The 55280-nt window shown below is 40.8% G+C and carries 66 protein-coding genes, 10 tRNA genes and 1 pseudogene (2 of these 77 cut by a window edge); 54 read left to right on the forward strand and 23 right to left on the reverse strand.

Annotation, left to right across the window (positions count from 1 at the left end; genetic code table 11):
* Positions 1-703: the end of a metallophosphoesterase family protein gene (locus ACYQ03_RS15550; protein WP_459910887.1), read on the forward strand. It extends 770 nt beyond the left edge of the window; only the last 703 of its 1473 coding nucleotides appear in the window; the start codon falls outside the window, past its left edge; the stop codon is at positions 701-703.
* An 80-nt stretch (positions 704-783) separates the two neighbouring features.
* Here ACYQ03_RS15550 and ACYQ03_RS15555 read toward each other — a convergent pair whose 3' ends face one another.
* Positions 784-1263 (reverse strand): hypothetical protein, encoded by a 480-nt coding sequence (locus tag ACYQ03_RS15555; RefSeq protein ID WP_459910888.1) that lies wholly within the window; start codon positions 1261-1263, stop codon positions 784-786.
* Positions 1264-1469: 206 nt separating this feature from the next.
* On the opposite strand from ACYQ03_RS15555, the gene ACYQ03_RS15560 reads away from it, so the two are divergent.
* The 7 genes from ACYQ03_RS15560 to ACYQ03_RS15590 all read left to right on the forward strand — a co-directional run bounded on the left by ACYQ03_RS15560 (position 1470) and on the right by ACYQ03_RS15590 (position 4100).
* On the forward strand, positions 1470-1931 hold the full coding sequence (locus tag ACYQ03_RS15560; protein ID WP_459910889.1) for a pyruvoyl-dependent arginine decarboxylase: 462 nt from the start codon (positions 1470-1472) through the stop codon (positions 1929-1931).
* Between the two features lie 20 nt (positions 1932-1951).
* Complete coding sequence (gene speE / locus ACYQ03_RS15565; RefSeq protein WP_459910890.1) at positions 1952-2785, forward strand: polyamine aminopropyltransferase; 834 nt, start codon at positions 1952-1954, stop codon at positions 2783-2785.
* A 13-nt stretch (positions 2786-2798) separates the two neighbouring features.
* Positions 2799-3668, forward strand: coding sequence for an agmatinase (gene speB / locus ACYQ03_RS15570; RefSeq protein WP_459910891.1), 870 nt, complete (start codon positions 2799-2801; stop codon positions 3666-3668).
* Positions 3669-3763: 95 nt separating this feature from the next.
* Positions 3764-3840: transfer RNA gene (locus tag ACYQ03_RS15575), tRNA-Asp, on the forward strand.
* A gap of 7 nt (positions 3841-3847) precedes the next feature.
* Positions 3848-3923 (forward strand) — tRNA-Phe (locus ACYQ03_RS15580).
* A gap of 11 nt (positions 3924-3934) precedes the next feature.
* A tRNA-Gly gene (locus ACYQ03_RS15585) sits at positions 3935-4009 on the forward strand.
* A 16-nt stretch (positions 4010-4025) separates the two neighbouring features.
* Positions 4026-4100 (forward strand) — tRNA-Cys (locus ACYQ03_RS15590).
* A 96-nt stretch (positions 4101-4196) separates the two neighbouring features.
* On the opposite strand, the gene ACYQ03_RS15595 is transcribed toward ACYQ03_RS15590, so the two are convergent.
* Positions 4197-4874: a 4Fe-4S binding protein gene (locus tag ACYQ03_RS15595; RefSeq protein ID WP_459910892.1), complete on the reverse strand. Its 678-nt coding sequence runs from the start codon at positions 4872-4874 to the stop codon at positions 4197-4199.
* A gap of 203 nt (positions 4875-5077) precedes the next feature.
* Here ACYQ03_RS15595 and dut (ACYQ03_RS15600) point away from each other — a divergent pair, with 203 nt between their 5' ends.
* The 4 genes from dut (ACYQ03_RS15600) to ACYQ03_RS15615 all read left to right on the forward strand — a co-directional run bounded on the left by dut (ACYQ03_RS15600) (position 5078) and on the right by ACYQ03_RS15615 (position 5977).
* Positions 5078-5647 carry a dUTP diphosphatase gene (dut, locus tag ACYQ03_RS15600; RefSeq protein WP_459910893.1) on the forward strand — a complete coding sequence of 190 codons (570 nt, stop codon included), beginning with the start codon at positions 5078-5080 and terminating at the stop codon, positions 5645-5647.
* 88 nt (positions 5648-5735) lie between these two features.
* Positions 5736-5811: transfer RNA gene (locus tag ACYQ03_RS15605), tRNA-Phe, on the forward strand.
* Between the two features lie 4 nt (positions 5812-5815).
* Positions 5816-5890, forward strand: a tRNA-Gly gene (locus tag ACYQ03_RS15610).
* 12 nt (positions 5891-5902) lie between these two features.
* Positions 5903-5977 (forward strand) — tRNA-Cys (locus ACYQ03_RS15615).
* A gap of 92 nt (positions 5978-6069) precedes the next feature.
* On the opposite strand, the gene ACYQ03_RS15620 is transcribed toward ACYQ03_RS15615, so the two are convergent.
* Positions 6070-6708 (reverse strand): hypothetical protein, encoded by a 639-nt coding sequence (locus ACYQ03_RS15620; protein WP_459910894.1) that lies wholly within the window; start codon positions 6706-6708, stop codon positions 6070-6072.
* Positions 6709-6890: 182 nt separating this feature from the next.
* On the opposite strand from ACYQ03_RS15620, the gene ACYQ03_RS15625 reads away from it, so the two are divergent.
* The 3 genes from ACYQ03_RS15625 to ACYQ03_RS15635 all read left to right on the forward strand — a co-directional run bounded on the left by ACYQ03_RS15625 (position 6891) and on the right by ACYQ03_RS15635 (position 7211).
* Positions 6891-6965, forward strand: a tRNA-Gly gene (locus ACYQ03_RS15625).
* Between the two features lie 9 nt (positions 6966-6974).
* Positions 6975-7051: transfer RNA gene (locus ACYQ03_RS15630), tRNA-Asp, on the forward strand.
* A 73-nt stretch (positions 7052-7124) separates the two neighbouring features.
* Positions 7125-7211, forward strand: a tRNA-Leu gene (locus tag ACYQ03_RS15635).
* 133 nt (positions 7212-7344) lie between these two features.
* Here the strand turns inward: ACYQ03_RS15635 and ACYQ03_RS15640 are convergent.
* From ACYQ03_RS15640 to ACYQ03_RS15655, 4 genes are all read right to left on the reverse strand, one after another.
* Positions 7345-8508 carry a site-specific integrase gene (locus ACYQ03_RS15640; protein WP_459910895.1) on the reverse strand — a complete coding sequence of 388 codons (1164 nt, stop codon included), beginning with the start codon at positions 8506-8508 and terminating at the stop codon, positions 7345-7347.
* A gap of 184 nt (positions 8509-8692) precedes the next feature.
* A complete protein-coding gene (dinD, locus tag ACYQ03_RS15645) occupies positions 8693-10027 on the reverse strand; it encodes a DNA damage-inducible protein D (RefSeq protein ID WP_459910896.1) in 1335 nt (444 codons plus the stop codon).
* Between the two features lie 18 nt (positions 10028-10045).
* Positions 10046-11401, reverse strand: coding sequence for a dGTP triphosphohydrolase (gene dgt / locus ACYQ03_RS15650; RefSeq protein ID WP_459910897.1), 1356 nt, complete (start codon positions 11399-11401; stop codon positions 10046-10048).
* Between the two features lie 115 nt (positions 11402-11516).
* Entirely contained in the window at positions 11517-12437 is a 921-nt protein-coding gene (locus ACYQ03_RS15655) for a helix-turn-helix domain-containing protein (RefSeq protein ID WP_459910898.1), read from the reverse strand.
* Between the two features lie 143 nt (positions 12438-12580).
* Here ACYQ03_RS15655 and ACYQ03_RS15660 point away from each other — a divergent pair, with 143 nt between their 5' ends.
* The 13 genes from ACYQ03_RS15660 to ACYQ03_RS15720 all read left to right on the forward strand — a co-directional run bounded on the left by ACYQ03_RS15660 (position 12581) and on the right by ACYQ03_RS15720 (position 20439).
* Complete coding sequence (locus ACYQ03_RS15660; protein WP_459910899.1) at positions 12581-12862, forward strand: hypothetical protein; 282 nt, start codon at positions 12581-12583, stop codon at positions 12860-12862.
* Positions 12863-12902: 40 nt separating this feature from the next.
* Positions 12903-13046, forward strand: coding sequence for a Com family DNA-binding transcriptional regulator (locus ACYQ03_RS15665; RefSeq protein ID WP_459910900.1), 144 nt, complete (start codon positions 12903-12905; stop codon positions 13044-13046).
* Positions 13047-13048: 2 nt separating this feature from the next.
* Positions 13049-13354, forward strand: coding sequence for a helix-turn-helix domain-containing protein (locus ACYQ03_RS15670; RefSeq protein WP_459910901.1), 306 nt, complete (start codon positions 13049-13051; stop codon positions 13352-13354).
* A gap of 20 nt (positions 13355-13374) precedes the next feature.
* Positions 13375-13710: a hypothetical protein gene (locus ACYQ03_RS15675; protein ID WP_459910902.1), complete on the forward strand. Its 336-nt coding sequence runs from the start codon at positions 13375-13377 to the stop codon at positions 13708-13710.
* A gap of 186 nt (positions 13711-13896) precedes the next feature.
* Positions 13897-14520 carry a helix-turn-helix domain-containing protein gene (locus ACYQ03_RS15680; RefSeq protein WP_459910903.1) on the forward strand — a complete coding sequence of 208 codons (624 nt, stop codon included), beginning with the start codon at positions 13897-13899 and terminating at the stop codon, positions 14518-14520.
* Complete coding sequence (locus ACYQ03_RS15685; protein WP_459910904.1) at positions 14421-15404, forward strand: ATP-binding protein; 984 nt, start codon at positions 14421-14423, stop codon at positions 15402-15404. The genes ACYQ03_RS15680 and ACYQ03_RS15685 overlap by 100 nt, the downstream gene beginning before the upstream one ends.
* Positions 15405-15623, forward strand: coding sequence for a hypothetical protein (locus ACYQ03_RS15690; RefSeq protein ID WP_459910905.1), 219 nt, complete (start codon positions 15405-15407; stop codon positions 15621-15623).
* Positions 15624-15698: 75 nt separating this feature from the next.
* Positions 15699-17657: an AAA family ATPase gene (locus ACYQ03_RS15695; protein WP_459910906.1), complete on the forward strand. Its 1959-nt coding sequence runs from the start codon at positions 15699-15701 to the stop codon at positions 17655-17657.
* Between the two features lie 105 nt (positions 17658-17762).
* The gene (locus ACYQ03_RS15700) at positions 17763-18710 is read left to right on the forward strand and encodes a replication protein (protein WP_459910907.1); all 948 of its coding nucleotides are present in this window, start codon (positions 17763-17765) and stop codon (positions 18708-18710) included.
* Positions 18640-19398, forward strand: coding sequence for an ATP-binding protein (locus tag ACYQ03_RS15705; RefSeq protein WP_459910908.1), 759 nt, complete (start codon positions 18640-18642; stop codon positions 19396-19398). The genes ACYQ03_RS15700 and ACYQ03_RS15705 overlap by 71 nt, the downstream gene beginning before the upstream one ends.
* A 12-nt stretch (positions 19399-19410) precedes the next feature.
* On the forward strand, positions 19411-19773 hold the full coding sequence (locus ACYQ03_RS15710; RefSeq protein ID WP_459910909.1) for a RusA family crossover junction endodeoxyribonuclease: 363 nt from the start codon (positions 19411-19413) through the stop codon (positions 19771-19773).
* 31 nt (positions 19774-19804) lie between these two features.
* Positions 19805-20170 carry a hypothetical protein gene (locus ACYQ03_RS15715; RefSeq protein WP_459910910.1) on the forward strand — a complete coding sequence of 122 codons (366 nt, stop codon included), beginning with the start codon at positions 19805-19807 and terminating at the stop codon, positions 20168-20170.
* A complete protein-coding gene (locus tag ACYQ03_RS15720; protein ID WP_459910911.1) occupies positions 20170-20439 on the forward strand; it encodes a hypothetical protein in 270 nt (89 codons plus the stop codon). The genes ACYQ03_RS15715 and ACYQ03_RS15720 overlap by 1 nt, the downstream gene beginning before the upstream one ends.
* 200 nt (positions 20440-20639) lie before the next feature.
* Here the strand turns inward: ACYQ03_RS15720 and ACYQ03_RS15725 are convergent, their stop codons facing one another.
* The 5 genes from ACYQ03_RS15725 to ACYQ03_RS15745 form a co-directional block, all read right to left on the reverse strand.
* Positions 20640-20798 (reverse strand): DUF5316 family protein, encoded by a 159-nt coding sequence (locus ACYQ03_RS15725; protein ID WP_459910912.1) that lies wholly within the window; start codon positions 20796-20798, stop codon positions 20640-20642.
* 366 nt (positions 20799-21164) lie between these two features.
* Complete coding sequence (locus ACYQ03_RS15730; protein ID WP_459910913.1) at positions 21165-21728, reverse strand: hypothetical protein; 564 nt, start codon at positions 21726-21728, stop codon at positions 21165-21167.
* A gap of 239 nt (positions 21729-21967) precedes the next feature.
* Entirely contained in the window at positions 21968-22522 is a 555-nt protein-coding gene (locus ACYQ03_RS15735; RefSeq protein ID WP_459910914.1) for a hypothetical protein, read from the reverse strand.
* Between the two features lie 46 nt (positions 22523-22568).
* Positions 22569-23540 carry a hypothetical protein gene (locus tag ACYQ03_RS15740; protein WP_459910915.1) on the reverse strand — a complete coding sequence of 324 codons (972 nt, stop codon included), beginning with the start codon at positions 23538-23540 and terminating at the stop codon, positions 22569-22571.
* Positions 23541-24701: 1161 nt separating this feature from the next.
* Positions 24702-25019, reverse strand: coding sequence for an SWIM zinc finger family protein (locus ACYQ03_RS15745; protein WP_459910916.1), 318 nt, complete (start codon positions 25017-25019; stop codon positions 24702-24704).
* 118 nt (positions 25020-25137) lie between these two features.
* Between ACYQ03_RS15745 and ACYQ03_RS15750 the strand changes: the two genes are divergently transcribed.
* The 6 genes from ACYQ03_RS15750 (at position 25138) to ACYQ03_RS15775 (ending at position 26905) form a co-directional block, all read left to right on the forward strand.
* On the forward strand, positions 25138-25350 hold the full coding sequence (locus ACYQ03_RS15750; protein WP_459910917.1) for a hypothetical protein: 213 nt from the start codon (positions 25138-25140) through the stop codon (positions 25348-25350).
* Positions 25351-25760: 410 nt separating this feature from the next.
* Complete coding sequence (locus ACYQ03_RS15755; RefSeq protein ID WP_459910918.1) at positions 25761-25964, forward strand: LexA family protein; 204 nt, start codon at positions 25761-25763, stop codon at positions 25962-25964.
* Positions 25957-26214, forward strand: coding sequence for a hypothetical protein (locus ACYQ03_RS15760; protein ID WP_459910919.1), 258 nt, complete (start codon positions 25957-25959; stop codon positions 26212-26214). The genes ACYQ03_RS15755 and ACYQ03_RS15760 overlap by 8 nt, the downstream gene beginning before the upstream one ends.
* On the forward strand, positions 26215-26529 hold the full coding sequence (locus tag ACYQ03_RS15765; protein ID WP_459910920.1) for a hypothetical protein: 315 nt from the start codon (positions 26215-26217) through the stop codon (positions 26527-26529). It abuts the gene before it with no gap.
* Positions 26530-26555: 26 nt separating this feature from the next.
* The gene (locus tag ACYQ03_RS15770) at positions 26556-26711 is read left to right on the forward strand and encodes a hypothetical protein (RefSeq protein ID WP_459910921.1); all 156 of its coding nucleotides are present in this window, start codon (positions 26556-26558) and stop codon (positions 26709-26711) included.
* On the forward strand, positions 26708-26905 hold the full coding sequence (locus ACYQ03_RS15775) for a hypothetical protein (protein ID WP_459910922.1): 198 nt from the start codon (positions 26708-26710) through the stop codon (positions 26903-26905). Before ACYQ03_RS15770 ends, ACYQ03_RS15775 begins: the two co-directional genes overlap by 4 nt.
* Before the next feature lie 105 nt (positions 26906-27010).
* Here ACYQ03_RS15775 and ACYQ03_RS15780 read toward each other — a convergent pair whose 3' ends face one another.
* From ACYQ03_RS15780 to ACYQ03_RS15795, 4 genes are all read right to left on the reverse strand, one after another.
* Positions 27011-27388, reverse strand: a complete 378-nt coding sequence (locus tag ACYQ03_RS15780) for a YcbK family protein (RefSeq protein WP_459910923.1) — start codon at positions 27386-27388, stop codon at positions 27011-27013.
* A gap of 2 nt (positions 27389-27390) precedes the next feature.
* A complete protein-coding gene (locus tag ACYQ03_RS15785) occupies positions 27391-27573 on the reverse strand; it encodes a YvrJ family protein (protein WP_459910924.1) in 183 nt (60 codons plus the stop codon).
* Positions 27574-27732: 159 nt separating this feature from the next.
* On the reverse strand, positions 27733-27954 hold the full coding sequence (locus ACYQ03_RS15790; protein WP_459910925.1) for a DUF2922 domain-containing protein: 222 nt from the start codon (positions 27952-27954) through the stop codon (positions 27733-27735).
* Between the two features lie 42 nt (positions 27955-27996).
* Positions 27997-28224, reverse strand: coding sequence for a DUF1659 domain-containing protein (locus ACYQ03_RS15795; RefSeq protein ID WP_459910926.1), 228 nt, complete (start codon positions 28222-28224; stop codon positions 27997-27999).
* Between the two features lie 507 nt (positions 28225-28731).
* On the opposite strand from ACYQ03_RS15795, the gene ACYQ03_RS15800 reads away from it, so the two are divergent.
* Genes ACYQ03_RS15800 through ACYQ03_RS15815 form a run of 4 tightly spaced genes read left to right on the forward strand, consistent with a single transcriptional unit; the run spans position 28732 to position 34933 of the window.
* The gene (locus ACYQ03_RS15800; RefSeq protein ID WP_459910927.1) at positions 28732-30273 is read left to right on the forward strand and encodes a class I SAM-dependent DNA methyltransferase; all 1542 of its coding nucleotides are present in this window, start codon (positions 28732-28734) and stop codon (positions 30271-30273) included.
* Positions 30263-31438, forward strand: a complete 1176-nt coding sequence (locus tag ACYQ03_RS15805; RefSeq protein WP_459910928.1) for a restriction endonuclease subunit S — start codon at positions 30263-30265, stop codon at positions 31436-31438. The genes ACYQ03_RS15800 and ACYQ03_RS15805 overlap by 11 nt, the downstream gene beginning before the upstream one ends.
* Positions 31439-31450: 12 nt before the next feature.
* A complete protein-coding gene (locus tag ACYQ03_RS15810; protein WP_459910929.1) occupies positions 31451-34687 on the forward strand; it encodes a type I restriction endonuclease subunit R in 3237 nt (1078 codons plus the stop codon).
* A gap of 27 nt (positions 34688-34714) precedes the next feature.
* A complete protein-coding gene (locus tag ACYQ03_RS15815; protein WP_459910930.1) occupies positions 34715-34933 on the forward strand; it encodes a YdbC family protein in 219 nt (72 codons plus the stop codon).
* Positions 34934-35023: 90 nt separating this feature from the next.
* Here the strand turns inward: ACYQ03_RS15815 and ACYQ03_RS15820 are convergent, their stop codons facing one another.
* Positions 35024-35806 (reverse strand): site-2 protease family protein, encoded by a 783-nt coding sequence (locus tag ACYQ03_RS15820; RefSeq protein WP_459911418.1) that lies wholly within the window; start codon positions 35804-35806, stop codon positions 35024-35026.
* 198 nt (positions 35807-36004) lie between these two features.
* Between ACYQ03_RS15820 and ACYQ03_RS15825 the strand changes: the two genes are divergently transcribed.
* The 15 genes from ACYQ03_RS15825 (at position 36005) to ACYQ03_RS15895 (ending at position 49510) form a co-directional block, all read left to right on the forward strand.
* Positions 36005-36814 carry a hypothetical protein gene (locus ACYQ03_RS15825; protein ID WP_459910931.1) on the forward strand — a complete coding sequence of 270 codons (810 nt, stop codon included), beginning with the start codon at positions 36005-36007 and terminating at the stop codon, positions 36812-36814.
* A 30-nt stretch (positions 36815-36844) separates the two neighbouring features.
* Positions 36845-37210 carry a hypothetical protein gene (locus tag ACYQ03_RS15830; RefSeq protein WP_459910932.1) on the forward strand — a complete coding sequence of 122 codons (366 nt, stop codon included), beginning with the start codon at positions 36845-36847 and terminating at the stop codon, positions 37208-37210.
* A gap of 467 nt (positions 37211-37677) precedes the next feature.
* The gene (locus ACYQ03_RS15835; RefSeq protein WP_459910933.1) at positions 37678-38001 is read left to right on the forward strand and encodes a hypothetical protein; all 324 of its coding nucleotides are present in this window, start codon (positions 37678-37680) and stop codon (positions 37999-38001) included.
* A 407-nt stretch (positions 38002-38408) separates the two neighbouring features.
* On the forward strand, positions 38409-38726 hold the full coding sequence (locus ACYQ03_RS15840; protein ID WP_459910934.1) for an SWIM zinc finger family protein: 318 nt from the start codon (positions 38409-38411) through the stop codon (positions 38724-38726).
* A gap of 1711 nt (positions 38727-40437) precedes the next feature.
* A complete protein-coding gene (locus ACYQ03_RS15845; RefSeq protein WP_459910935.1) occupies positions 40438-41250 on the forward strand; it encodes a DUF6414 family protein in 813 nt (270 codons plus the stop codon).
* Positions 41240-42358: an AAA family ATPase gene (locus ACYQ03_RS15850; RefSeq protein ID WP_459910936.1), complete on the forward strand. Its 1119-nt coding sequence runs from the start codon at positions 41240-41242 to the stop codon at positions 42356-42358. Before ACYQ03_RS15845 ends, ACYQ03_RS15850 begins: the two co-directional genes overlap by 11 nt.
* Positions 42359-42527: 169 nt before the next feature.
* A complete protein-coding gene (locus ACYQ03_RS15855) occupies positions 42528-42650 on the forward strand; it encodes a hypothetical protein (protein ID WP_459910937.1) in 123 nt (40 codons plus the stop codon).
* 304 nt (positions 42651-42954) lie between these two features.
* Positions 42955-43782, forward strand: coding sequence for a dCTP deaminase domain-containing protein (locus tag ACYQ03_RS15860; protein ID WP_459910938.1), 828 nt, complete (start codon positions 42955-42957; stop codon positions 43780-43782).
* Between the two features lie 3 nt (positions 43783-43785).
* Positions 43786-44217 carry a dUTP diphosphatase gene (gene dut / locus ACYQ03_RS15865; protein ID WP_459910939.1) on the forward strand — a complete coding sequence of 144 codons (432 nt, stop codon included), beginning with the start codon at positions 43786-43788 and terminating at the stop codon, positions 44215-44217.
* Between the two features lie 227 nt (positions 44218-44444).
* Positions 44445-45023, forward strand: a complete 579-nt coding sequence (locus ACYQ03_RS15870; RefSeq protein WP_459910940.1) for a hypothetical protein — start codon at positions 44445-44447, stop codon at positions 45021-45023.
* Positions 45024-45457: 434 nt separating this feature from the next.
* Entirely contained in the window at positions 45458-46339 is an 882-nt protein-coding gene (locus ACYQ03_RS15875; protein WP_459910941.1) for a metallophosphoesterase family protein, read from the forward strand.
* Positions 46336-46962 carry a dTMP kinase gene (gene tmk / locus ACYQ03_RS15880; RefSeq protein WP_459910942.1) on the forward strand — a complete coding sequence of 209 codons (627 nt, stop codon included), beginning with the start codon at positions 46336-46338 and terminating at the stop codon, positions 46960-46962. The genes ACYQ03_RS15875 and tmk overlap by 4 nt, the downstream gene beginning before the upstream one ends.
* Positions 46952-47848 carry a hypothetical protein gene (locus tag ACYQ03_RS15885; protein ID WP_459910943.1) on the forward strand — a complete coding sequence of 299 codons (897 nt, stop codon included), beginning with the start codon at positions 46952-46954 and terminating at the stop codon, positions 47846-47848. The genes tmk and ACYQ03_RS15885 overlap by 11 nt, the downstream gene beginning before the upstream one ends.
* On the forward strand, positions 47845-48204 hold the full coding sequence (locus tag ACYQ03_RS15890; protein ID WP_459910944.1) for a MazG-like family protein: 360 nt from the start codon (positions 47845-47847) through the stop codon (positions 48202-48204). Before ACYQ03_RS15885 ends, ACYQ03_RS15890 begins: the two co-directional genes overlap by 4 nt.
* Positions 48182-49510 carry a thymidylate synthase gene (locus ACYQ03_RS15895; RefSeq protein WP_459910945.1) on the forward strand — a complete coding sequence of 443 codons (1329 nt, stop codon included), beginning with the start codon at positions 48182-48184 and terminating at the stop codon, positions 49508-49510. The genes ACYQ03_RS15890 and ACYQ03_RS15895 overlap by 23 nt, the downstream gene beginning before the upstream one ends.
* Positions 49511-49559: 49 nt before the next feature.
* Here ACYQ03_RS15895 and ACYQ03_RS15900 read toward each other — a convergent pair whose 3' ends face one another.
* The 5 genes and pseudogenes from ACYQ03_RS15900 to tnpA form a co-directional block, all read right to left on the reverse strand.
* Entirely contained in the window at positions 49560-49880 is a 321-nt protein-coding gene (locus ACYQ03_RS15900) for a tyrosine-type recombinase/integrase (RefSeq protein WP_459910946.1), read from the reverse strand.
* Positions 49881-49928: 48 nt separating this feature from the next.
* Positions 49929-50501, reverse strand: a complete 573-nt coding sequence (istB, locus tag ACYQ03_RS15905) for an IS21-like element helper ATPase IstB (protein WP_459910947.1) — start codon at positions 50499-50501, stop codon at positions 49929-49931.
* 54 nt (positions 50502-50555) lie between these two features.
* Positions 50556-52091, reverse strand: a pseudogene (gene tnpC / locus ACYQ03_RS15910) (IS66 family transposase).
* A 95-nt stretch (positions 52092-52186) separates the two neighbouring features.
* Entirely contained in the window at positions 52187-52543 is a 357-nt protein-coding gene (gene tnpB, locus ACYQ03_RS15915) for an IS66 family insertion sequence element accessory protein TnpB (protein WP_459907869.1), read from the reverse strand.
* Entirely contained in the window at positions 52533-52904 is a 372-nt protein-coding gene (gene tnpA, locus ACYQ03_RS15920) for an IS66 family insertion sequence element accessory protein TnpA (RefSeq protein ID WP_459907871.1), read from the reverse strand. Before tnpA ends, tnpB begins: the two co-directional genes overlap by 11 nt.
* Positions 52905-53229: 325 nt before the next feature.
* On the opposite strand from tnpA, the gene ACYQ03_RS15925 reads away from it, so the two are divergent.
* A protein-coding gene (locus ACYQ03_RS15925) for an IS3 family transposase (protein WP_459908225.1) occupies positions 53230-54482 on the forward strand; the annotation gives its coding sequence in 2 pieces (ribosomal slippage) (positions 53230-53596 and positions 53596-54482; 1254 coding nt in all).
* A gap of 233 nt (positions 54483-54715) precedes the next feature.
* Here ACYQ03_RS15925 and istB (ACYQ03_RS15930) read toward each other — a convergent pair.
* On the reverse strand, positions 54716-55280 hold the 3' portion of the coding sequence (gene istB / locus ACYQ03_RS15930; protein WP_459906873.1) for an IS21-like element helper ATPase IstB. It continues 182 nt past the right edge of the window; only the last 565 of its 747 coding nucleotides appear in the window; the start codon falls outside the window, past its right edge; it ends in the stop codon at positions 54716-54718.

A 55280-nucleotide genomic window follows, 5' to 3' on the forward strand; every position in this document is an offset into this window, starting at 1 on the left:
TACAGGGGACATTAGTGATTATGGAACCCCCTTGGAAGGACTGCTTTTAGAACGCATAAAAGACTTACCAGTTCCGTACTTATTTATTGCTGGTAATCATGATTCTCCTAGTACCATTAAAAAAATGAAAGAGTTAAAGGGGAAGGTCATTGTTTTGGAAAACTCCACGGAAATAAGTGGTTTAAGAATTATTGGTTTTCATGATCCAGCTTCTCGTACCAATAACATAAAATCAGTTTCTGAAGAAGAGGAAGTACAATTTGTAAAGCGTATTAAAGCATTCTTAGCACAACAAGCCGATAATTCAGCAAAGCCCTTTGATATTCTAGCCGTACATAGTCCCTATGTAGCTCATCCCCTGGCGGGTCAAGCACCCGTATTACTCTTTGGGCATAATCATCAGTATCAAGTAGAGAAAGTGGGGGAGAGTGTACTAATCAATGCTGGTACGTCTGGTGCTTCTGGTCTAGGCATGCTTCAGGAAGTGGAGAAGAGACCCTACTCTGTTATGTTGTTGAACTTTTATGATGATGGTCAGAAAAATCACTTAATTGCAGTGGATTCTATTCAAATTGATAGTGTTACCTCAGAATTTAGTATGAAGCGACATTTATTTGATAGACCAGCGATGGTGCCCACGGAGAAGATTTCCGATTCAGATGTAGTAAGAGATATGAGAAGTAAAATTGATGAGAATCGATAGTGAGTACGGCCTACGGCATAGGTCCGATGTAAGGTTAGGTTATATAAAAATGGCTTACGCAGTGGCGTAAGCCATTTTTTCTAATGGATTTCTACGTTGTCCCCACCAGCAGTCCTTAAAGCTTGGGCAGCTTTTTCTGCTGTACCATCATCGGCTTTAACAGTAACTAACATTTTACCCTCACGGATACGTTGTTCAAATTCCCGACCTTTTTCTGCAGGAATACCATAATCAGCCAGTCCACCTGCAATGCCACCAGTGGCAGCACCTGATAACATAGCAGCGATTGGACCAGCAGCCACCAAAGGACCAAAACCAGGAATTGCTAAGGCACCGGCACCCAAGGCTAAACCAGCCAAACCACCAATGGTGGCACCGCTAGCTGCACCATCGCCTACACCGTCTCCACCGGTAAAATTGGATGTCATTGATCCATCTTGCCTTTTTTCCTCACCCTTGGCAACTAAAGAGATATCCTTATCATAGCCAATGCGGCGCAATTCACTGATAGCTCTTTCTGCTTGCTCCTTGGAGGAAAAAAAACCAGTAATTGTCTTCATGCATTTACCCCCTTAAAAATTTATTAAGTCGTTCCAAAATAGGATGCCCGGGTGAGAAAAACTCATTCCTGTCAATTAGGTTTTAGAATGTATTTTATTTTTTGCTTTGGAAAAAAACAGTTTATTTTTAACTGCCGTTTGGTATAATATGTTTTGTTGTTAGGGAGAATGATGGAAAAGCAATAAAATTGAAAGGAGATATAAGAATGCTACCCACTCCTAAGAAGTATTTCGTTACAGCAGCTTCCTCCGAAGGAAAAAGTAAGCTTACGGCATTTGACAATGCACTACTTAAAGCACGTATAGGGAATATAAACCTTTTGAGAGTATCTAGCATTCTGCCTCCGGGAAGTCAAGAGGATCCCGGTATGGTTTTACCTCCAGGCTCCCTAGTTCCAACAGCCTATGGCTACATTGTAAGTGATATCCCTGGTGAGATTATTTCTGCCTGTGTAGGAGTAGGTATTAACTCCAGTGATTCCTTCGGGGTTATTATGGAGTTCTCGGGTAAATGTAGCAAAGAAGAAGCTGAAAGAAATATTAACAATATGTTGAAAGAAGCCTTTGAAACCCGTGGTATGGAACTAAAGGAAATTAAAATTGCTTCCACAGAACATAAGGTTGAAAAAACTGGTTGTGCCCTGGCAGCGGTTCCCCTTTGGTATTAGTATTACAAGGAGGTCTAGAAATGGAATTATGGTACACCGAGAGAGGGATTGTTTCCGGATTGGCCCTGAGTATTGAAGTAAGTAAAGTTTTACACGAAGAGCAAACAGAGTTTCAGCATCTTGCCGTTGTTGATACTCCTCTTTGTGGGCGCATGCTCTGGTTGGACAATATTATTATGACAAGTATTAGAGATGAATTCGTTTATCATGAAATGATTAGCCATGTGGCTTTAAATACTCATGAAAACCCTAAAAAAGTACTGGTCATCGGAGGCGGTGACGGTGGTGCAATCCGTGAAATTATTAAACATCCCAGTGTTGAAAAGGCTGTTCTGGTAGAGATTGATCGTCGGGTTGTGGAGGTCTCTAAAGAATACTTACCAGAGATTGCTTGTGCATTGTCTGATCCAAAGGTTGAAGTTCATTGCGTGGATGGCATTCAATATGTAAGGGATCATAAAAATGAATTTGATATCATAATTGTGGATTCCACTGATCCCATTGGACCTGCTGTGGGACTATTCGAAGGAAACTTCTATAAGGATTGTTATAATGCCCTAAAGGAAGAGGGTATCTTTGTAGCACAAACTGAATCTCCCTATTATAATAAGGAGTTAATTCCAAAGGTAAACCAAGATATTCGTTCCCTGTATCCAATTACTAATTTATACCTAGCATATGTACCTACCTATCCCAGTGGCTGCTGGACCTTTACTATGGGGTCTAAAAAATACGATCCCAAGGCTGTTGATTTTAGTACCAGACCCAACTATAAAACACGTTACTACAACCATGATATCCATAGGGCTGCCTTTGTATTGCCTAACTTTGTGCAGGAATTAATCAATAAATAACGGGGGATTACCAATGTTTGATCTATTGGATCAATGCTCTGGATTTATGGGTGCATCCCAGGATTACGAAAGTTCTAACTTAGTTCTAGTGGGGGCACCAATGGATTTTACTGTAAGCTTTAGACCAGGGACACGCCAAGGCCCCCAGGCTATTCGGCAGGTTTCCATTGGACTAGAGGAATACAGTGTGTTGTTAGATCGTGATCTGGCGGAGTATACCTATTATGACGCTGGTGATATTTCGATACCCTTTGGTCATGTCCTGGAAAGTTTGGATAAGATTGGTCAAGTTGTAGATAGGATTATCCGAGATGATAAATTCCCTTTGGTACTTGGTGGCGAGCATTTAATTAGCCTGCCAGTAATTAAGCAAGTTGTTCAAAAGTATCCTGATTTGAAGGTAATCCATTTTGATGCCCATGCGGATTTACGTCAGGACTACATGGGGCAGACCCTTTCCCATGCTTCGGTTATGAGACGGGTAGCTGATTTGGTGGGAGGGCAAAATATCTATCAATTTGGTATTCGCTCCGGTACCCGAGAGGAGTTCGACTATGCCAGAGCGAATACCCGGATGTTCCCTGGCAAGGTACTGGAACCTTTAAAACAAGTATTGCCAGAGCTAACAGGGCACCCAGTGTACATTACACTGGATATTGATGTGGTGGATCCAGCCTATGCACCAGGTACTGGTACCGCTGAACCAGGTGGATGTTCTTCGACAGAAATTTTAGATGCGATTTATTTAATGAAAGAATTAAATGTGGTCGGTATGGATTTGGTGGAGATTAGTCCCGTGTATGACCACTCTGAAAGAACAGCGTTATTGGGTGCTAAGCTTGTACGGGAAGCTATCTTGGTTTTTGGCAAATCGAGCATATAATATTTTCCAAACGTAAAAAACTTAAAATAATGTTTGACTTCTGGGTTTAGTTTTTGTATACTAATCAATGTCAGCGAGCGAAAGCTAGCTGAATTGGAGCTGTGGTGTAGTGGCCTAACATGCCTGCCTGTCACGCAGGAGAACGCGGGTTCGACTCCCGTCAGCTCCGCCATTAATATGCCTCGATAGCTCAGTTGGTAGAGCAGCGGACTGAAAATCCGCGTGTCGCTGGTTCGATTCCGGCTCGAGGCACCATTGTAAAGTGTGCGGAAGTGGCTCAGTGGTAGAGCATCGCCTTGCCAAGGCGAGGGTCGCGGGTTCGAATCCCGTCTTCCGCTCCATTATATTATATATGTTGGCGGCATAGCCAAGTGGTAAGGCAGAGGACTGCAAATCCTTTATCCCCCAGTTCGAATCTGGGTGCCGCCTCCAATAAGAAACTCCCGATTTTAACTCGGGAGTTTCTTTCATGTTTAGCCATTGGTATAAGATATAAAAAATGACACCGATTAAGGTGTCATTTTTTATTTAAGCGGACTTTTTAATATCATTAATAGGGTAATCAAAGCTTAATACTTTACGGTTGCAAGTTACTACACAGCTTCCACATTTTATGCAGTCTGGATCAGTAAGTTGGCCATTTTCATCAAAATTGGGAACTAAACCCATTGGACAGGCCTTTGTGCATAAACCACAGTTAGTGCATTTTTCACTATTTATATATAGTGGCTTTTTACCCTTACCAAACCAACTAGCCAATGTACCCATGGGGCAAATATGGCACCAACCCCGAGAGTGCACAGTAAGGCCTAAAATAATGCCCACAGCTGTGGTTATGGTCAGTAGACGAACAAAGGCCATACCCATGCCGTGCAAATCGCCCCAGGCAAAATAAAGCTGAGTTCCTAGGACGGTGATTATCAAACCCACCATAAAAGTACGAAGCTTGTTGGAACGTAACCATTTTGGAACAGTTTTTCCTTGATTGAATTTTTGGAAGAAGACGTCGTAGAATGCACCTCTTGGACACATCCAGTCACACCAGGATCGTCCACTAAAGAAAGACATACCCACTGCACCAACCATGCATACTAATAAAAGGAAACCTACAGGTGGATAAACCCAACCTAAGCCAATTACTGCTGGTAACACAATCCAGGTTATAGCCTGTTTACGAATACGTTTTAACAGTAATATGTTTTTCATATCTTTACCTCCTTGTATTTATGAAATATTATCGCAGTAATAATACTAATATAATTTATTTATATTACGCTGTCAATTAAAATATGCGTAAAAAATGGCCATTGTCAAATTAGTGACAAAAAGTTTTTAAAATTAGAAGGGAAAGTTCATATAGAATGTCGAAGTGACAAATATCACAAATCCTATTCTTAGGGGTGAATAAGATGTTAGAAACCTGCAAAAGATGCCGCTATGGGGTGGAGATTATTCGGGGAGACTATAAATGCGAAATACAAGAAATTAAAATACCGAGGGATGAAGCATTGTACCCATTTAGGCAATGTAAATTGTTCAGCTTTAAAAATTGTATAGTGAGAATTAAAAAACTTCATGAAAGAGCAGAAGTGCCTAAACGCGCAACCCCAGAAAGTGCTGGCTTTGATTTACATACGATAGAGGATTTTACTATTTGCCCCGGAGAACATAAATCGGTAAGGACGGGACTAGCCTTTGAGCTACCTCCATCTTATGCGATGTTGATATACCCCCGCAGCGGTAATGCCAAGAAGTACGGTATTACCCTAAGCAATGCAGTGGGTGTTGTAGATTCCGACTACCGGGGTGAGGTTGTTGTGTTGCTACATAACTCAGGTCACTATGAAGTATCCTTTAAAGCAGGGGACCGAATAGCCCAGGCCATCATTCATACTCTTCCTGATATAGAACTTGTGGAATGCGAAGAATTAAGCGATACAGAAAGAGGAAAGGGTGGTTTTGGCAGCACTGGATTATAATGGATTTTGATTAGAATTTTTTTAAAAAGTATTCAAAAACTATTGCGAAACATGTCATACTATGATATATTTTATAAGCGTCAGCAGTGCCTCGATAGCTCAGTTGGTAGAGCAGCGGACTGAAAATCCGCGTGTCGCTGGTTCGATTCCGGCTCGAGGCACCATTATGCGGAAGTGGCTCAGTGGTAGAGCATCGCCTTGCCAAGGCGAGGGTCGCGGGTTCGAATCCCGTCTTCCGCTCCATTAGTATAAGCTGGCGGCATAGCCAAGTGGTAAGGCAGAGGACTGCAAATCCTTTATCCCCCAGTTCGAATCTGGGTGCCGCCTCCATTTAATAATTAAAGCCATCTGTTAACAGATGGCTTTTTGGTTATTTTGGGAATTTACCATTTATAATAATACTTAATTAACAATAGAAAACCTTAACGTTTTTTCCTTTTGGCAGGTCTACTTTTTTGAGTAGTGATTCTTGGTAGATTAAATACATCTGATATTTGCATAGTAGGTGCTGCAGTAACAACTGACTCTGAGATCTCCTCTAAAACCTTAGTAACAATATTTTCCTCATGGTTGTTTTCGACCATATCAATAGTAGAATGAACTACCGGCAGAGTATGATTAGATTTTGGAGTTTTGGCTTTAATGATGCTAACCGGAGCCTTTAAATGTTCATCGCTTTTTTGTTTCTGGTTAGATTCTTTGTTAGGTTTATTTTTCTCCGAAGAAGAAAAATTGGCTAGGGTTAGACCTGAAATTTGCTGGTTTAAAGAAGAAGCTTGGGCTAGAGTTTCTTCTAGGGCTAACACTTCTTCTGGAGTTCCTCCGATACCCAGTGCCTTTATAGCATCTTCTTTCATTAAACTTACCCATTCGGCCACAACTTCTAAACCGTCTTGTAATTCTTTGAAACTCTGTTTGATATGTTGACCAATTTGTTTTTCCAGTTCTTCTTGACGTATAGATAGATTTAATACATCATTTCTTTCCGCTCTGGTTAATGAAGATAAGGGCTTGTCCAAACCCTTAACCCGATTAATAATTTGTCTATATTTTTGAAACACTGAACAATACCCCCTATGCTGTTTTACTAAAGGTTTCTCCAATTAAATGTAAATTCCTTCCAGTTTGATTTAAAATAGTAAATATTTTCCATATAAAAAATATGATTTAGTTAGCCATAACTTGGATATTGACTAGTCTATACTTCGTATGCTATATTAATATTCGTCAGTAAGACATGTATGCGGAAGTGGCTCAGTGGTAGAGCATCGCCTTGCCAAGGCGAGGGTCGCGGGTTCGAATCCCGTCTTCCGCTCCATAAATTTTTGGAGCTGTGGTGTAGTGGCCTAACATGCCTGCCTGTCACGCAGGAGAACGCGGGTTCGACTCCCGTCAGCTCCGCCAAAAAAATATATTAAACAAGATGTATTGACAAAAAACATTAAGTTTGGTATATTGAATAAGCTGAATAAAACATGCCCGGGTGGCGGAATAGGCAGACGCACAGGACTTAAAATCCTGCGGTTTCACGACCGTGCCGGTTCGACCCCGGCTCCGGGCACCAATAAAATCAAGGCTTTAGAGAAACACCTTCTGGAAAACAGATGGTGTTTTTCTGTTAACGTCGCCAAATCGTCGCCAAAATTTAAAATACATATACCTGATCAGGCCAAAATGGTCAGAAAATAAGGCGGGCTTTATTGCCCGCCTGAAATTTTTTCTTCTTGTTTTGAATTGATACCTGAGATGGTTTGGGCTACTATATTTGATGCCTCCGTGAACATTACCGGGAGAACGTGTGAGTAAATATCCATCGTTATGCTGATATTAGAGTGGCCAAGGATAGCTTGAACAACCTTAGGGTGTATGCCGGACTCCAGGGCCAATGTCGCCCAGGTATGCCGGAGGCTGTGGAGATTAATACCGGGGAAGCCAGCTTTCTTTGCTAAATTTTCAATGCGATGGCTAAGATTTTTGGGGTTCACCGGGTCCCCATCTGGATCAGAAAAAACCAATCGTTCCTTATCAAATAAGTTAACAACCTGTGTTTTTTTATACTCTTTTAGAAGTTCGCAAAGACATTCAGGGAGAGGTACGGGTCTGCCATCTTCGTTCTTGGTTGACCCAAGGATAATACCTTCTTCTTCACTTTCCTGAAGTGATCTTTGGATTCTGGCAATGCGGTTCTTAAAGTCGATATCCTTCCACTTAAGACCTATTATTTCACCTCGACGCATGCCAGTGTGGACAGCGGTAAATACAATTAAATAATCCCTGTGATCTTTGGCAGTATCCAAAAACTGGCGAACCTCTTGTGCAGTAAGTGCCCGCATTTCTTTTTTCTTTGCCCTTGGTGCACTAACGTCTCTAGCAATGTTGTATTGCAAAATTTTCATTTTAACCGCATAGGATAGGGCTTTGCCTAGTACACGGTGATGGTATTGCACAGTTCTGGCTGACAGACCGCCCTTTCCGTTTGACCGGCCACTAGCCATTGCTTTAACTTGGTATTGCTCCAAGTGGGTTTGGTGTAGCTTGCTAAGTGGCATTTTACCAAGGTTTGGAATTAAGTGTTTTTCACATATCATTTTGTAGCTATCATAAGTTTGTGGCTTAAGATTTGTTTTTCCGTACACCTCTAGCCAATGTTTGAGAAAACTTTCTAAAGTCAGTTTTGTTGGCTCAACATATGCACCATTTTGGAGTTCTGTAATCATCCGGGCCATTTCTACTTCAGCGTCTGCTTTACTCATTTTGACAGTCTTATATATTCGCTTACGTTTACCATCTGAGGGATCTGGCCCTAAATCAATGACGATTCTGTAGTGATCTTTACCCTTTTTCTCAATACGCCCATGCATAATAAAAAATAGCACCTCCAATATTATCAGGGATTATTGATAATATTAGGCGCTATTTTATATTGCAAAGTGTTGGGAATAAGTTGAGTCTCTATGATTTGCGCTCTTTTTAGTATTTTATTGATTTGTATTATATGTCATGGTACATGTGTTTGGCAAGGAGATAAGAATTGTTTTTAATAATTTAATCTTCCTTCAGTTGTTTTTTTGTTTGTCTCTCTAATTTTTTAATACTATCTGCAGTAGGCAGATTCTCAGGCATAGTTCCACCTAACTCTTTTATTGTCTGCCTAACCTTTGCCCCAACTTTATAATGAGTGTCATTTGCTTTTTCTTTACCACGGATTTTTTCACGCCTAAGTTTTTCTTCTGTTTGTGTCGCACGAAATAGATTAGCAGCTAGTTCAGTACTACCCATATGATCAAGTATTTTTTGGGATTTTTTTAGTTTTTTTCTAGCATGAATATCCTTCTGTGTCAGGCCTCCATAAAGCCCCTTATATCCGTGATTTTGAAAAATTCCAAAGTCACGTGTAGTCACAACACCAGACTCTTTTGCAGCACTAGCTAAATATGTGTTATGTTTTTTTAGTTCATTTCTAAGTATTAATCTTTTTTGATCTTCGTCGCTTTGCTCAAATAATTCTTGTTTTCTAGTTTGAACTGCAAAATATGTTTGTCCTAAAGCAACCATTGGCTTAGTAGGATCAGCGTTTTGTATAATTAGATAGCAGGCATACCTAGATAGCATATAGTCTTTAACTTCTCTTTTGGCTCCTTTTCCAAGGTCGATCATTTTGTTGCTTTCAACAAAATGATTATCTACCATTTGGCCGCTTTTTTGACAAGCTATTTTTGCCTTATTTATAGCGGTCTCAAGATTTCTAAACTCAGTGTACTCTAAAATTTGTTGTAAGTCCCTAGCGGACCAAAATTCGTGCCCATGATCATTTATTTTTTTTGTAATTTCAAATGGGGAGTCGTTAGCACCAATTGTTGAAATATTTTTGTTGTCGTTTAGTTGTAGTGGATTTTCTTCTTCTTGATCACCTTTGTAAAAGCAACCTTGACATATTAGTCCAAACTCATCCAGAAATTCCCCTCCAAAGCTTACTATGCAGTCATTGAGATGGATCCGACCACAGTGGTTGCATTCAACATAATCTGCGATATCCCTATCACAAGCCCAGACCTGGCATTTCTCACAGATATAGTCTTCCGCACATTTCAAGTGGGCTTTTTGTTCACAATTCTCTTCGCTGCATACTACAAAGTTTTCCACATCTTCATCTTGATATCTAACTAACTCGCCACAATAAGGACATATATTTTCTTGATCTGAAGCTACTAAAATTCCCTGTTCAAGTATATGACAATGGTGGCAAAATCTAACATTTGCACCGTCAACATATTTACTTGTGTAATAGGTCATTGCGTTACTACACATAGGACATTCTTCTTCGCAGTTTTCCTCTAATGCCCATTCTTTTTCCAATCTTTTAAATTCTTCAATACTCATTTATTAACTCCCTTTTAATTAGTTGAATTCTGGTGAATAAAGTTTATTATATTGTCTTGATGCATATTGATCAGTCATCCCAGCTATATGATCACAAATTAATCTGATAAACTCGGGGTCTTCGTATAACTTGTATTTATCTATATTTTTTCTCTGCAATGTCTCGCCTTTTTTAGTATAGTATTTTTCCAATATGTATGTGGGTAACTGTTGAGGATGTTTGTAATAAGTAGAAAAAAGCTGTTCAATTAAGAATTCTGCCTTGCTATCTGTGATACTTACTTCTTCAGAGCTTATTACTATATTCGTTAGCAAATCTTGAAACTCATTAACTGCTTCATGTATGGCTGTATTAAAACTTACTATAGACTGTTCAAGATTATCAAATTTTTCGGGATATTTCTCGTCGGGAAAATTTACTTCTAGGTTACTAATGGTTGTTTGTACAACATTGTCAATTAAGTAGCCAATCATGCTCCTTATTAAGGTATTTCTTACTATAACAACGTGTCTTAGCTTTAGATCTTGGAAAGTGAAATTGCCACCATAATTTGTGAAATTATCATTTATCATTCTTATTAACTTAGTTTTTTCTATGTCAGATAGTTTTATTATTTTTGCCCTAAGGCCATCTTCTAGATCATGTGTGACTTGGGCTATTTCGTCAGATATCGCGACTACTTGTCCCTCGAGCGTGAAAGATGGTTTATTTATATCTATTCCCGTAAGATCCAGTTTTGAATAGTTAACAACTTGTTTCTCAGGAGTGGATTTCTTGTTTGCTTCATCATATTTGAATATTTTTATCTTTGGCCCAGTGTGTTTTAATATCCCCTCCCTTACAGCTAAAGTGAGATTCATTCCCAGTCTATCACTAGACACTTGTTCTAGGTTGTCAATAATATGGACACTTTGGTAATTGTGTTTAAATCCCCCACAGCTGGTGATTTCTCGATTGCCTAATTTGTTCTGTCCAGTACAAATTTCATGTAAAACTCTTTCAGATATATGCCCAAAAGGTGTATGGCCAAGATCATGCCCAAGCGCTATGGCTTCAGTCAAATGCTCATTCAATCCTAATGCACTTGATATTGACCTAGCTATTTGGCTTACTTCTAATGTATGTGTGAGCCTATTTCTAAAATGGTCACCTTTATTTGCAATAAATACTTGTGTTTTATGCATCAGTCTCCTAAAGGCTCTAGAATGTATAATCCGATCTCTATCGCGTTGAAAATCTAATCTCATGGGGTCCGAAGCTTCTGTAACTTTTCTGGTGGTAAGAGCCTTAGATGAGTTTTTAGCCGCATAAGGTGCAAGAAACTGATTTTCTAATTCTAGCCTCATATTGTATGTTCTTCTTTCTACTGCCATTTAAGTCCCTCCTAAAATACCCCTTTAATGCAAAATTTATTTTGTATTGAAAACTCTTAATTAATAAACAAAAGGAACGCCCATCTATCGATGTCGTTCCTTTTACTGTCAGAAATTATTCTGCTTTCCTTGCAATTTTCTCGGCCATCTGGATCTGCATGTCCAATAACTGTTCTATAACAGTTGGATTAAGACCATAGGATATCGCCTTTTTTATAATTGGGTTCCAACGTTCAAAATGTTCATTACTATAATAAACATATCCGCGGTACACATTAATATCTGGAGCGTCCTTTAATATCTTGACAACATACCCCTGGATTGCATCCCCTTGCTTTAACTCAATGTCATTGACCATAGGGTTAGCAGCCCTCAATAAATCTTTACCATTTTCCTGAATAAAGAACTTTAGGGTTGTTTGATCGTGATCCACTAAGGCAACTACAATTTGCCCGTGCCTGCCAAACTGTGATTGCTTACATAAGACGATATCTCCGTTGTGGATTCCAGAACCTATCATACTGTCGCCGTGAACAACCAGGCCGAAGTCAACCATGTCTTCCAGATCTGGAGTGACATCTATGTAATCAATAATGTTTTGCTCGGATAGCAAGGGAATACCCGCAACTATTTTTCCTAGGATTGGTTTATTACTTTTTTTTGAGGGAGTCGTTTTTCCATTATCCCTATTACCAGTGAGAACCGTATCTAGGGCCTTTGCAACTACCAGTCTTTGCTCCTGGTTTAACAACTTACCGGCAGCAATAAGTTCTGTGTTTTTGTCTGTCAAAGCATACACTAGATCAATTCTATTTGATTCTGAAATGTATCCTGCGGCACTCATTAATTCCTCATATGTAACTTTTAAGTGAGGAGCAAGCTTTTTGAGTGTGTCAGGAGTTGGTTTTTGTATATTGTTTTCTAATCTGGATAAGGTTGCCGAAGAAACGCCGGTAGCTTTGTATAATTGACCTAAGCTCTCAAACCCAGCTTTTTCTCTTAATTCAGTAAGTAACTTTCCAATATAATTTGCCATTATTTATCACCTTAAACTATTATAGAAGTTATTTATCATCTGCGTAACTATTACGAGGACGGAAAATTATTCTATTTTGCCCCTTGCGCCTGCGTAATATACATGATATTATTTTGTTACAAGGACGTAAGGGGGGTGTGCAAATGGCCGTAATAAAACTCAGGGTGGCTGAGTTTAATGAAGCAGCCAAAGCTAAGTATAAAAGTGACCTAGAACTTGCTGCAGCTATGGGTATATCAACCACTCAATTGTGGCGTGCAAGGCTTGCCGATGAAGACCCACGCCATAATGACCCGGGCAAGGAGTTTGTTGCAGGTGCATTAAAGGCATTTACCAATATGAAGTTTGAAGATCTATTTTTTTTAGCTGAGTCGTTACGAGTGCGTAATGGTGAGCTTATAAGAAGACCTACTGGTACCATCTAATCAGTAGGCTGACCCTAAAACAAGTGTCCACGCACGGGGGGTGATTCCTATAACGGAACTCCGCTGCCAATATTGTAATCGTTTACTTATGAAGTTTAAAATTTCTGGGCAGTTGGAGATATCCATCAAATGCCCAAAGTGTAAAAAAATCAATAACCGAATCTTTAAGAGTAGGGAGGTGTAATCGTGAAATGCAAGTGCGGGGTAGAAGTCCTGGAAGGTTCTAAATTCTGCCCTGAGTGCGGGAGTAAACTTCCCAAACCTAAAGCACCAGTTCCGAAGATAGCAGATGAACTGGTCATTGATAAAGTGCCGCCTGTGATTAACGCAAAGGAAACAGCAATACTACTGCGGATATCTTTATGGATGGTGTATGAATTGGTTAAGCAAGAAAAGATCCCGTACTTTACGGTGGGAAAGCGGAAATTATTCCGGACACAAGAGTTATTGGCATGGGCTGGAACTCAGGATGAAATAACAACGGCAGGCTAAGGAAAGGAGCTGGAAACCCATTGTTTAGGGATATCCGCCACCAAAAAAAGTACCAAACCCTGATGGCTAAAACAAAGGGCGGCAACAGCACTGAATACTCAGCGGCTCTCTATCTCCTATCAGCCTTAGACTACAAAGACGTCACTGATTTTGTTGCACCCTACGAGATCAACTTCCCGGCTTTACTAAGGGCATCCCGTCCTTGGTCCACTGGGGAAAGGGCCCTGGTCAAGTTGGCCTCTGTTTTATTTAACTACACCTCTTTTAAGGCCAACATTGGCGATGTGTTTCATAGCTTAGATGAAGAAAACAACTGCGTTGCTCTGGAGGCCTTGAAGATTCGCTACATGAGATAAGGATTTCAGTGAAGGGAGGAGGTAACAAAGTGCGGGTTATTTATATCAGTCGTGTCATGAAGGCCAGAGATTTATTGGTAGCCTGCCGTCAATTCAAGAAGGTAGTAAGAAGATTAATCCTAGTTAAGTAGCCAATAATGACGGAGTGGGGATGGACCCCGGACAGCTCCGGAACTGACCGGGGTGATGGGGAAAGTAGTTCTATTACTATTGCATCATATAAATCGAGGTGTAGCAATGTTAAAAGATGCCAGAAAAAAGACTGGATTATCCCTGGAAGCGGCGGCACAAAGAGCCTTTTCGGACCCGAAAACCCTGTCCCGTTACGAAAATGGACATAGTTTCCCGCCTCCGGAAAGAGTATTGCTGCTTGCAGAAATATACGACCAACCGGACTTACCTCACAGATACTGCTCACAAATGTGTCCCATTGGTAGGATACTTTGGCCCGGAGCAATGGATAAAGATATTGCCGCAGTGGTTTTATCACTTCTTATCTCCCTGGAGCAGGCCAGATCCAAAATGGACAGACTTGTGGAGATGGCCTGTACCGGTAATATTCCAGAAAATGAAGCTGAACAATTTAAGGATATATTGGAAAGTTTTCTAGTGTTAGAGCAGGCCATTGAAAACTTAAAGCTATGGGCTGCCAAAGAAAAGTTATATGTTGCCCCCAAAGAAAAAGTGGCATTTGTAAAGGAGGAAAGCACATGTCAGTACAATTTCAACGGGCCCAACGAAAAAGAGCTAAATTACGTCTGGCCCTGGCCGGACCAGCCGGTGCCGGAAAAACCTATTCAGCCCTGTTAATTGCCTTTGGCCTCGGAGGTCGGGTGGCTATGATTGATACCGAGCGGGGTTCCGGCGAGTTGTACTCCCACCTGGGTGAGTACGATGTCTGCACCCTTGAAGCGCCCTTTCTACCGGAAAAATACGTGGAGGCCATCAGGGCAGCTGAGGCTGCAGGCTATGACATTATCATCATTGACAGTTTGACTCATGCATGGGCTGGTACCGGTGGTGTCTTAGATATTCAGGGCCATGTGGCTGATAAAAGCGGTAACTCCTGGTCCGCTTGGCGGCAGGTGACTCCAAGGCACAATGAGCTGGTAGATGCATTGCTGCAAAGCAAATGCCACATTATAGCTACCCTGCGCTCTAAGATGGATCACATCCAGACCACCGAAAATGGTAAAACAGTGATTAAAAAGGTGGGCATGAACCCTATCCAGAGGGATGGCATGGAGTATGAATTTACCGTGTTTTTGGATTTGGACTTATCACATTTGGCCAGCAGTTCCAAAGATAGAACCTCATTATTTGATGGACAGGTATTCAAGCCAAGCCCGGACATCGGTAAAAAACTCTTATCCTGGCTGGAAGCAGGAGTAAGTCAACCAACAGCTCACAGGCCAACCGCAGAAGTAATAGATTTCCCTCCCACTGAACCTATCCCAGCCCCAGGAACTCAGGATTGGGATGCCCTGCAGGATAAATCCAAAGTAAATAGTCAGGGCAAAGGTAAGGAAAATCAACATAGTCGTCCAAAACCAGTGACCAAACAAAGGCCCAACCAAAATACAAACAATGCAAACCAGACCGATGATGACCCCTTTTGGAATGGACTTGACCAAATGGCCCCACCGGTAACCAGAGCGGCCAGCCAGGGCAGTGGGAGAAGGAGGCTGTTTTAGGTGTATAAGGAACACAGCTTGTTTCCCCGGGACAGCAGAGAACTGGCTGCCGCTTCCTTCAAAACAGTAATGCAAACCCTGGAAAAAGAACGGGTTATGCGGCGTCAGGTATTTAGGAATGACCCAAGCAAGCGGGATCAAAAAGTTAGCGAAATAGATACGGCCCTAGCCGAACTTAAAATCCTTTATCGTCTAGCGGTAGAGAACCAAAGAAATTAAAAAGAACCGCCTAGCAAGAACCCCTTGCTGGGCGGCAACTAAAATATCTCAAATCCTATTATGGAGGGTTAGCCAATGAAAATCAATATGCTAAACCTAGCAAGTTTTCGTAACCATCAGCAAAGCAGCCTGGCTTTAGACAAGCTGAATTTCTTTGTGGGACATAACAATGCCGGCAAAACTTCGATCTTAGCTGCCATCGAGTGGGGCCTCACAGGTAAATGTATGTGGACAGACAAGGCCGGTCGTGGGGCGGCGGATCTTGTGCGTCAGGGAGAAAAGCAAGCCTCAGTGGCTCTGGAAGTCGAGGGAATGGGAGGCATTGTGCGGACCATGCCTCCACATTCCCTGCAGGTGGGAAAAATGGCAGGGGTTAACGAAGGTCAGGCAGCCATCTTGAATCATCTACAAACAGATGAAGAAAACCTGCGCATTGCCCTAAATTCCTCAGCCTTTCTCTCCCTAAGTCAGGCGGAACAACGATCGTTCCTGTTTTCAGCCTATGGACTTAACTTTACCTCAGAACTGGTGGCCCAGCAGCTTACTAGTTGGCTAATGAGTCATGATCATGCGGAGGAAACTGCCGCAAAGCTGGCCGATCAAGCCAAAGCCTGGTATCCTGCTAATCTGACCGGTGGACCAGAAGTGCTGGAAGTTATGGAAAAACGGGCAAAGGAACTGCGTAAAGACTTGAAAAAAGATAAACAGCGCACTGAAGCTGCCCTGGAAGATCTTGCTATGACCATCCAGGGCCTGGGTCAAAGGCCAGGAACTGACCGCTTACCGGAAATAAAAGATACCTTGGAAAAGTTACGTTCCAGACGGGATGAGCTACTTAAACAGAGCAGCGGTAGGGATGTACAGACACGGCGAGAGAAGTTACAAAGCAGTATACAGGCAATGGAAGAAAAGATTGCCGGGGTCAGGGCGAAGGGCACAGAGCTGGTGGCTAAAATTAAGGAAATGGGGGAACCTGTTGAGTTATCCCTGACAGACCAAATCAATACACTGCGCACCCGTATGAATGCCCACCGCAACCAGGCCAGTGCTGTGGAAAACCGGCTGCAAACCCTAACCGAAGCAGCCCAGGCCCTAGTGGCTGCTGATAGACGCTGTCCTTTAGCCCCTGGTGTTATTCAATGCGCTTTGACCGCCAGGCAGGTGGAAAAAATCCTGGCAAATATCTCCCAGGAACAAAATGCAGCTAAAGAGGAACTAACACGTATTGAGGTCTGGACCCAGGAGACAGCTGATGAACTGGCGGCACTGGAGAAAAAGCAGCAGGAAAACCAGACAAGAGCTAAACAGTATGCCTTACTACAGGGTGAAATTAAAACCCAAAGGGTGCTCCTTGATCAATTCACCGCTGATAAGGCATCCCTAGAACAAGAATTAGCCAACCTGCCCAGTACTGATTTGGATTATACAGAATACTTGGACGAGCAAATTTCCCATTTAGATAAAGAAATTCAAACAGTGGAAGCTGAAGTGGACCAAATTAAAGAAGCAGCTAAACTGACCCAGCGCTGGCATATGTTAAAGGATGAGGTAAAGCTTTTAACAGCTGAGATAACTGATATGGAAACCCTGGTCAAAGCCCTAGGGCCGGAGGGGTTGCGCAAGAAGTTATTAGCCGGGATATTGGGTGATTTCCTTGGCCGGGTCAATGACTGCCTGGCCAGATTAACCGATGGTGCTTACCAGATTTCCCTGGCCGAAGATATCCTCTGTCGGGCCAACGGTGGCCCACTTCTACCACTCAAACTACTATCTAAATCAGAACAGCTGCGGGTGGGCATTGCCATCAGTGAAGCTCTCAGTGCAAGGGCCGGGCTAAGGTTTTTGGCCATTGATGAAGCTGACATGCTGGATCAGGAAAACCGTGATTTACTCACCGGCCTGCTGCTGGATCTGACCGAAGAGTATGATCAGATACTGGTCTGCACCACCATAGGCGATGTACAGCCGCAGAACCCCAACCTGCCGGGAGTGAAGATGTTTTGGGTAGAGGAAGGCAAAGTGAAGGAAATGTAGACAACTGAATAATCCCGCCACCATACCTTTACCGGTGTTTTAGGTGGCGGGGTGTTCAGTTTAAATAAATCTTAAATAGAGTAAAGCCAAAAGGAGGACAATCCTTTGGCCAATCCACAACCAAATGAATTTACTAGAATATCTAATGAACTATACAATGCCATCATGCAAACTGACTTTAGCAAGAGGCAGCGGAACATTATTGACCTGGTCATCCGGCTGAGCTATGGCTGCGGCAAAAAAGCTGCCATACTCAGGCCGATTGACTTTGAATTGGTGGGGGTTTACAAAACACACGTTAGCAAGGAACTGGACTATTTAGTCCAGACCAAGGTTCTTAGTATTCAGGGGGAACAGGTAGCATTGAACAAAAATTATGAAGAGTGGCGGGTAAGTTTAGTTAGAAATGCCAACCAAAAGCGGTTTAAAGCATTGATCAAAAGGAACCTGGATAGTTACCAAAACAGTAACTTTAAGGGTGAATCCACTGCTCTGAAAGTTACTGAAACAGTAACAGACGGTTACCAAAACAGTAACCCGGGAGTTACCAAAACAGTAACAGAAAGTTACCAAAACAGTAACCAGCAGGTTACCAAAACAGTAACCGAACAAACCCCGCAGCCCAGTGATGGCAAGGTCCCAGGGGCTGCCGAAAGAAAAGGTAAAGAAATTAAAGAAAATATATATACCCCCCCTACCCCCCCAACCACAATCGAAGACATCCTGACGCGGTTTCCCAGATATAACAACAGGCAGACGGAAACGATCCGGCATTACTGGCAAATGATTGTCCAGGCACATACAGGCCGGACTATACCACCCTCCATCGTCGCAAAGGAAATGAGCTATTGGGAACGGTTTCCTGTGGGGATTGTCATCGAAGCCATAGAGATTCACATGCGCAAATACCAGGGCAAACATGAGGATTACACCGCTGGTATTATGCGTCGCTTAGTCAGCGAAAGAAAAGGAGGTTCGCTAAGTGGAACCCATAGCCAACGCCATCAAACTACCACCCTCGACCGAAGTAAATTCCTCTGGAAGGGCGGCTAATACCTTCAAATGCGCTAAATGCCAGGACCGGGGTATAGTGCTGGTAAGCAATAGCCTGGCGGAAATTTGTCCCTGTCAGCAGCAAAGAAAACTGGAGCGGATGCTGGCAAGCTCCCAAATTACCCCTGCCTTCCGGGCTAAAACCTTGGAAAACTTTACACTAAAAAACCAACCGCCAGTGATCCAGGCCATGGCCCAGTGTGCCAAAGACTATGCCGCAAGATTTGAACAGATCCGTCTAACAGAAAACAACTGGTTGGTATATCTAGGTGAGTCCGGCTGCGGCAAAACCCATTTAAGTATGGCGGTTGCCAATATCCTCCTGGCCAAACAGATGCCAGTTTTATATTTCCCCCATGTGGAGGGGATCAAGGAGCTGCTGAAATTTTTTCAGCAGAGGAGCGAAGCCAATATCAACAGTAAGGTAGAGGAAATGAAGCAGGTCCCGGTTTTAATCTGGGACGACCTCTTCAAAGGGCGGGAAAGGCCCACCGATTGGGTGCTGGAGCTGGTCTTTGAGGTAATCAACTACCGCTACCTTAATCTGCTGCCCACCATCATCAGCAGTGAGCGTTTAGACTATATGCTGCTGGAGCTGGACAAAGCCATCGCTTCCCGCATCCTTGAGCGTGGCAAAGGACATACAGTTATTGTCGAGGGCGCAGAACATAACTTCCGGCTGCAGTAAGAAGGTGAAACCATGAAGGTATGTTTTACAATACCAGGCCGACCGGTTCCCAAGCAAAGACCCCGCCTGGGTAAAAACGGTATTGTCTATACCCCCAAAAACTGCCGGGAGTACGAGAAAAGAGTGGCAGCAGCAGCCTATACTGTTTTCCGTAGGCCCTACGCTGGTCCGGTGGCCCTGGAAGTCACCTTCTTCCTAAACTCCCGGCCAGGGGATTTGGACAACTACGTCAAGGCTGTCAGTGATGGCATGAACGGTATTGCCTATCAGGATGACCGGCAAGTGGTAGAACTAAAGGCCAAACTTATGGTACGCAAAGGTATTCCCGAGCGATCAGAAGTGACCATCAAGGCACTACCCCTAAGATTTTGTTAATTTTATGATAAAATGTAGGAGGAAACACCCTATGAGACAAGCGGACTTCAAAGCACGTATCAAGAAAATTGAAATCGCCAACCGTACCCTATCGGACGGCTGGGCCCAAGCCATTCGGCTTATCCTGGATGATATTGAACTGACCGATGAAAATCTGTTGGAATTGAAACAATTTAAGCCCAATGAGCCGGTGATGGTACTAATTACCCCGGTACAGGTGAGCTTAACTGAATGTGTCAATGACGAAAAGCATCTATCCCTGGTTAAGTCAACTTCTGAATCAATCAACCATGAACAGGACCAGGAAGATCAAGAAGATGACGGTCTCTTTCAGTTGATTGAAGGTGAACCCGAACCGGTGCCACCGGATAGGGTTGCAAAGGAGTGGAGTTTTTAGTGGAGATTAAATTAACCACAGATGAATTTATGAATATTGTGAACGCTGTCAATATAGCTAAGCACTTCTATGAAGAACGAAATATGCTGGAATTTGCCAAGCAGTACGAAGCATTAAACGAACTTTTTTTGGTGGCCCCTTCGATTAGTGTAGAGGTAAGCAAGGGATTAACTGAATCCGGCAGACAAGCACTAAAGGAAATTTTGGCACGAAGGAAGCAAGCTGAACGAGATGCGGCCAAGGTGATACAATTTCCTTTTGGTGAGTAGTGGATAAATGCTGGATTTCAGCAGACACAGTAAGAAATGTTATTATACACAACCCCTCCTCAGAGGGGTCTTTTTATATCACTTGTCCTACTCAGAAAGGTAGTAGCAGAAGCAACAGCCAACCGGTAATATGAACGGTGGTGTGCATTAGCTAAAAGTGGCGTACTCGATCATGAAATATTATTTGATAAACTGTAAAATTATAGACCCAGATTTGGAACTCCAAATAAGAAGAGCTTTGAAGCCCAAGCATTGCGAATGCTTCTTTCTTCACTATCTTCGTTAGCCCAATTTGCTCTTACTCTATCACCACTTATAAAAGCCACTGATAGTAAACCAGAAGTAAGAAAAGCAACCAATCAAATAAGCGCTGAACAGTCAGAAACTAATGACCAATCCCCAAGAAAAAAAGCAATTAACCAAACTACTGCTAAAGTAAGACTCCCGAACCAAAAGATAACAATATAATCCCTTCCTTAAAAAGAAAAAAGCTGGGATAATATCCTCAGCTATCTCCATCAGAACTCTGTTGGGCACTTCGGGAGGGATGCTCCTTAGCATTTCCTTATATCCCCAACAGATAAGAGTCATTAAATAGTCTACCCCTAATAAGCATCAGCCAATTAAATAAATTTCCATTTACACAAAATTATTTACACACCCTTGGAATACTCTAGGGCCATGGTTTTTTGCCTGCTAAATCTATAATTTCACTTTTATGATAGTTAATAACCCTTTCTTTCGATGTTATTCTGAATTTCTTTTTCAAGCTGATCATTTAACTCTTCCATATGACGTTCTTCTTCTGCTAACTGTCTTTCAAAAATCTCCATTGCTTTAATTACACCCGGAAAAAGATATTCTTGGCCATAATTAAGATCGAAATCGTGCATTAACCATTCCTTAAAACTCTTATGAAACTGCTTGCTTAGATCGTATATTATTTGTACATCATTAAAAATTTCTTGATTCTCCATATTATTAAGAGTTGATTTAGCTACTTTTTTACTCATGATGTCTAAGTTCTTTTCATTTACCATTAAAGCTTGAAGAATCTCATTTTTTAATTGTATCTTATCTGTTTCAGTTTTATTTGCGTATGACTTTATGTCTTTTTCATAAACATTCATTAAATTGATCTCATATGAGATTATCCTCCCCAACTCATACGATATGTCTTTAAGTTGATCCTTCTCAGTTTGGGCATCGATCTTCGTTGAACAACCAAAAAGAGAGATTATTATGACAAATAAAATTAGAAACAATAGGATATTTTTATTTGCTTTCATTTAATTACCTCCTTGTAACTCTTTTTAATAAAATCTAAGGTATTCTTTTGCTTTTGGAAATAATAGGTAACATAAAAAGTATAAGAGAATCTTCAATATTGTGATAAGGTATAGTTCAACTGACATTATGTACCCAAATGAAGTACTTCTGTACTGGGGAAAGTTGAAGTGTAAGTCCTGAGTAGTAGCCCAAGGTGTTAACATGACATGTCAGGCGCAACTGCGTGGTTGAGGGATAATTAGACCATAAAAACCATATTGTTACTATCCACTGCTATCACTCCAATTATTTTTATACTAGTGTTTACTTTATCTCTGTATTCAATAAACCGTTGTAACCTTCGTTTTTCATCATTTTGGTTATAACCCAAAAGCCAACCCACAGCATCAAAAAGACATATAACGTAAACACAAGGTTTATTAAAGGCTTTATTTACAGCATTAAGTTTATTAATATCTTCAATAACATGATCCCGACGCTTACTTCTTTGCTGTGGGCTAAACCCTTCTGGGAAAATCTTAAACTCTGCAACAAGACAAGGTTTTACATATACGGTCCCGTTAGTTGAGACTCGTTCACCAATAACTAAGTCATATTTGTTGTTACTTGGTAACACTTCTATATCCTTTAATATTCTTGTCTTTACAAATAATTTGTTAAGTAATTCCTTGTTATCTGTGAGTAAGTGGTGATATATGCGGGCAACGAAATCGTCCTCTAGGATTGGGTTGAAGATTCCTTTCTCGCATTCGTTCTTTAAGTTATTGAATGCTTGATTAAGCTTATCTAACATTGTATATATACCTCCAAAACATAACACATATTTTATATACTGTAAATTATGCAGTCTTCCTAATAAACCTGTTTTTAATAGAGATCTTTTTATAGAAAAATTCTTTCGGATAGCCAAGATAGTTAAGATCAATACGTTTAATTTCAAAATAAATATCTGCCACTAATTCAGGAAATGTAAACATTTCCAAATTTGTATCTTCATTAATACGAAATCCCATATCGGATTGTAATGTTGCATCTATGGATAAACCTGGTTTTAAAGGAATATCTATGCTGGAGATAGGGTAACTTTTTCCTTGTCCGAAAACCTGCTGACGTTCAACTTCAACAAATGAGGCTTTAATTGATAAACTAAGAATTTCTTGTTGACTGTTATTCCTTAGAGAAAAATTAATTTGTGGTTGTAAAAAGTTACTTGATTCAAGAAGAACCCAACTAGCATCTACAGATATTACCTTTATGCCACAGGTCTCTTCAAATTGCTTCTCAGCTTCTGTTAATGCCAATTTATCTTGTATCATTTCAAGTAGTTTATTAGCTTTATATAGTAAATCTAGAGGATGTTTTTCAGCAAGATATGCTGTTAGCTTTGAAATAGCTTGCTTGTATTCACATCTTTTTGTTTCTTCAAATAATTGTAAGTACTTCTCAACTTCATTTTTATAAATTATATTTATCTTTGTCTTAATTTCTTCCTTACGTTTCTGTACATCTATCTTTAGAGTTGTGGATGGGAATTTAAGTAATAACTCATCGAACCCCTCAAGTGCTTCTTCATATTTATCACTAAGCATTAATTCAATTGCAGTATTATAGTAATGCTGATCAGTTTTCTCGAAATTTTCGATTTTTTTTATTAACCCTAATTTTTCTTGACGGGTTATTTCTAATTGGTTTTGTAAGTTGATATTTTTATTCTTTAGATTTTTATTTTGTATCTCTAAATCCTTAACCTGTTGCTTTAATTGTTCGATTTCTGCCTTTTTGCTAGGAAGGATTACATCTAAAAAGTTCACATTCTCACCCCTAAGGAAAAATCAGATAAATATAATAGGGACTACATGCTAAATAGATGCAGTCCCTTGATGATATTTCTTTTATTCTAAATACATTTCTATATTCCTGCGTGGTTCTTAACAGAAAAACATCAGCAGACCAATAAATAATATACCGAACCTTTAATTTAGGGTAGTTAGAATAAATAAGACGGAGAACGCTTAACTATGGTTTTTTTGCCCATTATGGTAAAGAGGAAGGCTAGCTACCAGGCTACCAACTAGTATACGTTACAATTAATATACCACTTTACCACCGGCAGGTTATATGCAGATTGTTACTGGGTTCAATTTGAAGTGTAAGATCTGAGTGTGGCCAAGGGGCTAGTGGCAATTGCTAACATGACAACCCAAGGAACAGACGCGCCAAACTGCAGCCGCCTTTTAGGTCAGCTGACGGTTGACCCACGAAGGCCAGCGAGCGATCTTCATCCCGCTCTACGACCCCATAAGTTCACTTAATAGCGGAGCGGGAGGAAGTTTGCGGCCCATGACCCCCGAAGCCAGGCCTCGCTAGGCCTCCACAATCGCGCATGAGCGGTAGAGATGTGCGCGGACCCCAGAACAGGCAAACTATTAGGCCCGCCCCCAAAATGTACCCAAAAGAGGGGCCTAGTAGTATGCCGACAGGCACAGGACCCACAGAGCCCGGCATACAAAAGACCCGTAAGCTGGCAGTCACCGGGGCGGGGGTAGTCAAAGGTTGAGGATAGTAGTAACACTATCGTCCCCCGCTGTCGGTATCTGCTGACCCCAAAGGGCCTTTGTGCCGACCCCAAAGATCTACTTCGGTGGCTGGAACGAAGGCCAAGACCTCAAGGAGAGGCAGGGTGCCGAACCACATAGAATGCCTCAAATACGGCACGCTGCTGAAGGTGGTCCAGGACCCGTAAGCTGGCCAGATACCAAGTTAGCCATAAAACCAATAAGGAATACCTATAATGGCTGACTTGGTATCTGGCCGACCTGTATTCTTTGACTTCAATAAAGCCTATAGTATCAGCTGCCCGACCCCAAAGTCTGGCCCATCAGAGGGAAGCTGGTACTATAGGCTTCCTTTTACCTAAGTAAGGGCAGCAGCCCTCCGGTCGACCAAAAAAAGGGCCAGGAGGCCCACAGCTCCTAAAGGCCGCGAACCTCCTGAACCTGCCTGTGTGCGCTGCGCTCTGCTGCATAGTGCGCCAGCTCTGCCATGGCCACAAAGGCGATGTGCTTGCAGGGCACCTTGCGGCTCATGTAATCCTTGCAACTGCAGTAACTCTTCCTACCTTCGATATGCACCGCATACTTCTTTCCGCCGTAACTAACCTGCCCACCAACCTGCACACCGGACTTAGTAAAGATGCGATAACCAACTTCAAACCGCCAACCAGCCTGAAGCCCAGCCAGTGCGCGGCCAAACCTACCTGCCTCTACCTTACCTAATAACCTTCTTAACATACCTTTCAACCTCCCTTTTATTTTCAAAGAGACAGAGCCGGTCACTGTCCAGTCAAGGGGAAAGACAAAAATTTTTCACCCGTTGACTCCTAAGGAATGCATACCGGGTGAAAAATTTTTGACGGCCCTTGACGGGATAGTGATTGCAGCGGCTGCCATGGACACCGCTGGCCGGGATGCCAGCGGTGGACCCTACAGCGGCAGAATTCAACTACCAATTATCACTGACTCAACGCTGCGGGCAGGCCGATGCAAAGGCTTCTGTATAATGAGAAGTACAGGGGAGGCCGACCCCAAATTCATGCTGCGAAATGGCAGTACAGCTTCTTAGAACCGAAACACCGGTATAAAGCCCTTCGGCCCCAAGATTGGGGCGAGGGGTTGGGGAGTTGGGGTTGAAGGACCCGTAAGCTGGCCAGTTACCGGGAGCGAGGGTGTGAAGTGGATGAATATGGATAATCTTTCGAACCCTGCTGCCGGTATCTGGCCGACCTGGACTGTTTTGCTTTGATCAGAGGCACAACTATCAGCAGACCGACCTGCAAAGCCAGACCCATAAGTGGGCTGCTGGTAGTTGTGCTATCCATTAATACAGGGTAGAAGCAGGGTGCCAAAACCAGTAAAAATATGTAATAGCGTTGGCAATACAACAATATTCTAAGCAAATGGAAATATATTTACCTTGCTGCCCGTACATATGTTTGCTATAATTCAACCAAACAAATGTACGGTGGTGTTTAGATGATTACCGATGAACAAATTATTATTACCCTTAAGGAACTTAGTGAAAGGGGTTACCCCCCATCTGTGAGGGAACTTGGCAAAGCCGTTGGGCTTAGGTCAAGCAGTTCTATCCAAAAACGACTTTACAAGCTAAAGGATCAGGGTAAAATCCAATGGGAACCCACCCAACCCCGTACCATCAGGGTGGTTAGCCATGTGTAAACTTTACAAGCAACCGGTTGAAGTCAACCCAGGTCCCGATGGTCAGCCCTTTAGCTTCCGGTGGAAAAACAAATGGTACCTAATAGAAAGAGGCTATCCCTATCAAATATCACCCCGGGACTGGCAATGGTATCGGAATATGGGCTTGGACCCCTATAGAGATCGTTATAGATGTTATACAGATGGAAACTTAGACTGCGACCTAGTACAAGAAAGAGACCAATGGCTGCTGGAAAGGGTCTGGGACTAAATGGATAGCAAAATCAGAAACTATTACGCCAATAACCACCTCTATTCAAGAAAGATGATTATGCCTGCCACCAGTGAAAAGTTCAAAAACTCCTGCCAGGAATGCAAATATTACGTCGAAGTGGTTGGGCATCATGAGACAAGAAAAGTGTGCTTGGTAGAGGTTAAAGCCTATCAAAAAAGGCACAAAAGAGTACCAGCCAACATAGAAATAATGGACCTTATCCTATTGCTGGGCAAAGAGAAATTAGAGTCTCTGCTGGGTAAAGGTGGTCAGCATTTGATGGCCTGTGGGGAATTTGAAGAAAGGATTTAGGAATATCCTGTGAATGAGTGATGGAAATGGAATACATGATTATCGCCAACCTGCTTACACTTGGTGAAGTAGCCTGTATCGTAGCCATTCTCAACCGCTGCTATGCTCCCCAATGGCTGCAAATTATTGTTGGGACTATGGCCGGGTATTTATTTATGATCTGGGGGTGGAGTAATCTATGAAAACTCCACAGGAACTAAGGGAGGATATGCAAGCAACCATACCTGTGATAAGTAACCTTATTGAACAGATAGAGCAGTCCACCAGTAAAAGAGAGGAGCAGCGTTTGGTCCGAAAGCTGCATGAACTCCAATATCTCCAGCTTTGGAGGGTGGACTTGCTGCAAAGCCTGGGAGAAGAGATAAGTGATAAATAGCTAAGGAAGAATGTCCTAATAAATTACCATAAAAATTACCCCTGACTGACAAGGCCAGGGGATTTTTACGTTTTAAACAACTGTTTCTATATATAGATATAAAACTTATCCTTCCCAGCGGGCCCGGTAACCCCTAACATCCACATGAATAAAATTTCCTTTCCTATAAATACCGATACCATCAAAACCAAAGCGGACAGCCAGTGCAGCAAGCTGCTCTGCTGTGCAGCCAGCAACCTTAATGTCAGCAGCTAAACCCCTAATATGATATGAATTTATTGCTCCGCCCACTGCCCGATTATGCAGCGGACAGCGGTAGCCAGAGGTAACTATAATCGGTTTACCAATAGCCTGACGCATTTCCTCCAGTTTGGTCACCAGCTCCATACTTACATTGACCATGCCGCAGCAGCGGCAGGCAAACTCCCTTTCCTCAAAATGAGGGGCTAATTTCACCCCGGCCCTGGCTAAAGTACTACCCATCATTACACCTTCTTTATCTCACGTATTTCTTCAATATCAACATCCATATACTTGGCAATGATTAATGTTTGCATGTCAATACTCCGCTGCAGGTCTTTAATGATCGGCTCCAGGCGAATCAGCAGATAACCCGCCACAACCACTGGAAAACCATAATTGCTGATCATCTTAAAGAGTTCCTCCATATATGCACCTCCTTAGAAAAACCAGCTACGGCCAAGTCTTTAGACGCAGGCAGAAGCTAGTTTGCCCTTATGCAGGTCAGAAAGTTTAATACTTTCTGATCTGCCAATAAAAAGGGGGTGGAATAACCTCCACCCCCTCTAACCAGTCAACCTACTAGCTTAAGCAAAAAGCTCCAGTTCAGTAACACTGCGGGTTACAACACGGGCACCAGCATAGCCAACCAGATCGCCACCAGTACTGGTAAAAATATTCTTGTCAATGATGCTTTGCATGACAGTTTTAACATCTTCAACGGTTAGATCTTCTCGGCAATTAGACACACGCAGAGTAACCTTTGAACCGGCCTGGTTAACAAAAACTAACTCCAAAGTACCGTCCATTCAGATTCCCTCCTATTTTAGATTTAACGATTTCAAAAACCTCTATAGACCATCGTCCTGCAGCTCGTGATCTTCTTGCTTATAAACATTAACTAAAGTAGCAGCCTGCAGGGTATTGATAGAATTAGCCACAGCAAAGATGTCAGCATCAAGGGCATCTGCCTTTGCCTTAAAAGTAAAAACCTTAATTACTGGCGAACCCTGACCATCAACACCAGTCTGGCAGCGCATCCTTAATGATTTACCAAAGATTTCAGCAGTAAGAGCCATTGGTATTCCTCCTTATTTTCATAGTAGGATACCCTCGCGCGCGGGCTCCTGCCGGTACAAGAGCCCGCTATAAAAGAAAAAGCCGGCACAAATCCTTGTACCGGCTAAGGTTATTATATGATAATTAGTTATATATTGTCAAACTTAAAATTATATAGCCCTGTGGAGAGTAGTATATTTGAGGTATAGTCATATGTTTTGTTGTACCAGCTATGTGATGATGGTCTAACTAACCAATATCATTTTACAAAAGGACTTATACGAGATTGGTTGAAATTTTATATTAGTAATAGAATTGACGTAAACAAAGCAAATCTCTGTAAGGAATTCACGAAACTTATGTAAAGGGGGGGAATAAACCCTAGCCTTTACCCCCAGACAAAAAGAAGCAAGAAACAATGTTTACTAGTTACACCATCTAGGGGTATGATTTAATTAAAAGAGAATGTGTAAGAATAGGAGTAAGAAACTAAACAATTTATCGAATAACAAAAAGGGGATTAGCGTATGGCCAATGGAAGTACAAACGGCGGTAATATCGGCTTTGAAGAAAAGCTGTGGAATGCCGCAGACAAAATGAGAAACAACATGGACCCGGCAGAATACAAACATGTGGTGCTGGGTTTACTATTTTTAAAATACATATCGGACTCCTTCGAAGAGGCTTATCAAACCCTGGCTGCGGATGAATATGCCGACCCGGAAGATAGGGATGAATACCTGGCTCTCAATGTGTTCTGGGTGCCTCAGGAAGCCCGTTGGAAAAACATTCAAAATAATGCTAAGCAGCCAATCATCGGTCAATTAATTGACGATGCAATGGTGGCAATCGAAAAGGATAACCAGACCCTCAAAGGGGTACTGCCCAAGGACTATGCTAGGGCCACCCTGGACAAGCAGCGGCTGGGTGAACTGGTGGATTTAGTGGGTTCCATTCAAGTTGGAGATAAGGAAAGCCGTTCCCAGGATATTCTGGGACGGGTTTATGAATATTTTCTAGGCCGCTTTGCCAGTGCTGAGGGCAAGGGCGGCGGCGAATTCTATACACCCCAATCGGTGGTAAAACTGCTGGTGGCAATGATTGAGCCCTATAAAGGACGTATTTATGACCCCTGCTGTGGCTCCGGCGGCATGTTCGTGCAGAGTGAAAAGTTTGTGGAAAGCCACCAGGGCAAAATTGGAGATATTGCAGTCTACGGCCAGGAGTCCAACCCCACCACCTGGCGGCTATGCAAAATGAACCTGGCCATCAGGGGTATTGATGGCACTATCGGCCCCCATTACGCAGATAGTTTCCATAACGATTTACATAAGGACTTAAAGGCAGACTATATTTTGGCCAACCCCCCCTTTAATATCAGTGACTGGGGCGGCGAGCGGCTAAGGGAAGATGTTCGCTGGAAATACGGCGTCCCTCCGGTGGGCAACGCGAACTATGCCTGGATTCAGCACTTTATACACCATCTATCTCCCAAGGGCATTGCCGGTTTTGTTCTGGCCAACGGGTCCATGAGTTCCAATACCTCTGGTGAGGGAGAAATCCGTAAAAACCTTGTGGAAGCAGATAGGGTGGACTGCATGGTGGCCATGCCTGGCCAGCTTTTCTACACCACCGGTATTCCCGTATGTCTATGGTTTGTTACCAGAAATAAGATACAGCCCGGCGGCAGAGATCGCAGAGGGCAGGTGCTCTTTATTGATGCCCGCAAACTGGGAGTGATGGTGGACCGTACCCACCGGGAACTGACCGACGAGGAAATCCAGCGCATTGCTGACACCTACTACGCCTGGCGAGGTGCCCCAAGTAGGGGAACTTATGAAGATATAGCTGGCTTCTGCAAGTCTGCAACTATTGAGGAAATTAGAGAGTACGACTATGTACTTACTCCGGGCCGGTATGTTGGTATAGAAGAAGTAGAGGAAGATGGCGAACCCTTTGAAGAGAAGATGGCTCGATTAACAGAACAACTGGCGGAACAGTTTGCTAAATCCAGGGAATTAGAGCAGGAGATACGTCAACGCCTTGGGGGTATTGGCTATGGGTTCTAAGGAAGTAGATACTGTAACTTTAGAAAAAGTAATTATAAAAGCTAATACTGGTGCTGATGCAATCAAGCGGGCCCCAATCGTAAACTACGACACTGATCTAAGATGTCTAAGAATAGGCGATATTTCGAATAATAAACCATTTAAAGAATGGGGTTTTACAGAGGCAACAGAAGATGTTAGAAGTAAGTTCCTTCTAAAAAAAAATAATATTCTAATAGCACGGACTGGCAATACCATTGGGGTTATCAAGTTTATTGATAAAGACTTAAACAGTTTGTATAACAACGGATTGATTTGTTTGCAAGTTGATGAAAATAGTTATAACCCCAAATATGTTTTCTATGCCTTGTCTTCAAACGATTTCAAAAGTTTTATCTACCAAATATCTGGAGGAACATCAACACAGCCTAATATAAAGATTTGCCATATGTTGAAATTTAAAATTATTAATTTTCCATTGAGTGAACAGAAAGCTATAGCTGATATTCTTTCAGCACTTGACAATAATATCCAACTCAACAACCAAATGAACAAAACCCTGGAAGAAATGGCTCAAGCCATTTTTAAAAGCTGGTTTATTGATTTTGCACCCTTTCAGGATGGAGAGTTTATTGACAGTGAGTTAGGAAAGATACCAAAGGGATGGAAAGTCGGAATACTAAGTGACTTATTTATTCTTCAGAGAGGGTTTGATTTGCCTTACAAGAAGAGAAATCCTGGAGTATACAAGGTGATTAGTGCAAGTGGCCCTAACGGTAACCATGATCAATACATGGTTAAGGGGCCGGGCGTAGTTACTGGACGAAGTGGTGTGCTTGGAAATGTTTTTTATATTCAAGAGGATTATTGGCCTCTAAATACCACACTATGGATCAAAGAATATAAAAATTCAAACCCACTTCATGCATACCATTTTTTAAAGACTATAGCATTGCAACAGTATAATGCTGGTTCAGCTGTTCCCACATTAAACAGAAATCATGTGCATAATTTTTCTGTTGTAGTACCTGAGAAAAAGGTATTGGATGGTTTTGACAAATTGATAAAACCCTTGTTCCAGAGAATAAGATCCAATGAATTAGAAAATGAAACCCTAGCCCAACTCCGCGACACCCTACTACCTAAACTAATGTCAGGCGAAATACGTGTAACCCCCGAACCCTAGGGAGGTGAAAATATGTCCATCTTTACCGAGGAAGAACTGGAACAGGCGGCTTTATCCTGGCTGGAAGAACAGGGCTATGAACTGCGTTTTGGCCCCGATCTGGCACCGGACGGGCCTACCCCCGAACGACGGGACTATGCCGAGGTGGTGCTGGTGGAGCGTCTGAGGGATGCCCTGGGTATCATCAATTCCCACCTGCCCGCTGCCGCCATAGACGAAGCTGTTCGCAAGATCACCATCACTCAAAGCCCGGACCCCATCATCAACAACCGAGCCTTTCACAAAATGATCACCGATGGGGTAGATGTGGAAGTACGCCGTCCCGACGGCAGCATCAAGACAGACAAGGTCTGGCTGTTTGATTTTGCCCGACCGGAGAGAAACGACTGGTTGGCAGTCAACCAGTTCACCATCATTGAAAACAACAAAACCCGCCGTCCCGATGTGGTGGTCTTTGTCAACGGTCTGCCATTGGCAGTCTTTGAACTAAAAAATGCTACCAATGAGGAAGCCACCATCAGTAAGGCCTATAACCAACTGCAAACCTATAAAAAGCAAATTCCTTCCTTATTTACATACAACGAGCTGCTGGTCACCAGCGATGGACTGAATGCCCGGGTGGGAACCCTGACTGCCAACGAAGAGTGGTTCACCCTCTGGCGGACAATGGATGACGGTGAACTGGCCCCGGAGGCCCTGCCCCAACTGGAAGTATTAATTAAGGGTATGTTTAATCGGGAGAGGTTTTTGGATATCCTGCGTCACTTTATCCTCTTCCAAACCGATGGCAGCAAAACCAGCAAAATCCTGGCGGCCTACCATCAGGTACATGCCGTTAATAAGGCAATAGAAGGCACTATTCGTGCCACCTCTGCAAGGGGCGACCGCAAGATTGGCGTGGTCTGGCATACCCAGGGCAGCGGCAAGAGCTTTACAATGGTCTTTTACACCGGCAAGCTGGTTCTTACCCTAGAAAACCCCACCATCGTAGTCATCACCGACCGCAACGATTTGGACGATCAGTTATTCAATACCTTCAGCCTGTCCCACGAGCTGCTGCGCCAGACACCCCAGCAGGCTGAGAACAGAGGACATCTGCGAGAGTTACTAAAGGTGGAGTCCGGCGGCATTATCTTTACCACTATTCAAAAGTTCGCACCCGAGGAGCGGGGCGACAGCCACCCGGTTCTGACCGACCGACGCAACGTCGTTGTTATTGCCGATGAAGCCCACCGCAGTCAGTATGGTTTTAAGGCTGATGTAGTAAAAATTAGTGAGGCTAAGTCTGGCAAAGCAGGGAAGAAAGGGCTGCTGCTGGCGGCGGAGAGTTCCCTTGAGGGTGGGTACAGTTTACAAACAGCAAATTCAGGCCAACTGGTAGCAGCAGATGGCAGTACCCAGGATTACCAGGAAGCAATAATTAAATATGGCTATGCCAAATATCTCAGGGATGCCCTGCCCAACGCCTCCTATATAGGCTTTACCGGTACCCCGGTGGAGGCCACCGACCGTAATACGCCTGCAGTGTTCGGAGATTATATAGACATTTACGACATGACCAGGGCAGTGATGGACGGAGCCACCGTCCGCATTTATTACGAAAGCCGCATCGCTAAAATAGACTTACCTGAAGGTGAGCGGCCAAGACTGGATCATGAGTTTGAAGATATTGCAGAGAATCAGGAAGAGAGCACCAAAGACAGGCTCAAGAGCAAATGGGCCCGACTGGAAGCAGTGGTGGGGGCTGAAAAACGCCTGAAACTGATCGCCCGGGATATCGTGAAACACTATGAAACCAGGGCTGAGGCCAGTTTCGGCAAGGCTATGATTGTAGTCATGTCCCGCCGCATTGCTGTGGACCTGTTTGAGGAAATCATTAAACTCCGCCCGGATTGGCACGATGCGGATGATAACATGGGCAAAATCAAAATAGTTATGACTGGCTCCGCCAGCGACCCGGAACATTGGCAGCAGCACATTGGCGGTAAAAAACGCCGGGATTTGCTGGCCAAAAGAATGAAGGACAACAACGACCCGCTGCAAATAGTCATTGTTCGTGACATGTGGCTCACCGGCTTTGATGTGCCCGCCATGAACACCATGTATATAGATAAACCCATGAAGGGCCATAACCTGATGCAGGCCATTGCCCGGGTCAATAGAGTATTCCGGGATAAACCTGGTGGTCTGGTGGTAGATTATATCGGCATTGCCGAATTCTTAAAAATAGCCCTGGCTCAGTACACGGATAGCGACCGCCGCACCACCGGTATTGACACATACGAGGCTATAGCTATCATGCTGGAGAAATATGAAGTGGTTAAGGATATCTTAAACGACTTTGACTACCAGCCCTTCCTCACCGGCAAGCCCACCGAAAAGATGAAAACCCTTGCTGCAGCGGTGGACTATGTACTGTCCCTGGAGGAAGAACGGAAGAAATCCTTCCTGCAGCATGTCATCGAACTGGCCCAGGCTTACTCTCTCTGCAGCACCACACCGGAGGCCGAGGCCATTAATATAGAGATTGGCTTCTTTAAGTCCATCAAAGCAGGGATCAACAAACTTATTAGTATAGATAAGCCCAAAAAGACCCAGGATCAACTAGATGCCGCAGTTAATCAACTTGTCTCCAAATCCATCATCTCCGAGGAAGTGGTGGATATTCTGGGCTCACTGGGCATGGATCGGCCCGACATCTCCATTCTCTCAGACGAATTTTTGGAGGAAGTGAGAGGCCTTAAACAAAAGAACATAGCCGTGGAACTGCTGAAGCGTTTGTTAAACGGCAAGGTCAGATCCATAGCCAGTAGGAACCTAATCAAATCACAAAAGTTTTCAGAAATGCTAGAAAACGCTATCAAAAAATACCAGAATAGGGCCATCGAAACCACCCAGGTAATCCTGGAACTAATTGAACTGGCCAAAGCCATGAGCAAAGCGTACCAGGAAGGGCAAAACCTTGGCCTCTCTGAAGATGAAATAGCCTTCTATGATGCACTGGGTGTCAATGATGCAGCAGTGAAAATCATGGGTGACGAAGTCCTAAAGCAAATAGCCAGAGAACTGACCAAAGCGATCAAAAGAAATCTAACCATCGATTGGGAAAAGAGAGAAAGTGTCAGGGCGCAGATGCGTGTAACTATCAAACGCCTGCTGAAAAAATACAAATACCCTCCGGATAAACAAGCCCAAGCAGTGGAAACAGTAATCAAACAAGCCGAGCTGATGTGTGCGGTGGGTATATAAAGACAGATAAAGAAGGGGCATAGTTAAATGGCAGAATTCAAATTCGAAATAATCAAAACCCTTGGTGTCCTATCGGAAGGCAGCAAGGGCTGGCAAAAGGAATTAAATCTTATTAGCTGGAATGATAAGCCCCCTAAATACGACATTCGTGAGTGGTCTCCGGATCATGAAAAGATGGGAAAGGGAGTAACCCTTTCAGAAGTTGAGGTCAAGGAACTGAAAAAGCTGCTGGAAGAATTGAAGTAAATGGATTTCTTATAATGTGGCTCGGGAAAAGCAAACCCGAGCCACTGTTTTTTAGCCTCAGTGGAAGATCCTAAATTTTGGTTTATGGAGTTAAATTCTTTTTCTTTTTTGATTAATATGCTTTGCTAAAGCCAACAAAAACCCAAACAAAACTGCGGTCCAAGCATATAATACGGGGTAACCAAAGAAGGTTAAAAATGTAACCATACTAATAATAAGAACTATCATAAAGCCGTAAACATTTATTTTACTTGGAATTCTCTTGCCAGTTATACCTTGGAAAATATTCTCTAATACGTGATATCCGTCCAATGAGGGAAATGGAACTAGGTTAAAAAAACCAATTCCTAAATTAATGGTAAAAAACAGTACTAGAGCAGCTAACCAAGAAAAATCACTATTTGCCATCTGAGCCCAACTTTCTGCATGTTTATCCATTCCAATTCCAAGAAGTGATTCAGGTTGAAACGCGCTTACAGTTTCCCGGCCTAAGCTTGGCAAAAATCCCATAAATTTTACTAAAACCTGAGAGGTCTTATCTAAGGAATAACCCCTAGATATACACAACGCAATTAGTGTGATAATTAGCCCGGAAAATCCGACAACAATATTTACTAATGGACCTGCTATGTCAACAACAAGCTTCTTCCACCATTTTTCATTATCAAAAGTAGGAGGGACCTCCACGGAAGCTCCGAAAGGAAGTGGACATATCGAACAAGGGATGCCACGGTAACGAATAGTAAGAAGTGGTCTACCAAAACCAACAGAAAGGGAGGTTGGTCTATATCCAAACTTGTAGATACCCCAACAATGCCCCATCTCGTGAATAATTGCCGTAATTAAAAAGCTTAAAATAATAACCAAAAGCATCAAAAAAACCCTCCGATCCTTTTAGTTAACACTTATGCTTAGTTTACCTAATTATGAAATAAATGTAATGAGTAGAGATGTTTTGGAATTTACAGGAATGCTATGAATTACCCCAATTTATTAGCCATTAACCATTTATTTGTGAAAATATCATAAACTACCTCCCGTGGTCATATTTTCTAAGAGGGAGGGGATGAAGTGTCAAAAATTAAAAAAATTCTACACTTAAGCTTAAGTGGGGCTCTTCTTATAACTATGATAAGTCTTTGCATATACCCTTTTATTCACACTGAAACTGTTTCTGGAAAGTTATTACTAGTAGAAAAGGTGGGGTCGTTTTCAGATGAGTGTGTAGTTAAATTTCGGTCCGACGATGGAAAATTCCTAACCCTTTATTTGAAAGAAGATGATCTATTTTTTGATAGTGAGCCTGAGAAAGTTATGATTACTGAAGACAGGAAGACTCGGGAGGTAAGTTTGAAAAAGCTATTAAACGTTATAGAAAACATTGATGAGACCCGAGGTGGTATTAGCACAAAGATATCTTATAATCCCAATAATATAAAAAAGTTCTGGTTTATTAAACGAAATGATGGTGCTATTGAGGAGATAACCTGTACTCTAACAGATATTAAAAAACAAAATCAAGAGATACTTCAGATTTCAGAGGAGTCTAGAACAAGTAGTAAACCGTATAAGATTAAGTATTCTTACTCTGTTAAAGGAAATCCAACTGATAAATGGTTTTGGGTAAATGGAGATACAGGAGAAGTAAAACAATATTTGAAGCAAGGCGACAGATTTATTACTGAAGAAAACTACGGCTTTTCTAATAAGACAGTTGTAAAGTTTAAGGAGGAGTTAATTTCACCTGTCTCTTGCTTGATAAACTTTAGGGAAAACCCGAGAGGAAACTTTGAAGTCGGTTTTCCAAATAAGAATAAAATGATTGAGAACTCCTATTACATTGAAGAACAGATAAAGGCAGTACTAAATAATAAAAACTAAGTAAATGGTTATGGAATAGGAGGGAATTGTTTGTCTAGTGCAGGGAAAATTGACTATTTAGATTATACTGTTAAAAGAATCAAAGTTGTAACCGATCTTATAATTCACTTAATAACTCCTGAGAATATTCGTATTAAGAATAAGTACCAACAAGAATTTGATGCTATCTGGAAAAGTTGCGGGATATGTAACGGTGAAAGCGTACCGGAACTTATTGAGTTTACAGAAACTAAAACAGAAAAGATATTTTATTTTAAATTACCTTATGGATTAATACCGGACGACTTTAGAAAAACAGATAAGGAAAAAAGAATGGCTTGGGCAATCAGAGCAAAAGAAGTAAAAATTGAGGAAGATAATCATAAGCACTTATTAATTGTTAATGTTCAATATTAATAGAATGCTATATAAAGGATTGGAAGCTAAGGATTACGGGACTACAAAATGCTCTATCACGGGTAAAAGAAACCGGTCTTGCTTATTTTGAAGTAAAAGAAAAATTAGAAATTGTTAAACGGGAATTGGCAATTAAAAAAATTAGAATGGGAAGAATGCGATAGAAAGGGAATCTCAGTTAGCAATGTACGCCCGCCAGGAATATACAGCTGTAAGTGTCCTAAGTATTGAGGAGTTAAAGTCAAAAAATATTATGACATAGCAAAGTATGAATGGGAAACATGGTCCTTGATAGCAAACTCTAGATTAAGTGAAGAATCCCAGATATAGGCTGCGGTAAAAAGTTATAATTCTTCCCGCACCCGCTGCCTGCCATTCTATAGTCATTTGCATGCCGCCATCCAAACAGGGCGGCTTTTATTTTTCAAGCACAGTGGAAGTCGCCCTGCTAGACGTCCTTAGGGGTCATGGTCATCTTCGGCATTGGGGGTAAGTCTTTAGGGGTCCGGCACACTGCCTCTCCCATGGGTCTTATGCCGCACATTGCCAGCAGACCACTTTTTAAGGATTATTTGGGGTTACCGGTCTACCGGCAAAGTGCTCGCTGGGCTTTGCTGATCCTTTCTTTCGGGCCGGCAGATACCGGCAGCCATGATGTTGGCTTTGGGGTCGCCGGTACCTGCCCTGCTTACGGGTCATTTGAATGCAATTCTCATGGGTCCTATGTATGTCAGGTAGCTAATAGGCCCTGCTTTGAGGCTGGTTTACGGGTCGGCCTAATAGCTACTTAGCACCTGGGTCCTTCAACCCCATCACCCCAACCCCTCGCCCCAATCTTGGGGCCGAGGGGCTTTATACAGGTGTTTCGGTTCTAAGAAGCTACCCTACCAATTTGCGCATGAATTCGGGGTCAGCCTCCCCTGGACTTACCAGTATACAGAAGCCTTTGCAGCGGCTGCCTCCACATACGGCAGCGCTTTTTCATAGTTGCAACCTCTATCTGTAGGGTCCACCGCTGGCATCCCGGCCAGCGTTGTCCGTTGTAGCCGCTGCAATCACTATCCCATCAAGGGCCGTCAAAAAATTTTCACCCGTTAGGCATTCCTTAGGGGTCAACGGGTAAAAATTTTTTGTCTTTCCCCTTGACAGGATAGTGACCGGCTCTGTCTCTTTGAAAATAAAAGGGAGGCTGAAAGGGATGTTAAGAAGGTTGTTAGGCAAGGTTGAATCAGGCAGGTTTTGCCGTGCGCTGGCTGGGATGCAGGCTGGCTGGCAATTTGAAGTTGGGTATCGTACCTTTGCTAAGTCCGGTGTACAGGTTGGTGGGCAAGTTAGTTACGGTGGCAAGAAGTACACAGTGCATATCGAAGGCAGTAAGAGCTACTGCAGTTGTAAGGACTACATGAGCCGCAAGGTGCCCTGCAAGCACATCGCCTTTGTGGCCATGGCAGAGCTTGCACACTACGCGGCTGAGCGCAGCGCACACCGCCAAGTGCAGGAGGTTCGCAGCCTTTAGGGGCTGCGGGCCTTCTGGCCCTTTTTTTGGTCGCCCTGGGGGCTGCTGCCCCTGCGCAGGAAATGGATACTATTGGTACCAACTGCCCTCTGATGGGTCTGGCTTTGGGAGTCGGGCAACTGATACCAATAGCCTCTAATCAAAGTAAAACACTGCATGTTGGCCAGATACCTTAGCAGCCGTTATTGGTCATTTCTATGGGGTTTGGTTTCCAAGGTAACTGGCCAGCTTACGGGTCCTTTGTATGACAGGCTCCGTGGGTCGGGTCACCTTCGGTAGAGTGCCGTATTTGGGGTATTCTATGGGGTCCGGCACCCTGCCTCTCCTTTGGGTCGTGGCCTTAGTGCCAGCCCATGTAGCGGTTTTTGGGGGTCGGCACAAAGGCTCTTAAGGGTCGGCAGACACCAGTAGCGGGGTATGGTTGGGTCAATGGTAATACAAAGTGATAACCACCCCTGCTCCCGGTGACTGCCAGCTTACGTGTCTTATGCAAGTTTGGGCGTTGTGGGTCCTGTGCATGTTAGCACACTACTAGGCCCACTTTAGAGTTCATTTTGGGGTCGGGGCCTAATAGTGAGCTTGCTTTGGGGTTCCGGCCTCCGCAATCGCACATCGCTACCGCTGCGTTTCAGTCGTTCCGCCGGGCTAGTGGCCAGCCTTACGGGCCGGTCTTTTGGGTCTGGGCAAGCCCCGCTCCCTGCACTTCGCCCCCGCTCCGCTATTGGGTGAGCCTAAGGGGTCATGGAGTAGGATCGCTCGCTGCCTTCGCGGGTCCCGCTACCTGCTGGGATTAGAGCCAGTTGCGATGGGTTGGCAGCTGCCTTGGGCAAGGAAGCGGGTCGGCTGCTGCCTCCCCGCTGCGCATGGCGGCTGTTGCTGTTGGAGGCGGCTGCAGCCGATGGCCTAGGGGGATTAGAGGCGGTTGCCGTTTGGCGCAGTTGTGCCGTGTAGGGTTGCTGTTGCCACCGGGTCATTGGAACGCAGTAGCGGCCTTGGCAGCTTCCATGCATCGATGGGCTAGTGGTCGTTTGCTGCTGCTTGGTTCGTCTAGTTCCGTCCACTACCACCAAGGTATCGAAGGCAGTATCTGTCAGGACAGGAATTACAAGGGTTGCCAGATGTTCGGAAAAAGCAGCGTATTGGTGGGTATCGAACATGGCCGAACACTTCCAAAAGGACAACCGCAAGGGAGCATTGTACCCAGGGTGGTAGTCTGATCCAGGGCATCGGTCCCCCGGAACGAAGGAAATATAACCAAGGTTACTGGTGGGCTGTCGCTTCAGCTGGTATCTTTCTGAGTAGGTTTAGTGGAATGAAAAGACCCCTCCGGGGAGGGGTGGAAGGTAAGAATTTAGGTAATTTTTGTCTAAAAACTAAAAATAAAGAGGAGTACAACATATATTTATGGAAATGATTTCTGTAATTTATAAATTCTTTAGCATTGAAATTTGTATATAAGCTATTAGGAAAAATGAATGAACTTAAAATCCACCAAAATGAAAGAAATTTTTTATTGTTAAGACATTGTTTAACTAATGTCTATACTGAAAAATACTAAGTTTTTTCATCATTTGATGGTACCACTCCTGTGGTATGGAATGTCTAGCAAATTATCCGAAGTTAGTTGAATGTTGGAAGTGGTGGGAAGTTAAAAGAAGGATATATAATCCAGAGGTACAGATATAGAGGATGTTTTATAGGAGAATTAGAAATGAACAACGATGGTTATTTTAATAAAATTATCTATTTTGATAAAGAAACTATTAGCAATATCCTGCAAGAATTGAATAAAGGGGCAAAGGCTACTCAGACAGGAACCACTACATCAGTTAAAGGAAGTGCAGGAATAGAAGTAGGTGCAAAAGTTAAACTAGCAGTTCCATTTCTAGAGAGACTATCATTCCTTTTTTCAGGCAATATTTCTCTTTCTTATGTTTTGCAGCGAGACAGTACAACTACTTTAACATCTACGGAAGTATCAGAATTTGAAAAATTAAAACCGCATTTAAAAGAGATGAAAGAAGTTAAAGTTAATGATATCGAGAACTCATCAACCTTTTTCAGAGTTGCCGGTGGCTATCTAAAGATGATAAAAGGCGGTGTTGATGGTGTCGATATTAAGGAATTTAATAAGGTAATGGATAATTATGACGGATATGATACATATAAAGTAAGCAAAGATGTCTATGTGCGTTTCAATAACTCTGCATTTATTAGTAATTACAAACGGAATGATTTATTGACAACAAAAATGAATATATATTGCGTTCTAATAGGTGAATTCGAGAAAGAAAACTTCGATTTTTTTAAGCAAATTTATAAAATGGAATCACTAATTACCGGAGTGAACAAATCACAATCTTTAGCTGATTTGTATCCTGCAAAAGATAGTAAATTATCTGAAGAAATAACAGAGGATAACGATACTTACTCAAGTCATAAAGTTACATATGAAAACGACAAGATTAACCTTTATGATGTAGTCTATGCATCCATACCATTTGGAGGCACCGATGAAAAATAAAAGAACTTATCATATCATAATTGGCTCAAAAACTTATTTCAATACAAAATTGCCTAATTTTGATGAAGATACAGAGGTAAGCTACTTCTTAGATCTTGTAAAACTATCAGATGAATTCAAGCAAAAAGGCCGGTCTTTTAATTTTAAGGCAAATGTTTTAATAGTAAAAAATGATAACTATCACGGAATTACTGAGCAAGCACATGATAGACTTGGAGCTCTCATTGAAGAATTAATAGAAGATAATGCGGACATTTTTATTCACAATCCACCAAGTGTCTTGAGTTTATATCTTGAAAATTTAAAAGCACGCGATGTTATTAGAATTGTCTATGATAAGGAAATATATCAGATAAATCGTGATTCAGGAAAATTTGTAAAGCATATGAAAGAAATTGCTCAAAACATAGTAGGTCAAAACAGCGCAATAGAAGAAATAAGTAAGAGTATGTGGTATCTCACAAAAACAGAGCGAAAAAAACCTTATGTTATAATGCTCTATGGTAATAGCAGTTTAGGAAAAACAGAATTGGTACGAGAAATTGCAAACAAGTTCTTTGATAACAAATATTTAGAAAAGCATTTATCAATGTTTAAAAATGGTACCTACTCTGATTATTTCTTTGGAGAAAAGCCAAACAGAAGAACTTTGGGATATGAGTTATTAGAGCGGGAATCGAACCTGATTTTTTTAGATGAACTTGATAAATGCCCTGAGTATTTCTTTTCGGTTTTTTATACCTTATTTGATAATCATATATTTAAAGATACATCCTACGAAGTGGATATTTCGGGGCTATTAATTATTTTAACATCCAATTTCAGTAGTAAAGAAGAAATGCAAAAGGATCTGGGATTGCCTATATATTATCGAATAGATAAGTTTATTCGCTTTGAAGATTTTTCGGGACAAACAATTTATGAAATGACAATGCATGAAATTATGAATCGTTTTGATGACTATAAATATAAATATACTCCCGAGGAGATTTATGCAGAAGTTAGTCCACTAATACAGTCACAAGGAGAAAACGCAAGAACAATTAAATACCAAATTCAGAATACAATAGAAAAAATACTTTTTAAAGAGATACAGAAAGCGTTCTGAAAGTTAATATTTTACTAATACTTACGTTTTTTATATAAAGAAATTAAGTGAAATAAGCCCACTAACGGATCTCTAGTTTGGAAAGTTCAATTCTGTACACTACCTATTAAGCTTCGCATAATCCCATAATTGACATAAAAGAGATCACTTTTTGAAAGAGGGGATTAACTTGATCTCGTCAGAAAAACAAAATCTGATTAATAAATTGGGAGATTATCTAAATAGACTTCAAGTAACCATTGATAGCATGTGTTATGAACTTCAAAAGTTCTTACTGAAAAAACAACCTTAATTGGAGTAAAGGAATAATCTCATTATGTTACGCAGGGGTCAGTCCTCCAAATAGCATTCTAATAGTTAATAATTCTATTTAAATTTGATGTTTCCTATTATTTATATAACTAACTAATGTCTATTAGTGTAGGTTCATTAAACAGTTTTTGAAATAAGAGAAAGGCGCAACTCTAAACAGACGTTACTAGGAAGGAAAAGGGTATTAATTAAATGAATATAGGTATTTTTGATGCTTCATTAAGCGTTTTATATTTATAAAATGCTCTGATTACAAGAATTGGGGGAAAAGAAGGTGTGATTTCATGTGGTTTAGAACCGGTGTCCTAAGTGACAAACAGATAAAAAGGTTACTAGGCAAAAAAATATTCATTTACCCTTTTAATGAAAAAAAACTTAAAGGTTCCACATATAACTTAACTGCTAGTATTGTAGCCCGTTCACGGAAAAACGATGGACAGTTGCTTTTAATTAAAGAAAACAAAATTATGATACCTGAAGGAGACACAGCTCTTATTCAAACTGAAGAAAGTTTATTTGTTTCTAAAGACATCTGTGGAACATATCACTCAAGGGTTACGTTAGTATCTAAGGGCCTTTCTCATATTGGAACAACGTTAGATCCAATGTACTTTGGTACTTCGCTAATAGCGATACATAATCATACTGACAAGGTGCAGTATATTGAAGTAGGAGAAAGTTTTGTTTCCTTAATGTTTCATAAAATGCCTAGTTCGACTAAACTACTCCATGATAATAAATCAGGAAGAACTGATATTCTTGATTTGAACATAACATTAAGAGACTTTCACCCTAAACAAGAAAATGATGAAGAACTACTTAAACAAATTGAAGAATGGAAGAGGAAAAATTGGAGAATACATGAAAATTATCTAATTGAAGAGGTTAAGAAAGAAGTTAAGAAAAGGGATAAAAGTAAAAAGTTATTCTTGGTTGATTTAGTATTCAATATAATCCTACCTATAATCACAATACTTTTACTTACTTACTTTGTATCTCGCAATGCATTAACATCAGATCAAATGAAATATTTTGTAATAATAGCAAGTGCTATATTTCCATTATATATTGGAATTGGTAACCTATTTAAAAATTACTTAAGAGGAGAGTAAAACATGGAGTTATTTATTGAGAAAATACATGCTAACGCAAAAATACCAAGCTATGCTCATTCTGGTGATGCCGGTATGGATTTATATTCTATTGAAGATGTAATCATCAAACCTGGTGAAATAAAACTGATTCATACAGGAATAAAAATACAATTACCTAAAAATACAGAAGCCCAGATTAGGCCACGTAGTGGTCTAGCACTTAAAGAAGGAATTACAGTTTTAAATACTCCAGGTACAATTGATGAGGGATACCGTGGAGAGATTGGGGTAATACTCATCAATCATAGCAAAAAAGAGTTTATTGTAGAAGTAGGATCAAAAATAGCACAAATGGTAATTAAACCTGTTTTTCGAGTAAATGTAATAGAAACACAAAGTCTAAGTAAATCTACTCGAGGAGAAGGTGGATTTGGGTCAACAGGTCCAAAATAAGAAAACATATTTTCTATAAATAGGTAGTTACAACCTCAATAAAACTCCCGTAGAGACTTTAAATATAATTATAATCTGGAGGAGCATATGCACGGTTGTAGTTAATGAAAGAGTTTATAGAGGTTGTGCTTTATGAGTAGCGGTGCCCTAACACCATTGGGTAAATCCTTTATTAAATTTATTTCTGAGTAGTAAAAATACCCCTCATTATAAGGAGATGTTGCTCAATGCTTATGCCACAAAGAGTTGATAAAACAGACGTTGAAAGAATTGTTTCTGAACTAGAAGGTTATGAAAATGAGATAAAACAACAATTTGATATTTGTGGGATGGATTATGAAAAGGTTTTTGAACTTACAAGGGCTAACGACGGTTATGTGAAGGAAAGTACCGTTGCCACTGTTATTCCTAACGATAATTTTACAGGTGTTGAAAGATTGTACATTTGCTCTGAGATAATAGCAGATAAGGTTAACAGTTTATTTGACCGTATATATCATGAGGAAGCCTTTCTTAAAATTGCTGAAATATATATCAAATATACGCTAGTCCATGAGTTAGTTCATATTAAGCAAATACATGATGGAAGATTAACAAAAGAAGAAAAGGAACAGGGCGAACAAATTGATTATTATGATAGGTGGTATGAAAAAGAGGCAATAGAAATTGCGAAAGAGATAGTTGAACAGGAGGGTAATTTTGAACGAAATGTAGTCCAAAAGATTAATAATGTCCAAGGAATTAACAATGAAGATAGACAGAGATTAATTGAAATGTTTTTGGATGCCGAGGGAAAAATAACATAATCAACTGCGCATTATCCATATTAACTGGGTGAAAAACATCGCCAAAACGTCGCCAACATGTCGCCAAAATTACCCCAAATCAACTAAGATGATTATTAACTAGCCAAAAAGGAATCCAGTAATTTCAATGGCTTATGTCCATAAAGCCAGTAAAATCAAGGTGAGTTGAAGGACTTAAAATCCTGCGGTTTCACGACCGTGCCGGTTCGACCCCGGCTCCGGGCACCAACTAAAACAAGCCTTTATGGCTTGTTTTTTTATTTAGCGTATATGGCATAAACAGCGTAATGGGGACAATATGGGGACAAACATGTCTTAAGAAAATTAAAATATATGCTAAATTTTCTGTCGTGGAGAGATAACTGTTTACTATATTGTGTAATGGACAGATGTAGAATTTGAATTAATACTTCTATTATGTGTCTTTTTACCTTATGATCATTTATAATAAAAAAGTAAAATTCTCTAAATGGTTGGTGATAGACATAAAAATTGTCCATATTTCAGATCTCCATTTTGGGAGTAAATGGCCCTTTAAAGAAATAGAGATATTAAGTTCATTAAACGAATTAATAGAAGAAATCAACTGTAATGAATTATTTTTATTAATAACTGGTGATGTTTCTTTCCAGGGTAATTCAGATAGTTATAGGGATGCACAAAGGTTTTTCAATACTCTACTATCAAAAAATATAATACGTCGTAAAAATATATTATTATGTCCTGGTAATCATGACATTATTAAAGGTAAATTAAATTTTCAAGATTTTGATGTCTTTTCTTATTCTCTCAGAAGGGATAATGTTTTTACTTTTTCAAATAAGAATAATGTACTATACAATACCCAAGAATGTTCTTTTTTAGGTATAAACTCAGCCTATAAGTTTGACTATACATATGGAATAGTGGATATTGATTCTATTGAGGAAAACCTCAGGGCAAATAAGGGAACTTTAGAAGAGCCTAATAGGATAAGAATTGCGTTTTTGCATCATAGTCTCATAAACCAATTCGAAGGTGACATTTCTTCGGTAAGAAATGCCTATAAATTATTTTTATTACTGGATAAATATGACTTTGATTTTATTTTTCATGGGCATCAACATTCCAATCAAATATTACCAATTGGAAAAAATAAGATTTATTGTTTTGGAGCCAGAACTCTAAGTTTTCCAAGTGAAGGCTATGTTAATGGGTTGAATGTTTATGATATTGATTTGAATGCTTTTGAATTGAATTATTGTATTCTCACAAATGATGTCCCTAATAAGATAAGCTCAGGATTTATTTCAATAAAGGAAGAGATATCAAAATGAAAAACTTATTTATTGTTTTTGAGGGTATAGATGGATCGGGAACATCCACTCAGGCTACGATGCTTAGAGATTATTTATTAAATAAATCTAGGAATGCAGTATTAACTTGTGAGCCTTCTGATGGCCCAGTTGGCCATTTGATTCGTGAGGCTATGAAAAAAAGATTAGTTTTCTCAAGTGATCCAAAATTATTTGACTATCAAATGGCATACTTATTTGCAGCTGATAGACATGATCATTTATATAATGAAATTGATGGGGTATTAAAGTTATTAGAAAATAACACAGTAATCAGTACAAGGTATTTCTTTTCCTCTTTTGCATACCACTGTGATACTGATAAGGATTTTATATTTATAAGCAAACTTAATGAACAATTTAGAAATCCAGATTTAGTAATTTATATAGAAAACGATATCGAAATTTCTCTACAAAGAATTAAGTCGAGAACTTCTCAAGATGTATATGAGAACAAAACAAAGTTAGAAAAAGTTAAAAAGAACTATGAAAAGATTTTTAAACAATATGAAGGTGATTTATTTAGGGTACGAGGAAATGATGACTTCATGGTGATTCACAAAAAGATAATAAATTATATTAAGGAGAATTATTATGGAGTTTAGTAAGATCAATCACCTTGAAGAAGCAGTAACACACGGGGTTGAAATTATTGGACAAGAGGATTATAAGCTGAATTTCAGCCTTAAGGTTAACTTTAATATATCTTTGGTTAAAGAGCCACAGATAGTTGATTGTTTGACGTTAGCTCAGGAATTCTACCAAATTAAAAAGCCAGATCATCTTCATATAAATCACGGTGAATTTAGAGGCCCGAAAGGGATGGAACATATTATAAATGAATTAAAAAAGCATAGTAAAAATCGTGCTTTGTTTTCATTAATTAGCCAAGAACATATCCTTGATACAGGGGATAACCCTATACCTTCATTTATGATTATGCAATTTAGTCTAGAAGGTACAACTCTTTATGCAACAACTTATTTTAGAGCATTAGAAGTTTCTAAATTTTTTAGAATTAACATGGAAGAAATCCGTCTATATTTGAAAGATATCTATGATGCAATAAAGCAAATAGAAGAAGTTAACTTACATGTTTTTGCTTTTAGGGCATATATCAAAAGTAATATAAATACCTTAACTAAACCAAAAATAGATTTGTATAAACCATCTAAAATTACATCTTTGATATTCCACCAACCATTAGAGCTTTCAACCCTCTTAAGGGAAAAGCTATGCGAAGACACTGTTGTTGAAAACGGCGCTTTTAAAACCATTGAAGACGTACTTCAAGAAGAAGAAATACATCTTCCTGAATGTCTTAAACGGGGTATTATAAAGGCTGATATTAGAAAATGTATAGAATTAACTGAAGAACTAATCAAATTAAGAAGTATCTCATCTCATCATACAGATATAGACAATATCAACAGACAATATCAACAGCACTTATCTAATATAATAAAGGAAATTGAAGAACAATGCCAATGACTATAAGCGAAATTAAAAAGCTTCAATTAGAATTTGATTTAAATCACGCAGGAAAGATACCTTTCTTTGAGGAGATTAACGAAAATAATATACAAGCTTTAGAACATTTAATTGTTTGCCTTGTTGGAGAAATTGGCGAGTTTTCCAATATAGTTAAAAAAGTCAGAAGGGGAGACTACCCGCTCTCTGAAGTTAAAGATAAACTAGATGAAGAGCTTATTGATGTGTTCATATATTTAATTAAGATTTCTAACCAATTAAATGTTGATATAGATACTGGATATTTGAACAAATTAAAGAAGAATAAATCAAAGTTTAGAAGGTATCAAAAGAATGAAAATATTTCGAGGGGATAACTTTACTAAAATTTACTACGAAATGTTACTCTATGCTATAGAGCATCCCACTAAAATAACTGGTTCAAGGGTTGGTTTAGTTAAAGATTTAGGTCCTGCTTATATAGAGATAGTAGAAGATGAGTTTAGGCTTTGCTATTTACTTAGGAGAAACATAAACCCTTTCTTTGCATTAGTTGAGTTTTCCTGGATTATCTCAGGTTCAAATGAATTACTTCCATTGGAGCAATATATCAAATCATATTCAAAGTTTTCGGATGACGGAAAAACACTAAATGGTGCCTATGGTTTCAGACTAAGGAGCTTTTTTGGTTTTGATCAAATAAATCGAGCAATCGAGATATTAAGATATGACCAGAACTCTAGACGAGTAGTACTGAATATGTGGTCACCTACAGATCTTAACATTATCTCTAAGGATTTACCATGTAATACATCAGTATTTTTAAAGATTAGAGACCAAAGATTAGACATGACAGTTGTAAACCGTTCTAATGACTTGTATTTGGGAATCCCTTATAATGTGTTTGTATTTTACCTTCTTCAATTATACATTTCCCAAAAATTGGGGTGCCAAATTGGGGTTCAAAGGCATTTTACAGATTCATTGCACCTATACCAAGAGAACTTTGGGCAAGTGGAAAAAATAATTAGTGCTAACAGTTTTCAAAGTATAAATTTAGTTAAAACTAAAATTAAAGGTTATAATTTTAAAGAGTTTATAAATTTAGATCATGAAAAAATACTAAAGAATGACTATCAAGCAATTAGAGATACCGATTTAAAAAGATTCTTTAATTCTTATTTCATTAAGGCTCAAAAGGGATTAAATTTACTGCCAAAAAACCTTTTGGGTTTTCTAGGGTATTTATGGATGTTAGAATATAATAAACTACCTCAAAATATGAGAGTAGATTATTTTGAAAATATAATTAAGGAGATTAGTATGACTAAGGAGAGCAATAACTTGGAATATATTAAAAGCGGAACGGTAGAGGAGATACATAAATTTATCACCCTAATGGCAGATGAAAAGCAGTATCTTTATGATAGGCTTTTAGAGGTAATTAATCTAAAGAATAGCCTTTTTGTAATTGATTCTGAGAATCAAGTTAAGTTATTAAAGGCTATTCTACTTTCCTTAGTATTAGGGAGTGTCACTTCTAATATTTTGAATCCAATGTTAAAAAATGATTATATCTCTAAAATTCAGAAGGTGTGTAGTTTACTAGGGATTGAGTATAATGACTTGCTTGTTTTTCTTAAATATGAAGATGAATTTAAGAATGTATTAAATAATTCCTAAGTTGTCCTTTAAAATGAAAGTATAGGCTTTTCTAATAAAATCTTTGTAATTATCTGATTATACTTTTGCTTTTTGGAACTAGCCCAGACATTTTCTCAGCTGCCTCTCTGTCTGCGCTCTCAAAAAACTTCCCATATGTATTCATGGTAATCTGGATACCACTGTGACCTAGGCGACTGCTAATACCTTTAGCATGAACACCCTTAGCTATTAGAATGCTGGCAGCAGAGTGTCTTAATCCATGTAAGGTTACTGGTGGTAAATCATGTTGCTTAACAAAGTCTCTAAATTTCTCTGAGATGTAGTCAGGTGACATAGGTTTACCAAAGTTCCCGGTAAAAACTGTCAATGGCCATTTGAAAATCCACACTTTTGGCCATCAAAAACCGTCAACTATGGACATTAAAATGGCTTATAACTATTCCGATGGTTCATCTTTGCTCGGGGGTATTAATCGGTTCCTTATCCGGTAACTGTCTCCTTTAAGATTAAAAACATGGGCATGGTGTAACAGCCTGTCCAAAACAGCGGCGGCTGTACTTGTATTTGAAAACAGGGTTCCCCATTCCGCAAAATTTAGATTACTGGTTAATATTAGGGATCTTTTTTCATAGGCTTGGGCAACAAACTGAAAGATATGATCCGATGCCGTTTCATCCATGGAAACATACCCAAGTTCATCTAAAATAATGAGGTCATTTTTGAGTATGGAATCAATTCTTCTACTGAGTCCTCCATCTACCAAGGCTGAGTATAACTCATCTACAAGTTCGGTAAAAGTATAGAACCGGACAGTGTAACCTGCTGTTACTGCGGCCACCCCTAAAGCTGTGGATAAATGTGATTTACCGACCCCACTTGGCCCAAGAAAAATAATGTTCTCCTTAGCCTCAATGAAGCCTAATTCTGCCAAATCATATAAACTTTGTTGATTAATTGATGTTTGATAAGAAAAATCAAATTGGTCCAGCGTTTTGATTGTAAGCGTCAAATAACTTGGTGGATAGAAAAAAGCAAAAACTTGTGTAAACTAAGTTTTTGCTCTCTACTTGCAGGCTTCTTGAACTTCTGGACTCCAGGGAAGGTAATCTTCAAGGAACTCTGGATGTTGGCCGAACTGTACCCCCGGCAATTCTTTGAAGATAAAATTAAGATATTTATACGGATTGAGACCATTTGCCTTAGCACTTTCGATGATGCTGTAAACGGCGGCACTTGCTGAAGCTCCTTTTGGGCTTCCACTGAACAGCCAGTTTTTGCGTCCTATGGTAAAGGGACGGATGCTGTTTTCAGCAAGGTTGTTGGAAATGGAGCAGTTACCATCCTTAAGATAATTCATAAACTCTTCCTTATGGTTGAGAGCATAGATGAATGCCTCACTAAGCTTGGATTTTGGCAGCACCTTACCTCTGGTGGAATCAATCCACGCCCAAAAAGCATCTAAAACTGGTTTTTCCTGTTTCAGACGCTCCGATTTACGTTGTTCGCTCGAAAGGTTCTCTAGAGTCTTTTCAATCTCGAAGAGTTTGTTGCAGAATGAGATGCCTTGGCTTGGCAAGGTGGCTTCCGGGCTATGTATATCTTTCGGAAGGGCATCGACAAAGTTTCTTCGAAGATGTGTCCAACAGAGGCACCGTATGATTCCTGGAATCTTTTTGTACCCTGAGTACGCATCTGTGTGAAGATATCCCTTGAACCCTTTTAGGAATTTTTGAGGGTATTTGCCACTTCTGCCAGGTTGATACTCGAAGATTCGAATGGGGTGTTTGCAATGTTGGCCAGTGGCGTATACCCACATGTAGGAATCGGTCGTATTCTTACGTCCCTCTTCATTCAGAACTTGAACCGTTGTTTCATCCGCATGCAGATATTTTCCCTGCAAGATCTTCTGATGCATTAAATCCACCAATGGTGCCAACCAGTCCCGGGATGCGGCAATAATCCAATTGGCCATGGTAGCACGGCTTAAGTTCACACTCAGCGTCTTCCACTCCTTTTCCTGTCGGTAAAGGGGTAAGGCGTTGACGAACTTTTGATGCATGACCCATGCTACTGTAGAAGGAGATGCCATGGAATGTTGTACTACTGGATAAGGCATGGGTGACTTCTCCATGTAGGGTTGACCTTTTTTACGACAGGTGCGGCACTCGAAGGTTTAACGGTAATAATCGATAACCCTCACTTGGGCAGGAATGAACTCAATTTCAGTACGGATGAATTCTTCACCTACCGGGACAAGAGGGGTGTTGCATGCTTCGCAAAAGCGGTCTTCTTTAACAAGGGTACAGAGACGTTTAACACGAGGGATATCCTTTAATAATTCCTTCCGCTGACCCTTAAATTTCTTTCGCCGGTAATCATCCACCTCTTTAAGTGTAGGTTCTGGCGCCAACGGATCAGTTGTGGTTTCTGCTTCATCAAAAAGAGACATCTGCCCCAAAGAAAGGGATGATGTCTTCTCAGAACTTCTGCCGAATAATTTTTTCGTCAGATATTCAACGCTATCGTGAAGCCGTTTGTTTTCCAACTCCAGTTCGCATATACGTTTTTCCAGTATTTTTACCTGCTCTGTTGCGCTCATGAATACAGATCCTTTAGTGTTTTCCGCTGTATCCATTATACCATAAAGATGGCAACAAACCCAGTAAACATGCAGATTTACAGGATTTTTTGCTTTTAAAGACAGGCCGTAATATTAAGCTTTTTCACTGCCTTAGGTTGGTCTATAGAAAGACCTTCTAGGAGCCATCGGAATTCCTGGTATGTGATTAAGCGAACGGCTTTAGCATTCATTGGCCATTGAAAGCTTCCGCTTTCCAGGCGTTTATAAAGGAGAACGAATCCATCCCCTTCCCAATAGAGTGCTTTCATCCGGTCGCGTCTTCGACCACAAAAGAGAAACAAACTGTTCTGGAAGGGGTTCAATTGAAAGTTCTGTTGGACAATGGCGGCAAGCCCATCAATGGACTTACGCATATCGGTATAACCACAGGCGATATAAATTCTCTCCGCTTTCGAGATATCACCGAACATTTTGCAGTGCCCTCAGGGTGTTTTCGATCAACGTTGCGGAGGCATTGTTGCGAATCTCCAGTGTTACAGTACCCAAACGTATTGTAATATCTGACGATGATTTTTGATCCATGCTGGGATCAGTACCAGCAGTGGGGCCCGCAATGTTTACCGGAACGATTGGGTTGTTTTGGGCACAGAGTGATGGAAGGGCTTCGCAGGCAGCCGTACGAATACGTTTTAGCCAATAATAGTAACTCGCCGGACTGATGTCATGATCAGAACACCATGCAGAGACAGTTTTTCCACTACTGCGGCATTCTCGGACAATATCAGTCCACTGACTTAATCGATACTGGTTGGTCACTTCCCTGGTATTCAACTCTAAACCTCCTTTAGAGTTTTTCGAGTGAACTCGATAAACTCTAAAAACTCTAATTTAGAGAATTGTCCCACTGAATTAGGGAAGTTTCCATACACTGACTTATTAGACGCTTACTTTTGATTTGTGGAAATCTTGCCTTTTTCATTCTTTTGGATTTTTGAGTTTCTTCCCTCATCTCAATTTCACAATTGATCAGGTACCCTAGATGAATATTATGATGGCTTAGAGCCACTAGTCCGATTGTTGAGAGCCACTATGTGAACTGAACCCCAATAGTTGGACACCATGATATAATCATTTTGTAGACGAAAGGAGTCCAAAGATGGGGATAAAGGGCCGTAAACTAAAACAGTATTCAGGGGATTTTAAGGTTAGTGCTGTTGAAGAAGTGCTTATCAATCATATGGGTCTACGAGAGACAGCTCGAAAATATGGTGTAACCCATAAGATGATTCAAACTTGGATGCGTTTGTATCTTGAAAAAGGTAAGAAGTCGCTTTACAGAGATATATCTAAACATAATGACCAGCTAGTTAGTGAAATTCCACCTCCACAAGACTCAGATCCTAAAGATATAGCTATATTAAGAAAATCAAAGAATTCCAAGGTTGACGAGTCTTCATTGCCTGATGAAGTCAAAAGAGAACTCAACAGGCTAAGAATGGAGAACGAATATCTAAAAAAGTTAAACGCCTTAGTCCGGAAAAAGGAAAAGTCACAGCCAAAGATAAAGCTCAAATAGTACACGAGCTAAGGCATAAATACAAAGTTACTGAGCTTATTAAAATAGCAGATATTCCAAGAAGCACTTATTATTATTGCACGAAAAACCAATGTAAACCGGATAAGTATGCAACGGTTCGGCCGTTAATAGTGCAGATCTTCAATGAAAATAAGGGTCGTTACGGTCACCGTAGAATAACTGCTGAGTTAAAAAAGAAAGGTATAACTATCAACCATAAAACTGTACTCAAGCTAATGAATGAATTAAATCTGCATTGTTTCGTACGAATAAAAAAATACAACTCGTACCGAGGTAATGTCGGAAAAGTTGCCCCCAACCTATTAAACCGAGAATTTGAAGCAACAAAACCCAATGAAAAGTGGGTTACCGATGTTACAGAGTTTCATCTCTATGGCCAGAAGCTATATCTATCCCCCATATTAGATCTCTATAATGGGGAAATTATCAGCTATGATATTTCTTACCATCCACGATTTCATCAAGTTATGACGATGTTAAACCGGGCTTTTGAAAGAATTCCCGATGGTACTGAACTAATCCTACACTCGGATCAAGGATGGCAATATCGCATGGCAGCTTACCAAGAAGCCTTAAAGAAAAAAGGAATCCGCCAGAGCATGTCACGCAAGGCTACCTGCCTAGATAATGCCGTAATGGAAAACTTCTTTGGCCACCTTAAATCTGAGTTACTTTATAACCAGGAATTTAATTCTGTAGAACACTTTGTCCAGGAACTCCATGCGTACCTAGACTACTATAATTCCAAAAGAATAAAGAAAAAACTTAATTACATGAGTCCGATAGAATACAGATTGCAGAAAACGGCTTAATGATGATGATTTTCCTTGGGAACTTGTTTTGTGTATAGAAGACTTATCCTCCAATTAAGGGGCCTCTTTTGGCATACTTAAATAACTGGAACAGTCAGTAAACCTGTTTGAGTTTAAACATAAATCTGTCTAACTTTTGGGGTACAGTTCAATGTGCATCAAATAGAGCCACGATGTTCATATGGGAGAGCCACCCCCATTTGGTGACGATGGCTCCCGCATTAATTGGTTAACTACTTATCTTTTAGCCCGTGTCGTTCACGCATCGAGATCTTACCATCAATAAATATGGAATACGAATCATGAACTATACGATCAAGAATGGCATCTGCCAGGGTATCTTCGCCAATCTTTTGGTGCCAGCCACCAGGTGCGAATTGTGAACAAAAGATGGTTGAGCCATTCCCATGCCTTGCCTCGATGATCTCAAGAAGATCACGTGCTTCGGCCCCCTTCAGTGGTACTAGAAGCCATTCGTCAAGGATGAGCAGGCTTACGTTTTTGTACTGTTTCATGGTCTTTTTAAATACGCCTTCTCCTCTAGCCACGACCAACTCATCGAGCAAATCTGGGAGACGGACATATTTAACGGTATAGTAATTACGGCAGGCGGCTACGCCTAATGCACAAGCAAGATATGACTTGCCATTACCAGATGCACCCATGACAATGACATTATGCTTGTCCTGAATATAATTACAGGTAGATAACCTAGTTAACTGGGCCTTATCAAGCTTTCTGTCGGCATGATATTCAATATCCTCGATGCAAGCGTTGGGAAACCTGAAATCAGCCTTC

This window comes from Desulfotomaculum defluvii (assembly GCF_054657375.1).

What these genes read in the sequence shown, in the direction of transcription:
- ACYQ03_RS15560 (WP_459910889.1), top strand. Translation starts at nt 1,470, where the DNA reads ATGCTACCCACTCCTAAGAAGTATTTCGTTACAGCAGCTTCCTCCGAA.
- ACYQ03_RS15845 (WP_459910935.1), top strand. Translation starts at nt 40,438, where the DNA reads ATGAACAACGATGGTTATTTTAATAAAATTATCTATTTTGATAAAGAA.
- dut (WP_459910939.1), top strand. Translation starts at nt 43,786, where the DNA reads ATGGAGTTATTTATTGAGAAAATACATGCTAACGCAAAAATACCAAGC.
- ACYQ03_RS15640 (WP_459910895.1), bottom strand. Translation starts at nt 8,508, where the DNA reads ATGCATGGGCGTATTGAGAAAAAGGGTAAAGATCACTACAGAATCGTC.
- ACYQ03_RS15730 (WP_459910913.1), bottom strand. Translation starts at nt 21,728, where the DNA reads ATGAAAGCAAATAAAAATATCCTATTGTTTCTAATTTTATTTGTCATA.
- ACYQ03_RS15745 (WP_459910916.1), bottom strand. Translation starts at nt 25,019, where the DNA reads ATGTTAAGAAGGTTATTAGGTAAGGTAGAGGCAGGTAGGTTTGGCCGC.
- dinD (WP_459910896.1), bottom strand. Translation starts at nt 10,027, where the DNA reads ATGAGTATTGAAGAATTTAAAAGATTGGAAAAAGAATGGGCATTAGAG.
- ACYQ03_RS15875 (WP_459910941.1), top strand. Translation starts at nt 45,458, where the DNA reads ATGATCATTTATAATAAAAAAGTAAAATTCTCTAAATGGTTGGTGATA.
- ACYQ03_RS15870 (WP_459910940.1), top strand. Translation starts at nt 44,445, where the DNA reads ATGCTTATGCCACAAAGAGTTGATAAAACAGACGTTGAAAGAATTGTT.
- ACYQ03_RS15735 (WP_459910914.1), bottom strand. Translation starts at nt 22,522, where the DNA reads ATGTTAGATAAGCTTAATCAAGCATTCAATAACTTAAAGAACGAATGC.
- speB (WP_459910891.1), top strand. Translation starts at nt 2,799, where the DNA reads ATGTTTGATCTATTGGATCAATGCTCTGGATTTATGGGTGCATCCCAG.
- ACYQ03_RS15805 (WP_459910928.1), top strand. Translation starts at nt 30,263, where the DNA reads ATGGGTTCTAAGGAAGTAGATACTGTAACTTTAGAAAAAGTAATTATA.
- ACYQ03_RS15810 (WP_459910929.1), top strand. Translation starts at nt 31,451, where the DNA reads ATGTCCATCTTTACCGAGGAAGAACTGGAACAGGCGGCTTTATCCTGG.
- ACYQ03_RS15820 (WP_459911418.1), bottom strand. Translation starts at nt 35,806, where the DNA reads ATGCTTTTGGTTATTATTTTAAGCTTTTTAATTACGGCAATTATTCAC.
- ACYQ03_RS15835 (WP_459910933.1), top strand. Translation starts at nt 37,678, where the DNA reads ATGGTCATCTTCGGCATTGGGGGTAAGTCTTTAGGGGTCCGGCACACT.
- ACYQ03_RS15755 (WP_459910918.1), top strand. Translation starts at nt 25,761, where the DNA reads ATGATTACCGATGAACAAATTATTATTACCCTTAAGGAACTTAGTGAA.
- ACYQ03_RS15680 (WP_459910903.1), top strand. Translation starts at nt 13,897, where the DNA reads ATGGGGAAAGTAGTTCTATTACTATTGCATCATATAAATCGAGGTGTA.
- ACYQ03_RS15800 (WP_459910927.1), top strand. Translation starts at nt 28,732, where the DNA reads ATGGCCAATGGAAGTACAAACGGCGGTAATATCGGCTTTGAAGAAAAG.
- speE (WP_459910890.1), top strand. Translation starts at nt 1,952, where the DNA reads ATGGAATTATGGTACACCGAGAGAGGGATTGTTTCCGGATTGGCCCTG.
- ACYQ03_RS15785 (WP_459910924.1), bottom strand. Translation starts at nt 27,573, where the DNA reads ATGGAGGAACTCTTTAAGATGATCAGCAATTATGGTTTTCCAGTGGTT.
- dgt (WP_459910897.1), bottom strand. Translation starts at nt 11,401, where the DNA reads ATGGCAGTAGAAAGAAGAACATACAATATGAGGCTAGAATTAGAAAAT.
- ACYQ03_RS15775 (WP_459910922.1), top strand. Translation starts at nt 26,708, where the DNA reads ATGAAAACTCCACAGGAACTAAGGGAGGATATGCAAGCAACCATACCT.
- ACYQ03_RS15780 (WP_459910923.1), bottom strand. Translation starts at nt 27,388, where the DNA reads ATGGGTAGTACTTTAGCCAGGGCCGGGGTGAAATTAGCCCCTCATTTT.
- ACYQ03_RS15815 (WP_459910930.1), top strand. Translation starts at nt 34,715, where the DNA reads ATGGCAGAATTCAAATTCGAAATAATCAAAACCCTTGGTGTCCTATCG.
- ACYQ03_RS15710 (WP_459910909.1), top strand. Translation starts at nt 19,411, where the DNA reads ATGAAGGTATGTTTTACAATACCAGGCCGACCGGTTCCCAAGCAAAGA.
- dut (WP_459910893.1), top strand. Translation starts at nt 5,078, where the DNA reads ATGTTAGAAACCTGCAAAAGATGCCGCTATGGGGTGGAGATTATTCGG.
- ACYQ03_RS15695 (WP_459910906.1), top strand. Translation starts at nt 15,699, where the DNA reads ATGAAAATCAATATGCTAAACCTAGCAAGTTTTCGTAACCATCAGCAA.
- tmk (WP_459910942.1), top strand. Translation starts at nt 46,336, where the DNA reads ATGAAAAACTTATTTATTGTTTTTGAGGGTATAGATGGATCGGGAACA.
- ACYQ03_RS15860 (WP_459910938.1), top strand. Translation starts at nt 42,955, where the DNA reads ATGTGGTTTAGAACCGGTGTCCTAAGTGACAAACAGATAAAAAGGTTA.
- ACYQ03_RS15715 (WP_459910910.1), top strand. Translation starts at nt 19,805, where the DNA reads ATGAGACAAGCGGACTTCAAAGCACGTATCAAGAAAATTGAAATCGCC.
- ACYQ03_RS15655 (WP_459910898.1), bottom strand. Translation starts at nt 12,437, where the DNA reads ATGGCAAATTATATTGGAAAGTTACTTACTGAATTAAGAGAAAAAGCT.
- ACYQ03_RS15770 (WP_459910921.1), top strand. Translation starts at nt 26,556, where the DNA reads ATGGAATACATGATTATCGCCAACCTGCTTACACTTGGTGAAGTAGCC.
- ACYQ03_RS15660 (WP_459910899.1), top strand. Translation starts at nt 12,581, where the DNA reads ATGGCCGTAATAAAACTCAGGGTGGCTGAGTTTAATGAAGCAGCCAAA.
- ACYQ03_RS15790 (WP_459910925.1), bottom strand. Translation starts at nt 27,954, where the DNA reads ATGGACGGTACTTTGGAGTTAGTTTTTGTTAACCAGGCCGGTTCAAAG.
- ACYQ03_RS15885 (WP_459910943.1), top strand. Translation starts at nt 46,952, where the DNA reads ATGGAGTTTAGTAAGATCAATCACCTTGAAGAAGCAGTAACACACGGG.
- ACYQ03_RS15840 (WP_459910934.1), top strand. Translation starts at nt 38,409, where the DNA reads ATGTTAAGAAGGTTGTTAGGCAAGGTTGAATCAGGCAGGTTTTGCCGT.
- ACYQ03_RS15595 (WP_459910892.1), bottom strand. Translation starts at nt 4,874, where the DNA reads ATGAAAAACATATTACTGTTAAAACGTATTCGTAAACAGGCTATAACC.
- ACYQ03_RS15850 (WP_459910936.1), top strand. Translation starts at nt 41,240, where the DNA reads ATGAAAAATAAAAGAACTTATCATATCATAATTGGCTCAAAAACTTAT.
- ACYQ03_RS15685 (WP_459910904.1), top strand. Translation starts at nt 14,421, where the DNA reads ATGTCAGTACAATTTCAACGGGCCCAACGAAAAAGAGCTAAATTACGT.
- ACYQ03_RS15890 (WP_459910944.1), top strand. Translation starts at nt 47,845, where the DNA reads ATGACTATAAGCGAAATTAAAAAGCTTCAATTAGAATTTGATTTAAAT.
- tnpB (WP_459907869.1), bottom strand. Translation starts at nt 52,543, where the DNA reads ATGTTCGGTGATATCTCGAAAGCGGAGAGAATTTATATCGCCTGTGGT.
- ACYQ03_RS15555 (WP_459910888.1), bottom strand. Translation starts at nt 1,263, where the DNA reads ATGAAGACAATTACTGGTTTTTTTTCCTCCAAGGAGCAAGCAGAAAGA.
- ACYQ03_RS15795 (WP_459910926.1), bottom strand. Translation starts at nt 28,224, where the DNA reads ATGGCTCTTACTGCTGAAATCTTTGGTAAATCATTAAGGATGCGCTGC.
- ACYQ03_RS15895 (WP_459910945.1), top strand. Translation starts at nt 48,182, where the DNA reads ATGAAAATATTTCGAGGGGATAACTTTACTAAAATTTACTACGAAATG.
- ACYQ03_RS15765 (WP_459910920.1), top strand. Translation starts at nt 26,215, where the DNA reads ATGGATAGCAAAATCAGAAACTATTACGCCAATAACCACCTCTATTCA.
- ACYQ03_RS15760 (WP_459910919.1), top strand. Translation starts at nt 25,957, where the DNA reads ATGTGTAAACTTTACAAGCAACCGGTTGAAGTCAACCCAGGTCCCGAT.